Source organism: Deltaproteobacteria bacterium, assembly GCA_021737785.1.
GTDB lineage: Bacteria > Desulfobacterota > DSM-4660 > Desulfatiglandales > Desulfatiglandaceae > AUK324.
On sequence record JAIPDI010000001.1, the window covers coordinates 171,503 to 229,173 of the forward strand.

Here is a 57,671-nt window from a genome sequence, read left to right on the forward strand (position 1 = left end):
GCCGGTCCCTCTCCTTTAGAGGGATGAAGAGGTCTGAATCGTCCGTGCTCCGGTCAGGCGTGTAAAAGGAAAATCCGATCCCCTTAACCGGCAGTTTCATCATGTGGCGCGCAAACTCGTTCAGGCTGTCCTGATTGAGCCTGGAGATGGTCATATGGATGATGGGGGGCTGAGGCGCCGTTTTCAGGTGCTCCACGGCCCTGGCATACACGCCCCTCCCCCGGATGCTGTCGTTGAGGTCCTCGGGACCGTCCAGGGAAAGTATCCACTGCACATTTCGCAGCAATGGGAAGCCGTTCATCCCGTTGGTAAAGGCCAGCGTCGCATCGAATATTTCCCCTGCGACCCGGCACACCTCGGGCCGGAGCGTGGGTTCCCCTCCGTACAGGATGGCCGCGGCCAGACCGCTTGCCCGAAGGGCCTTAAGGAACGCGATCATCCGGCCGTCATCCAGTTCAGCGGGATGGTCCTGCTTCCACCAGTAACAGTGACGGCACTTGAGATTGCATCGATGCGTAATATCGACGGCGACTGTGGTGGGGAGACGCGTCAGGACCCATTTGGCCAGTATCAGCAGCTTTCCGGGGGTCAGGAGCATGGCGTCTGCGCGTTGAATTTGCTTTCATATTCATTGACAAAGCGCCGGATGATCCCCTGGTCTGCAAAACTGTAGTAGGTGTTGTTCCCGATGATGATATGATCCAGGACCTGAACCGTCAACACCCTGGCGGCCCAGACCAGGTCTCTGGTCAGCCGCTGGTCCTCGGGTGAGGGGGATGGATCCCCTGAAGGATGGTTATGCACAAACACGAGGGAGGCGGCCTTATACTCCAAGGCCATGGAAAGGACCTCGCGCGGGTAGACCGCGCTTCCCGTGAGGCCCCCCTTAAAGAGATCGTGGTCCGCAATCAGCTCGTTCTTGCGCGTCAGGAAGAGAACTTTAAAGACCTCTCTCTTGAGGTCCCGCAGGGAATGAAACAAATAGTCGAAAACCGCCTGGGAAGAACCGAAAAACATCTTCCCGGAAATCCTGTCCTTGAGATACCGGTTGGCCACCTGATGCACCAGACCCAGATAGAGGGCATTCTTGGGGCCGATCCCTTTTATCCCGGTTAACTGCTCCAGGGGAGCCGACAACACCCCTGAAAGATTGCCGAATGTCTTAAGGGCCAGGCGGGCCGGAAGCTTCTGATCGCCCCTCGGGGTCCCCAGGGTCAAGAGAAACTCAATGACCTCTTCATCGCTGAATCTCTCGATACCGCCCTCCAGAAACCGCTGCCGCAATCTCTCCCGATGGCCGGTGCCCCGTTTTTGCCAGTCTTCCTTATCCATTCCTTCCCCCGCGGCACTCGAGACGCCCGTGTATCAAGGCACCCGTTAAGATTCTGCATCCGTACTCCCGCTTGCGGGACAACTTCCGGAAAAATTCGTGGGTCCTGTTGGTTAACCCTGTAAAATAATATCTGTGTGTGCCTTCACGTCTTTGCATGAGATATTCCGGATCACGGCTATGCCGTTGATTGTATCAAAGACCTGGAAAAATTCAAGAAGAAGGTTGTTGTATGAAGAAGGGTGCTTATCATTGTCCCTGTCGCAAATCCTCCGTATAAAAAGATTGAAGGGGGAGCGACAGTGTGATATGGTGTATTAATTTGTAAAAATACATATCATTTCATCCAGGAGATACCACCCCCTCATGTTATTTGTTGTAAAAGTAGTTGTGTTTGCTGTCGGTTATCTCATCATCCATCTCTTAGACGCGAAATGCGCCCTCGCCTGGGGGCCCGGCGTCCATACCGCATTGGCCCTCAACTCGCTCAATTCCGCCAGTCTCCTCCTTCCCTCTGTGGCCCAGGTCATCACCTCATTTCCCATCGAATACATATACGGCTGCCTGTCCGCCGATTTTTTCATCGGAAAAGGGAAAAAAACCTACAAGAAAAATCCGCATACCTGGGAGGGCGGTTTCAAATTTCTGCGCGGGGCCAAAGATGACCGTGAGACAGCCTATGCCCTTGGATTTCTCTCTCATCTGGCGGCCGACGTCATTGCCCACAATTTTTTTATCCCCAATCTCTTAAGCGCCTACCCGGGAAGGGGAAAGATGGGCCATCTATTTTGGGAGATCCGGGCGGATTATCGGATCGGCGCGGCCTACACAAGGATCGCCAGGGGCATACTGGATATGGACCATCAAATCTGCGACGACCTTCTCAAGCTGATCGGAGGGAAGCGGAAAAACGGTTTCAAGGCCGGAAAGGGCTTTTTTGCCCAGACCGTCAAGTTTTCCGACCGTATTTGTACCACGCGGGAACTTTTTTTTGAAACCCGTGTGGTCCGGTGGCGCCATTTTCACGGATATCTGGCCCTCATGCTGGGTCTTTCCCGCAGCCTGGCAAACGATTTCCTGAAACATCCCGAAACCTCGGTTTGCCTGCTGCACGACCCTATGGGCACGCACAATCTGCTTCTGGCAAAAAAGAAACAGGCCTTTCCAAGATTTTTCAGAAATCCTCGCCCTGTCCGACGGTTCGACGTAGACAAAAACCTTCTTTCCCTATGAATACGATCCGAATCCTCTCCGAAACATTGGCCTCCCAGATCGCGGCCGGAGAGGTGGTGGACCGGCCCGCCTCTGTTGTGCGGGAATTGACGGACAACAGTATTGACGCGGGTGCGGACCGGATCGTGGTCACCATTGAAAACGGGGGCAAACGACGCATCAGGGTCAGCGATAACGGTCTCGGCATGTCCAAAGATGATCTCTTGTTGTGCGTGGAAAGGCATGCCACAAGCAAGATTCGAACGGCATCCGACTTGCTGAGCGTCCGATCTCTGGGTTTCCGGGGAGAGGCCCTTCCCAGTATCGCCGCGGTCGCCCGCATCCAAATCACCTCTCTGCCCCAGGGCCTCCTGACAGGACACAGCCTCAGGATTTCGGGGGGAAAACTACTGGAGATAAAGGAGACGGGCGCCCCTCCGGGGACGATTGTCGATGTCAAGGACCTCTTCTTCAACATCCCGGCGAGACGGAAGTTCCTCCGTGCCGTGCGGACGGAGACGGATCACATCGTGGACAGCCTCTCCCGGATTGCCATGCCGTTTCCAGGGATCACCTTCAGACTGGATGACGGCACTCGGAATGTGATCCACCTCCCTGCATCTGAAGACACCCGTGACCGTATCTCCGGATTGATGGGCCGAAAGACGGCAGAGGCCATGGTGACGGGGGAGGAAAAAGAGGGTGATCTCTCCATCAGAGTCTATGCAGCGCCCCCGGATTTCGCAAGAAGCAGGGGCGATCGCCTTTATGTATATGTCAACGGCAGGAACATCAGAGACCGGCTCGTGACAAAGGCGATCATGGAGGGATACGGCCGGCGCCTCATGAAGGGCCAATACCCCCAGGTGGTGATGTTTATTGATATCGATCCGTTGGAGATCGACGTCAATGTCCATCCGACCAAGCAGGAAATCCGATTTCGCAACGCCTCCAGGATATTCCGGGCCATTGTGTCCGCTGTTGGAAAAAGTCTCGACAGCTCGCCTCAACCCTTTTCGAGGCAGGGGGTTTTGGACCGTGCAATCCCCTTTGAGCGGGTATCTTCACCCGCTGTTTCAGAACCTCCCTGGGAGTATTCTCCAGGACCCGCGTGGACAGAGACCCTGTCTCGGCCGGTATTGGCCGGGCCGTCCCCCGATTCGGCCATGGTCCCCACCGGGCCGAGAATCATCGGGCAGTTGGGACATACCTATATCCTGTGCGAAACCTCGAACGGGCTCATGATCGTGGATCAACACGCGGCCCATGAACGGATCGTATATGAACATCTCAAGAAATCCCTTGCTGCCGAAAAAATAGAGATGCAGGCACTCCTGATCCCTCACGAGCTGGAACTCTCCACAAAGGAAACCCGGGTAATGCTGGAAAAGGGGGAGGGGTTGCGCAGATTCGGGCTTGACTTTGACCACTTCGGCGGCAACACCTTTTTATTGACGGCGGTTCCGGCCCTGCTGAGGAACGTGGACTGGCAGTCCTTCGTGTCCGAGCTGGTCATAAAATTGACAGAGGACGTTCCTGATGAAAGCACCCTGTTCGACGCCTGCATCACTCTGATGGCCTGCCACGGTGCTATCCGGGCCGGGCAGCGATTGAACCTTGAAGAAATGGACCGGCTCCTGGCTGAATTGGGAGAGATGGACCTCCCCACCAACTGCCCTCACGGAAGACCCATATCCAGGCAGTTTACCTATTATGAGATGGAAAAACTGTTTAAGCGGGCGGTGTAAGCGGAAGATCATGTCCAACGAGAGGCGGCCCAAGATCGTTGTTATTGCAGGCCCGACCGCCAGCGGCAAGAGCGGGTTCGCGGTAAGCCTGGCCCATTCCCTGTCCGGAGAAATCGTCAACGCGGACTCCATGCAGGTCTATCAGGGGATGGACATCGGCACGGCCAAGCCGACCCCGGAGGAACAAGGGGGAATCCCGCACCACCTCTTGGATGTCGTCCGTCCCGATGAGCCCTTCAACGCGGCCATCTATCGATCCAAGGCCCTCTCCGCCGTCACCGACATCTGTTCAAGAGGGAAGCCATGCCTTGTGGTGGGCGGCACCGGGCTTTACATCCGCGCCCTTGTCGGCGGGCTCATGAAGGCCCCGCCGTCGGACCCGACCGTGAGGGAGGCATTATGCAGGGAATGCGACCTGAGTGGACCCGCGAGACTCCATGAAAGATTAACAGGCCTTGACCCTCAATGCGCTGCCGCGATCCATCCCAACGACCGGATACGAATCATCAGGGCCCTCGAGATTATTCATATTTCCGATCGCCTTTCTTCCGATATCATGAAAGGACACGGATTTAGAGAGCCGTCCCTGGACGCCTTGAAGATCTGCCTGAATGTGGATAGGGAAACCCTCTACCATCGGATCGACAAAAGAACCGTGAAAATGGCGGACATGGGACTCCTGGAGGAGACCCGGCATCTTCTGGAAAAGGGCTATTCCCCTGACCTCAGACCGATGAAGGCGATCGGCTACCGGCATATGGTCCGTCATTTGAAGGGGGAATGGTCCTTTGAAGAGGCCATTCACACCCTCAAAAGAGATACCCGCCGATACGCCAAGCGACAATTTACCTGGTTCAGGGCGGAACCGGAGGTCATATGGATTGACCCTGACGGGATAGATGTGGTATTGGAGCAGATTGAATTATTTCTATCTGAAAACGCTTGACCTTTCTGCTTTTATTTTCTAAGGCATAGGGGGCAATGCATTGCCGGAACACCCAACATCGGTCCCGGGATGGCCTTTCACTGGAGGAATTCTGATGGATGTCATCAATTGTCACATTCTTCGCACAATGATTGCGCTTTTTTTCTTGGCGCCTTTCTTTTTCATGGGCTGTTCACCCCAGCCGAGGAATCCTGAAAATGTGTTAGACACCCCGGAACATCATGTATCCAGCGGCATGAAACTGCTCCATAAAAATTATCTGTTTGATGCCAAAAGGGAATTCGAACTGGCCCTGCAACTTGATCCCGACTTCTCTGAGGCCCATCAGGGCTTGGGGCTGACCTACGGGAGGGAAAACAAATTCGGGCCTGCCCTCGAATCCATGGGGATGGCCAGGGACACGGCAGCGAATGACAGGCAAAAAGCCCTGGCTTATGTGGGGTTTATGCGTCTTTATACCATGGAGCAGAAAGACCGGTGGCTGGACAGGGTGAGGGCTCGGTTTTCTGATGCATTGCAATGCCAGGAGGACCTGCCCGATGCATACTTCTATATGGGTATTGCATACAAGAAGGCCGATCGACCGTTGGAGGCAGAGAAGGCATTTAAAAAGGTCTTGGAAATCAATAACGGACTCGTCCTGGAATCTGATAATGAACTCAAGTCATTGTCGCCTTCCAGATAGCATGTTGACGGATCAGAATCGCAGGGTGTTTGTGGGGCATCAAAAAAATAGTGGCGGCAGATCCGCTGTAAGGCTTCGAGGAAACGCCCTTTTCCTCTTTTTTTTATCCTTTTCCCTCTTTTTCCTCCCTTTTTGCCGTGCCCAGGCCGAAGAGACTCCCAAACCCGGTGAACTCCTGGCTATCGGCGATGCCGATGTTATCAAGGGAAATTCGGCCCTGGCGAAAAAAACCGCCATTGCCCAGGCATTGATGAAGGGCGTGGAAGACTATATTGTTCACCTGCTCGGAAGCCGGAGGGCCGTCAGTCATTTTGAGCGTCTCGCCCAGGAAATCATACCCGCGGCCCGGGAAGAAGTTGAAAATTTTCATATCCTGGCGGAACAGCAGTCTGATGGCAGGTACAAGGTCCTCCTGAGACTCAGGGTGAATGAAGAGGCCATACGGGAACAGCTCCAATCGGCCGGGGTTCTCCTGGCGGAAGCCTCCCCCATCAACGTGCTCTTTCTGGTCTCTGAAAGCAGGGACGGAGACATCTCTTACTGGTGGAAAGACACGGAAAAAGATCCGAGCCTGCGCCCTGTGGAGCTTGCGCTCCATAAGGTCTTTCAGAACAGAGGGTTCACCCCTGTCAACCGCATCCTGAGCGCTCCGGACGCCGGCCGTCTTACCGGCCTCACATCACCTGACCTTCAAGACAAGGATATCCTGAAATGGGGAAGGCTCTTCTCAGCCGATGTGGTCGTCTTCGGCAATTGCACTGTCAACAACGGGGAAGAGATCTCCCTGACCCTAAAGGCAATTGATGTGTCTCAGGGAATCCAGGTCTGCCAGGAATCCATTGCTGACCAGATGACGGCGGCTTCGAGGGGCTCAGATTCGCTCGTCACAGCCCTCGAAGAGGTGGTGAACCGGGCGGCCGCCACCTTTTGCCCGTGCATCAAAGGGAGCTTTGTGAGCGGTGGCGGAGGAATCCTCCCGCTGACGGTCACACTGGCGGGGATGAAGATGCCAAAGGAGTTCTGGCGCTTCAGCGATTTCCTCAAAGAGGAGGTCGTGGGGGTAATCTCCGTGATTCCGTCCAGGATCCAAGGCAATACCATGTCTGCGACCGTGGAATTTCAGGGGGATCGGGATACCTTTATCCACCGGATCCTGACCCATCCAAAGCGTCCATTCCCGTTGCGTTTCGATCCGATTGAACAGGAAGCAGTCATTTTTAACCTTGAGTAATCCGATGTCATGACCATCCCCAACCTGATCACCACGCTACGCATCATCCTGGTCCCCATTTTCATTATCTACCTGATAAATGAGAGATTCCTGGAGGCCCTGACGGTTTTTGTGCTGGCCGGTCTGAGCGACGGCATAGACGGCCTGTTGGCCAGGCTCCTCAACCAGAAAAGCAGGCTGGGGGCCTTTCTCGATCCGCTGGCGGACAAATTCCTTCTCATTGCCGCCTTTGTGGTCCTTGCCTTCAGGGGGTTCATCCCCGCCTGGCTGGCGGTTACGGTCATCACCCGGGATATCCTGATCCTCTTGGGGGTATTGATATTGTTCTTAACCAAACAGAACATCGTTATCCACCCATCGATAGTAAGCAAGATAACCACCTGTCTCCAACTCGGGACGGTCTTTCTGGTGCTTGCCGGGAATCATTTTCATCTTTTTTCAAAGGCCATTCCCATTATTTATGTCGTCACCGGGGTATTGACCATCGCATCGGGACTTCATTATATGCGGTCCTGGTTCCAGATGATGGGTGAAGGATCTCCGGACAATGATGCGCCCTGAAAATAATTCACTCCTACTTCATGACGGTCATCCCCTTGGCAATGCCGCTTCCCTGGACCGCCCTGCAGATGGCGATCTTCTCCTTTACCGTTACCACTTCGATCGTTCCGGCCTTCTCCATGCTCTGGTCCAGCACCTCGCCGGTCTGCGGGTCCCGCAGGATCTCGGTCCTCCCCACCTGGAAGGTCTGGCCCGCGCTGACGCCCTCTCTGGTCCCCCGGTTGATGTATACCCTGTCCCCCTTGACCAGGATCACGGTCCCTGTCCATGGAATCTCCGAAAGCTTGGCCGTAAGGAAACCCACCGCCTCATCGACCGCCTGCTCCACGGCCTTGCCCGCGTTGGTCTTTTTGAAGCCGCCCAGGTCCCCTGAAAACCCATGGCGGGAAACCCCTACGGAGAGACCCGTATCCGAAACCTTGCCGTAGCATTTCTTGGAGGCCAGCACCTGCCCTGTGCTTGAATCGACGACATAGATTACGGTGTTGATTTCAGCCATGCTCGTTCCGGCCCCGAGCCGGATACCGGCAAAACCGATACCGCCTCCACCCCCTTCGGTAGCCTCGGCAAAATGGGTGATATCGCCCTTGACCAGCAGTTGGGCCGGGGTCATCTGCCCGGTGACCACCGTCTTCCCGCCGCCGGCCGTCCTTCCGCTGGCCGCCAGGTCCTGCTCCTCCATGGCCTCCCCCCGCATGTCCTTCTCGCCCAGGACGATGAATCTCCCGGTCTGGGCAAGGCTGTCCGTGAGTACGGCACCCCAGGCGTCTCCCAGATCCCACTGGCCGCTCCAGTTGGAACGGTTTTCGAACTTGGAAACCATGATGCTGTACCGAAGCCCCCCTTCGGCGGCAAGCGCCGATACACAGGGAACGAATATTCCCGCACAAAAGAAGACGATCATGAAAATACATCTTTTTCGAAACATTTTAGACCTCCTTGGTGGTTGTTTTCGGTTTCACAGACTTCTGCCTGCATCACCATTTTCCCCCGCCCGGGCCAATCCGATGGTTGGGCAGGGGATACAGGCAGGGCCGAAGCACGCCGGCCCGGCCCCCCGACCAGATTTCTTACATTATAATTGCCCTGGTTTCAATTGATTTTGGACAGGATCGGTGGAGTATAAGAGGAAAGCCACCCCTTGTCAAAGACCAATAATTTCCATATATTTTACAGGAGGCAACTCATCGGGCAGTCGACTTTCCGTGTAAATTGAAGAGACCTCCCTTGCATAAGTCCACCGGGGGGAAAGACTTTTTTTGGTTTAAAACAGATGATGATCTGTTATAAATAGGGGCGAAAGATCAATTTATACACATGAATTTTGATGGTCTCGTAAAAAATCAGGAAATGTCATTTTTCGTCATTCCGGCGAAAGCCGGAATCCAGTCCCGCAACAGCGGGATTCAATCAGTTACAAAACCTCTGGACCCCGTTTTTCAACGGGGTGACGACTTTTTGCGAATGCATCAATTTTAAAAACCATGGCGGAACCTGCAAAAAAAATCATCTGGAATCTTTTTCTCATGGCAACGGGGAGCGTCATCTGCTGTGTCGCCGTAAACGGGATACTGATTCCGCAGAAGTTCTTCGGGGCGGGATTTACAGGCCTTTCCATCCTGATTTATTACCTCTTTGATTCCATCCCCCTGTCTTTACTCTATCTTGCCCTTAATGTGCCCTTGTTTGCCCTTGGGTGGGTGTACGTTGGCCGCCGGTTTTTCCTTTACAGCATCGCGGGCATGTTCTTTTTCACGGCTGCCCTTCAGTGGACACAGGTGGTCATCCCGATCCAGGACAAGATCCTGAGCAGCATTCTCGCCGGCATCTTCATGGGGGTCGGGTCCGGGACCATTCTGCGTTCCCTCGGTTCGGCAGGAGGACTCGATATCCTCTCCGTCATCCTGCTCAAGCGCTTTTCAATCCGACTGGGCACGACCATCCTCACCTTCAACAGCGCCATTCTCATGGTCGGCGCCTTTCTTATTTCACTGGAAGGCGCGCTGTATACCCTTATATACGTTTATGTAAATTCCTTTATCGTCAATTTCGTGGTTACGGGTCTCAGCCAGAGGAGGACCGTCCTCATTATCTCCCGTGAATGGGAAAAAATCTCCAGGGAGATCATGGAACGGATTCAAAGGGGGGTCACCCATGTGAACGGCCGGGGAGGGTTCACGGGAGAAGAGATACAGCTCCTTTACACTGTGGTCAGCTTCCGGGAAGTGCCCAGGCTCAAACAGATCGCCAGAGGCATCGACCCGAACGTATTTCTGGTGGTGTCGGATACCCTCGAAGTCGTCGGAACCCGGATCGGTAATCAACCCCACTGGTGAGATCCCGAAAATCAATGGCGTTTATTAACATAGATGGGGAGGTGAAAGAATGGAAGACTATGATTTCTTTGAAGATGACGACTATGCCATAGACATAGAGATGCTGCCCGGAGATGAGCGACAGAAAGAGATCCTCACGTGGCTTATGGATTCGCCCCTTGCAGAATCCCTCGAGGGCGGCAGCGCCGGCGACTTCTTCATCCGCCGGGGCGCTCCTGTCCGTCTGAAAGGCGGGTTCATTGTGGAGGCCGTGTCATGGCTGGACAGCGAGGGCTTTGATGAAAGCCTCCTGATCGAAGGGTATACCGTGTCCACCGACTTTCTTGATCACGCCGGGGGTGAAATCATGATCTTCAGAAAGAGGGAGGTGATCGATGCCCCGTTCGAATTCGAGGACCTGTCTTCATTTTCAGCTGACGACATGGAGGATTTTCCAGGCGCCCCGGGCAATCCGGACGACATCCCATTTTGACGGGGAAGTCCATATCCGGGATTGGGGCATCAGGGGATGGGAAAGGTCGATAGGGGATTATGAATTGGGCATGGGTTCCTCTTTTACCGCAGACGCGGCCACGGCGGCCATGACGGCTGCGCCCTTTCCGGATCCGTCCTTGGAATGGACCAGCCTTATTTTTTCAGCCGTTTCGCCGTACAGTTCCTTGAGGACATCCGTCATCCGGGTTTCAAATCCGGGATATTTTTCAAAGAGGGACCCGTCTATGGCCACTGTGTGCACCTCCCTCGGTTCCGGGTCCATCCAGGCGATCACCGCTGAAACGGCCGCTGCGCTGAGCCTTGCCGATCTGGCGGCAACCAATTGGCACACATGTTTCAGGAAGGCTCTATCGTCAAGCGTGGCGTTTGATATCCCCCTGGTATTAAAAAATCCTTCCACCTCGCGCAGATCTGTTGTTCCATCCCTTTCAATCAGGGACATGTGCTCTGTCTTCAGGCTGTCTCTTTCCCCGAAACTCTCAACGGCCCCGGGGGCGTTTGAAAATATGAGGCCGCGCGCTATCGCATCGACTAAAACATGCCTGGTGATTTCACCCAGATACATACCGGACACCATCTTCTCAAAATACATGGCGCCCGGATTGACCGAAGCCTCATCCAACCGGGTATCGTAGGATGTCCGCCTGACCTTATCAAAATTGCCCCATTCCATATTGACGATCATATGCCCTTCAGGGTGTACTCCTTTCAGCTTCCGGATATTGGATCGCTTTTCCCGGTAACAGGCGTTTGTTCCGGTACCCAGTATAACCCCCAGATCACAGGTAGGATCCTTATAAGCTCTGGCCATCAGAGTGCCCACCGTATCATTGGCAAGGGCGGTGACGGTGATGTCACGGATCCTCTTCCTCCTCAATGCCTGGTTCAGGAGCGTCACGATGTCCTTCCCTTCCACACCTGTGGACGTAAAGCCTTTTGTCCAGACAATCAGCTCACCTGCGGCAATATCCGTCTGTTCCACAGGAAAGGAAAAGGTAAAGGCGAGGTCATAGGCCCTTTTTCTGTCCATATTATTCCGGGCCAGAAAGAGGTCAATACACCCGGCAATAAAATCAAAGAGCTGCACTCCTGTCCCTTGCATCACTTTTTTCTGAATGGCAAACTTACTGACGGCCAGGATATCTATCTCCCCTTTTCCGTCAAGTTCGACTGCAAGCACTCTAAAGTTGCTGCCGCCCAGATCCAGTGCGATGAATCGCCCCTTTTCACTTCCCGTGGGTCTGTCCACATATGAAGGCAGCATCTTCAGGGAACTCTCATGGCCGAGAAGCCCTTTCTCCATTTCAGCATGAAAGTCTTTGATCACTCCCTTGATATCGGTGAGTGAGATCGAAAAAAGCTTTTCTGCATAGGATAAAAATGCTTCACCGGGAGGCGGCGAGACTGTCATCTGGATGACTCCATCTGTATCCCTGTCAAGAGTGGTTCCTTTCCATTAATATGGTTCTCATCGTCCTGTCGATTAATATCCTGGGGCGATTGTTCGACCATTCAAATGAGCTCAGGCCTCAGGCATTGGACGCCTTGGGCGGACTGACAATGGCGCGACCCTCCAGAACCATGGTCCCGTCCTGATTGACACAGGTGGTTCGCACCGTTACGCGGTTCTTCTGATCCATGATCTCGATGATCTCCACCCTGGCGGTAATGGTGTCGCCGATATGAACGGGCGCCAGAAAATCGAGTTCCTGCCGGATATAGATGGTCCCCGGTCCAGGCAGGCTCACGCCCAGCAGTCCTGAAATAAACCCGGCCGTCAGCATGCCCTGGGCGATCCGGGTCTTGAAATAGGTCTTTTCGGCATAGACTTCATTGAGGTGTGCCGGGTTGAAATCGCCGGTGATCCCCGCATAAAGATAAATGTCCGATTCCGAGATGGTTTTTCCAAATTCAGCTGTTTCACCAATCCTCAGCTGATCGATTGTCTTCCCGATCATGACGCCCCCTTTCCTCCACATAGACTCAAATAACCATATGGAACTTGACAATATGCGTCAAGACAAAACAGAAAGACGATTCAACGATACGTCTTGACGGCGCATCGTTAAATTGGGTAAGCTTTACTTCTTCCCCTCAGACATGATCGCGATGGGTGGAAGCCCATGGGGGGCCAGGGGAAGGGTCACAAGGCGCACGTGTCGGGACGAAACCCGGAGAAACGGCCCCCGCGCTGAAGGGCCAGATCCGGGTGGGCCCCATGAATCAGACGCGCACAGACCCGGCAACCCTGACGGGCATCGAAAGAAAGGTTCCGATATGACAGGCATGACCCGGAGAGAATCCTTCCGCCTCAAAAACAGGATGCTCTTTGCCAATATCATCTCCAACGCCGTCGGGGTGGTCGTGGTCCTCTTCCTGATACAGCGTACAGGGCTTTCCTCCGTGTTATCCGAGGCTCAGAACGTGATGCGAATCGTTCACATGATTTTTCAGCCATTCGCGTTCATCGTGCCGGTCATCCTGGTCATATGGTACGAACACCCCATACGCAGGCACATTAATCAAGAACAGAGAGGCCACGAAGTCTCCTTTGAGAGCCTGAGCCGGGCACGGCGCAGGCTGCTCAACGAGCCTTTCGTCCTCATCGCTATCGATTTCGGGATGTGGCTGCTGGCCGGGATTGTATATCCCTCAGGCCTGTGGATCTCCGGCGCCCCGCATGCCGTCATCCGTCAGCCTTTTTTCATGAGCCTTTTTATCGGTTTAATCACGACGGCCGTCGCATTTTTCGTCCTGGAGCACGTCCTCCAGCGGGTACTGGTGCCGCACTTCTTCCCCCAAGGCGGCCTCTATATGACCCCCAAAACCCTCCGCATCCGTATCAGCACGCGCATCGGCGCCCTTATCTTCGCCGCCAATCTGGTCCCCTTCTTTGCCATTCTCAATATTGCCGCAGGAACGCTTCACAGTGGCGGAGATGCGACGCAGATTCTGGCGGAGTTGCGGTCCACCCTCTTCATCAACGCCATCCTGTTTATGCTCGTCGGCATCTGGCTGGCCTACCTGGTGAGCGGCAATTTGAAACGGCCGCTGGAGGACATCATCCGGGTCCTCCAGAAGGTCCGGAACGGGCACTTTGACAAAAAGGTCCGGGTGACATCCAATGACGAGATCGGCTATACCGGTGATTCCATCAACGACATGACCGACGGGTTGAACGAGCGGGACCTGATCAAGGATACGTTCGGCAAGTATGTGGCCGAAGAGGTGAGAGACGAGGTCCTCTCCGGCCGCACCCCTTTGGACGGCGAAAAAAAGGAGGTGACCATCCTCTTTTCCGACCTGAGAGACTTTACCCCCATGACAGAACAGAACGATCCCAAACTGGTCATCCAACTCATGAACGCCTACTTCAAGGAGATGGCCGAGGCCATTAAGGAAGAGGGAGGGCTGGTTCTTCAGTTCATCGGCGACGAGATCTATGCGGTTTTCGGGGCCCCGATCTATCGAGAGGACCATGCTGTGCGGGCCTTCAGGGCAGGGTTGAAGATGAGACGCCGGCTGACGGGGCTCAACAGGCAGTTTGAAGAAAAGGGCTGGCCCAGCCTGCGGCACGGCATCGGCATCCATACAGGGGAGGCCCTTGCCGCCAATATCGGGAGCCCGGACCGGTTGTCCTATCTCCTGGTGGGGGATACCATCAACCTGGCTTCGAGACTTCAGTCCTTGACCAGAAAAGCAGGGACCGATATGATCATATCGGCGACGACCCATGCCTGCCTGGACCCTGAAGAGCGCAAGGCCGTTTCATTGAAACGATTGGAAAATGTATCCGTAAAAGGAAAGAGCAAACCGGTCGAGGCCTTTGCCGTTCTTTAGTTGAAAAAAGTTGTCTCCAACCAGAGTCTCGGTTCTTCACCACCGCACACGCATCATCAGGCCCAGGTCACACGGCTGAAGAGAAAATGACACCCTTTTCGCCGAACGGTCCAGAACCATCGCCTGATATTTTTCCCAGTCCTCCTCGGGCCCGGCCGGTTGGGCCAGGATATAGATCTCACCGCCCAGAAAACCGGACCCCGCGCTGATGGCCCCGGCCGTGGCATCTCCGGCGGCGCCGGTGGCCACACCCACCCCGGCATTCAATACCAGGTTCACAAGATGGTAGACCCAGTCATGTCGCTCCGTTGCCCGAACAGCGTTCCCATACAGGAGGTCCTCTGCCGCACCCAGTTTGGCCAGTTTTTCAGCGCGGGTCTCCTCCGGCATCCCGCGGATCGGATCGGCCCCGTAACGTGCCTCTAACGGCCGGAAAAGGAGATCCGCTACGCCGAGGCCCGCCAGCCCGGCCTGGGAGGCAAAATTGACACGGTCAGAGGTTTCGTCGGTGAGCCCTGCGGCCAGGCTGAGGCCCACCACGGCCCCGCTGTTGACGACCATCCAGGACCAGTACCATATCTCGCCATGGCGTTTGTGTGCGTCCAGCCGCTCCTCAATGTAACGGATACGTTTCTCTATTACCGCGTCTGAGAGCGTGACACTATCCATTTCCACCCTGTGCGGAGGTGTGGCACAGGCAGTTACATACATAACGAGAACCCCAACCAGAACCCCTACCCTGGCATGCCCCACATGAAACCTCCGTGACAGTAACGGGTCTATCCCCTAACCGGACCGCACCGGTCCGGCCGGTTATGAGATTCCTTCCAACACCGCAAGCCGCAAGGTGTTGAGCCCGATCACCGCGCCTCTTGTCCGCAGGGTCAAAGGATCACCCCCCATTTCCCACGAAAAGGTCTTGGCGATCCCCTCGCCTGCGGCCGCTGCGCACCCTTTCACCACAGGATGGGTGCCCTGATTTTCTTCAACAAACCCCAAAATTGCAAGACCCACATCCGCTCCGCCCTTCTCCCTCACCCGGTGGGCCAGGTCCAGGGCGGATTCCGGTCCGGCAACGACCCGGTCCTGACCGAGATATTCCGCCACACGTCCCGGATCCGGGATAACGCAGCTCTGGCGCAGCCGCGACCCGGGGACGGCAAAAAGCCGTTCTGCTGCCAGCCCGCCGGTAAAGGTCTCCAGGAGGGCCAGGGTAAGCCCTCTCAGGCGCAGCAGCGAATGGATCACACCTTCAAGGGTGTCGTCGCCCTGGCCGAAGATCTTACTCCCCAGTCGGGACCGGATCTCGGCCGCCACCGGATCAATCAAGGCGGCTACCGCCTTATCTCCGGCCGCCACCGCCGCAATCCGGATCTTGATCTCCCCCTGAGCCGCCAGGAGCCCCACTTCAGGGTTCTCGCCCGGTTTAATGAGGTCCTGAATCAGCCTGTCCACCCCGCTTTCCCCCAGGCCCACCACCTTCAACACCTGATAGCTGACCCGGTGGTCCAGAAGATTAAACCGGTTCCGGATCCAGGGCAACACCTCGTGGGTCATGAGGTACCTGAGTTCCCTCGGGACCCCGGGGAGGCAAATGACCGGTCGTTGCGCGATCTGCGTAATAAACGCGGGGGCCGTGCCCACCGGGTTGGATATGGCGATGCTGCCGGCCGGGACATAGGCCTGTCTCCGGTTGTTTTCAGGCATTTCATAGCCGTATCGACGAAACATCCCCACGATCTCGTCCATGAGGGTCTGCCGGTATTCGAGATCCACCCCGGCCACTGAGCACACCGCCTCCCGGGTCAGATCATCCAGCGTCGGTCCAAGACCCCCTGTGGTGATCACCAGATCGCACCGGCCGGCCGCAGAACGGATCACCTTCTGCATTTCATCCATCCGGTCGCCCACCGTTGTCCTGAAGCGGACGGCAATACCCAGGCCGGACATTTCACGGGCCAGATAGACCGTATTGGTGTCTTCAATCTGGCCTAACAGCAACTCACTCCCGATGGTGATAATTTCGCATGTGGGAGCGTTGCCTGAATCGGTTCCGAATGAATTACCCCCCATGCCTGCGGGTCCCTCCTCACACCTCACGCCTTGCGCCTCACGCCTTATCCCTTAATAATAACTCGATTTCCGCCTTTTCTCTCTCTTTCCCAGGACAAGACCGAAGATGAGGCCCACCAGCATCACTGCGCCCCCCGTGAGAAACCATGTATTCCGCTGGGAGGACTTGAGCGTTTCGTTTTCCTTGCTCAGTTCTTTCGCGGTCGCAAGGGCATCCTGCATCCTCTCTTGTGCAATGTCATACTTCTCTTTGAGTTGCAGGAATTCACCGGCCTCCTCTTTCAGGGTCCTGTATTTCTCCTGTATATCGGCCAACGCCCGCTCGGTTTCCTCCAGCTTTCTTCCCATCTCCTTTCGTTCATCGGTCAGGGTTTGCCATTCCGCCTCGAGACGGGTTGATTTCTCTTTAAGCCTTGCATTTTCCTTTTCCAAGGACGCGGCCCGGATTTCCCCCGGGACACGCGAAACCAGAAATCCGCTCACCACCCAGCCTTCCTTATTGTCCCATTTGGGTCCCAGGAGCCGGACACGGCTCCACCCCTCCTGGGAATCCAGGATCTCGACGGGCTCATCCTGGGGGAGCATGGCCAGGATCTTTTCCTGGGTGCCCGGACCGCTTCGCAAGGTAATCTTAGTGGGATTCAGTACATAGGCCTTCTCAGCCCGGCAAGGGACCGAACCTACGAATATGCATAGACTTATACCAAAACCAATAATCCATCTAGTCATTTTGTCCGCCTTTTTCTTTTCGTATCACCCGGATATCGGTCATCAGGGTCCCGGGGTATTGTCCCCGCTCGTCTTTTTCAAGATATTTGACCATATCCCATACGGTATTTAATGCAATGCTGACCCCTACCAGGGCCTCCATTTCAACCCCTGTCCGGGCCTGGGCTCGGACAAGACATCGGACCTCCACCCCGTCATCAATGATTTCAAATCCCACCTTTACCGTGTCCAGCGGTATCTGATGACAGTGGGGAATCAAGAGATGGGTCTGCTTTGCCGCATTCATGGCAGCCACCTCAGCCACCAGAAACGGATCGCCCTTTTTGATCTCCCCCCCCGCTATCTTCCGAAGCGTACCCGAGGCCAGATGAATCCTCCCTCCGGCCTCTGCCTGGCGCCGGACCACCGGTTTCTCTGTGACATCCACCATGCCCATGTTCTGTCATCTCCAAGTTATCGGTTAAAATTTAAAATCCTCTTCCCGGTTGGAATAATGGAATATTGGAATGTTGGAATACTGGAATAATGGAAGGTTGGAAAGGAACCTGGATCGCCCAGGAAAGGTTTTTTCCTTAAACCCATTATTCCATCATTCCATACTTCCATTATTCCAAATTAAAGACGTCACCCTCTCACAATCATCTTCTTGTTTTTCGCGACAGAAAACCTGGCGATAAGCACCTAAAGTGAGCTAATGTGACCAAAATTGATCCCCGGGGTCCGGTATCCAGCATCCGGCTTAGATGGCGATATATTCCCTCTTACTGGCGCCGCGTTTCTTGATCCGGTCCACGGTATCGATCAGGGCAGGAAACACATGTTCCCGGGTGTCTCCCCCTACGACCACGGCCATGATGTCGTCACCGACGGTCAATCGTCCGGGCTCCGCCGTCTCAATCAACACGTCCACGATACCCGGCATTTTCTTTGTTTCATCGGCGATTTTTTTGATTTCATCCTCATCGAACTCGATTTCGATGGCATTCACCCGGTCCCCGCTCAGAGAGGTCGCCCTCACCACGCCCAGATGGGTTGCGATCATCCCCATATCCGGATAAAGGGAGTGTTTCTTCATGGCTTGAATCATTCCGGTCAGGTCCATGGCATCCTCCTTTTTGGTAAAAATAATGTGAAATAAATGAACTACCCCGCCGCAAGCAGCGGGGTATCAAATAAATTCCTGAATCCCTCAATCCTTGAATTCCTCAACCCCTGAATTCCTAAATGCCTCAATTCCCGAATCCCGATGTTCTGCCTCTCCAGTCCTATCCGAGTCCATCCCATTTAATCGAAACAACCTTTTTGTCAAATCCAGATAGGTGTTCAGCGTTGATCGTCCTGCCTTTGCCTTCAAGAAGACGATCGGATCATTCAGCACCTTTTCGACGATGGATCGGGTGAGGGTTTCTACGGCCTCGTGCTGGATCGGCGTGAGCTGATCCAGGGCAGAACGGCTCTTGGCGAATTCCGCCTGAATAATCGATTCCGCCTTGTCACGCAACGAAACGATCGTGGGAACCACGGCCAGCGTCTTGAGCCATTTTTCAAATTTGCCGATCTCTTCCTCGACGATGCGTCCGGCTTTTACCGCCTCTTCCTTCCGCTGCGCCATGTTCAGCGCAACCACGCCCCTGAGGTCGTCGATATCATAGAGATAAACATTGGTCAGGTCATTGACTTCCGGCTGAACATCTCTCGGAACCGCAATATCAATAAAGAAGAGGGGGCGGTTGCGCCGTTTCCTGAGACATTTTTTCACCTGCCCCTGGGTGATGACATATTCCTTGGAGGCGGTGGAGGTGATCACAATGTCCACGTTCAGAAGTTCTGAATCGATTTCCTCAAAGGAGACCGCCTTGCCATTGAAATTCCCTGCCACCTCAACCGCCCGTTCAAAGGTCCTGTTGGCCACGATGAGGGAACTGACGCCGTTCGTCAGGAGGTGTCTGGCCGCCAGTTCCGCCATTTCGCCGGCCCCCACAAGGAGGACCTTTTTCCCCTCCAACACGTGAAAGATCTTCTTGGCCAGTTCAACGGCCGCATAACTGATGGAGACCGCGGCCCCGCAGATCCCGGTCTCGGATCTCACCCGTTTTGCCACATGAAAGGCCCTGTGCATCAGCCGGTTGAGGATAACTCCGGAAGTCTTTTCCCTGGTGGCCAGGGCATAGGCCTCTTTGATCTGGCCCAGGATCTGCGGCTCTCCCACCACCATAGAGTCAAGGCTCGAGGCTACATTAAAGATATGCCTGACCGCATTCATATCTTCCAGGGCATAGAGGCACGGCACAAGGTCCTGGATATTGACCCCGCCCAGTTCGGCCATTAGTGTAATAACCGATTCCTTGGCCGCGTCTGCCTCATCGACTACGAACAGGGCCTCCACCCGGTTGCATGTAGAGAGGAAAAGCCCTTCCCGGACAACCTCCAGATTGCGCATCCGGGTCAAGACCTCTCGGGTGTTGTCCGCATCTCCACCGAGACACTCTCTCAAATCAACAGGGGCAGTCTCATGATTCATCCCGATGTCGATAATTTTGAGCATGGTGCTCACCGCGCCCCCATGCTGCTGAAACTGTGATATCCCCCCATCAGGAGACTGGCCCCCACAAAGGTAAAAATCAATACGCCGAAACAGACAATCGACATAACGGCCGCCCGTCGACCCTGCCACCCTACGGCAAGCCTCTGGTGAAGAAGGGCCGCATAGAACAACCAGGAGATCAGGGACCACACCTCCTTGGGGTCCCACTGCCAGTAGCGCCCCAGGGCAACCTGGGCATAAATCGATCCGGTAATCATGCCGAGGGTCAGGAATGGAAACCCGTAGACGATGGAATTATAATTGATGGCGTCGAGCGTGGCCAGAGAAGGGAGCCGGCTGTACATGGAACCCAGACGCTTCTGTTTGATCTGCCGTTCCTGGATCAGGTACATGACGGCTGCCAGAAACGCGATAGCCAGGAGCGCATCCCCTATAAACACGGTCCCCACATGGATCGTGAGCCAGATGCTCTTGAAAAGGGGCTTTACCGGTCCCGCGGTCCAGGGCATGGCCGAAGAGATGATCATCAGGAAGGCCGCCAGAGGCGCGACAAATGACCCCAGGACCCTCAACTTGAACCGGGCCTGCACAATGAGATAAACACCCGCAAGAGTCCATGCAAAGAACGAGAGTGCCGACCTGAGATCCAGGACCGGGGCCGTCCCCAATTGATAGTAGCCATATCCCAAAAACAGCGTATGGAACACAAATCCGGCCACCAGAATCCAGTAGGAACACCTGAAGGCCCATTTCTGCTGTTTGATGATAAATACCGTAAATCCGCCTGCCGCCAGGAGGTAGAGGCCAAGGGCCAGGCTGAACCAGGGCGATATCATGGGAATCCTAACCCGGACAAACCGGAATCAATCCCGCCAAGGCGGGACTCACACAAGGACGCGAAGACACAAAGTTTTTTGACCCCATACATCTGGTGGTCTTCTTCTCTGTGGGCGCTGCTTGCCCAGTGAAACCTCTATCTGCATGTTTCACTCGGCGCGGCTCTGTGTGATAACATATGTTTATGCAATCCTCCCCGTAATGCATCCCATATCCATATCCGCCGGAAGGATCCGTCTGAGGGTTGCGGCGATGGTCTCCCTGTCCCCTTGAGCCAGGGCCTCGATAAGGTTGCTCTCAACCATCTCGTGAAATATCCGGCTGTTCTCCTCCTGGGGGAGTCCCTTGGCCAAGAGCCTCTTGCGCAGGTCGCCCATCAGGTTGAGAAAGTCCGCATACTCGTCCCCGAACTGGGTCTCGAGCCTTTTGCGGATCTTTTTGGAAAGGGCCGGGCTCTTCCCGGAGGTGGATATGGCGATCATGAGATCTCCCTTCCGGACAATGGACGGGACAATAAAGGTGCAATCGGCAGGCTGGTCCACGGCATTGATCAGAAGTCCCCTGCGGCGGGCCCCCTCGCTGACCCGGTGATTGAATTCCATGTCATCTGTGGCCGCGATCACCAGAGAGACATCATCGAAAAAGCGATCCTCCATCTCCTCGCCTAAAAACTGTATTTTACCATTTTCAATCAACCGGTTGAGTTCCGGAGCCAGCTCCCTGCTGACGATAGAGACCTTTGCCCCGAATGCCAGGAGGGTCTCCACCTTTCTCCGGGCCACGCCCCCGCCCCCCACCACAAGGCCCGCCATCCCTTCAAGCTGCAGAAATATCGGATAATACGCCATTACGTTAACCCCAAATCCTGAATTCCTCATTCTTAATTCTTAATTCTACACATACCGGTCCACCATGTCGGTAATCAGCTTTTCGACCCCCGTCATCCCCTCTTTGGCCTCGATATCCTGCAACAGACCCTTGAGCTTTCCATAGGTGATGGGATCGTGTTTCAGGTCATCGGTCGAGCCGTACGTCCCCCCTCGCCTTCCCAGCCGGTAGATGAGCCGGTCCATATCTGAAAGATCCTGATATCGCCGGACCACGTCCAGCATCTTTTCCTTGTCTTCCGGCAACTTGCCCGAGACCTCCTCCAGGAGGTTCATGATATGGTCGCTGGTCACCATGCTGGTAATCCCGTCCAGCGTCTCGATAAAGAGCTTTATCTCCTCTGCGATCATGTCGTCGGTCTGCATGGTGAACGTCCCGTCCATGAGACTCTCGTACAAGGGAACCCGGCTGGGGATCCGCAGGCTTCTGAGCCGGATAAAATGGGGATTGATCTGATTTAAGGCCTTTGCAGTGGCCAGGGCGTGCTCCCGCCACATCTCCTGCCCCCCCAGTCCGGGCATCACATATTCCGAGAGTTCCATCCCCGCTGCCAGGACCTTCTGTCCGGCCTCTATGTGCTGGGCACCCGTGACCCCCTTCTTCATCAGCTTGAGCAGCGGGTCATAGGCGGTTTCGAGTCCGATATGGATCCTGTCCAGACCGGCCTGACGTATTTCCGTCAACGACGCCACCGACTTGCGCACCACCGAACGCGATCGGGAATAGGTGGTGACGCGTATGATCTCCGGCAGTGTCTGTCGCAGGAACTTGAGGACCTCCACCAGGTCGCTGGTCTTCATGACCATGTTGTCCGCATCCTGGAGAAAACAGGCGCCTGTCCCGTAATAGAGCCAGATGGCAACGCTCCGATAGGCGTCGCTGCGACCGCCGTTGCCAAGGATGGAATTGATCACCGCGTCATTGACAGCTCCGCTGTATCCCAGATTCCATGAAATCGCCCGGATATCATCCACGATATCCCGTACGGTCAGAATGTCTGCCTTGATCTCGTCCACTGTGCGGAGGGAAAATTTCCGCCCTTTATAGACCGGGCAGAATCGACACTGGTTCCATGGGCAGTTTCGGGTCACCCGCAGAAGAAGACTCCGCGCCTCGTTGGGCGGCCGTATCGGCCCCTGCTCAAAACGATATTCCTTTTGTCTCATTTTGCATAACCTCTCTATATTTCCGGGTCAAAACTTTATCACTTATGCGCCGACCTTTCAAGATATTACCTGTTTTCCATTTTTAAACCCTCTTCAGGAACCTGCCTCCGGACATTTCCGGCCATGAGCTCCATGAACAATTCTCATTTAGAAAACGCAACCGGCAGTTGAATCCTCAGACGCTGACCCTTCTGCCGATGAACACTGCGATTTTGTCTTTGTGAGAGCGCTTCGGGAAAGAGGCTTGGACGTGGATGGGATTGTGGAGGTGGTGCCTGGCTCATCGGATCTGAAGGTCCTGGGCGCAATCCATCCTCAACTCCACGGAAACGGGCTGTGGGATACCGGATGCAACCCGCCCTTTTCATAACGGTCAAATCGGAAAGGTTCCAGCAGCCTCTGCTTCCGCCCCAGAACCTCTTTGGCCACCAATTGACCCACGCCGATCATCTTGTAGCCGTGATTGGAGTCGAGAATCATGTAACAATTCTGCCTGAATACATCAAAAACAGGAAAATTGTCAGGCGTAAAGCAGCCCAGACCCCCGGAGGGCTCATCCTTGTAATAGCGGTACTTATCCTCGTAGCGTTTTTGACAATGGGCCAGAGCAGATGTCCACATATGAACGAATTCCGGTCCCACCACAAAATCGGGGGAATCAATGCCATAGGGATCCACATCCGGATCGCCTTCCACCACATAGGGCGCCGAACCACCCTGGATGCCACCAAAACGGCAGTCCGGCTTGTAATAAATTCCCCACGGTTCGTCAGTAATTAGTGATCCGTCTTCACTGGAATAAAGGGGTGCATCCGTGTCCACATGGATAACCGGGGGTAGATTGCCCAGGTTATCATTGCCGAAGTCCGGGTCGACTCCCAGGGTGCCTTCCACAAGACACCAGTAGGTCCACATCTTTACATTTTCGTGGATGACGCCGTCTTTATCCCGAACAACAATCCGGGAAGGGAGATCGAGCATATTCCAGAATGTCTGGGCCCAGGGCCCCGGTCCTATGATCAGGAACTCGCAATCAATGCTCCCCTTTACGGTCTCCACGGCGGTTACAGAACCCCCGTCTGTTTTGAGACCCGTGACCCCCACTCCTGTGAGAATCCGCACCCCTTCCGCTTCGGCCTTGTCTGCCAGCCTGTACAGAGATTGGGTGTTGTGGGCATAGCCGCCTTTTTTTTCATGTAAGACGGACGTGATGTTCTGGGCCTGCCAGTCGTGGAACACATTATCCCGCATATACTTCATGCAGTCCTTTTCCCCTTCCACGAACTCGGAGGGATATCCGATGGCTTTTTGCTGACTGTAAATCCGCGCCACATCCTCGTGCATGGCCTCATAGGATATCTGCATGTATCCGATCGGATAGTATCCATAGGCTTCTTGATCCTCCTCCCACAGACCCACACTATGGGCCATAAGTTCCCGCATGGCCGGTTGGAAATAGTTGTTTCGGATGACGCCGCACGCTATGCCGGATGCCCCGGCCCCGATGGCAGACTTGTCTATGACCAGGACATCCTTCCCGGAGCCGGACCTCCCGCCTTTCAGTTCTTTTGCCAGGTGCCAGGCGGTGCTGAGCCCATGGATCCCCGCACCGATGACGATGTACTTGTAATGTGCTGGAAATGCCATATTCGGTTGCCTCTCTTTCTTTCTATGCAGATTGGGTTCAAAGATTCATGGTTTCCCGTTCAAAGCGCGGGGATTCCTAGCCAGGCCTTCTTAGGGCGGATCACGCTCGACGAAACTCGGCCAAAAGCGGTTCAGCAGTGAGCACAGGGCCGAATGGACGCTCGTCAAGGCCCCGCATCGGCAATTGGCCGTCAATCTGTCCTGTGACATCGCCGCCCCTGCTCACGGCCTTGGAAACATTGGGAAATCCGATAGCGCGGGTCAGACGAACGACGGCACGGGATCTCTCGTTGTCTTTGAGAAGACATCCCTCATGCCCATCATTCGTATTAGGTTATGACGGTCATGACGGCAGGTAAATGGGGGCATTTGAGTATCTGGGTTGGGAAATGACGGTATTTCGATTGCGTGGGATATTGGGACATCCATTTGTAATTAAATAACTTGATCAAGCGAATAGGGTTTGGTATCTCTTGAGAGAGTGACCTGTATAGCAGTGCCTGAACGAAAATCCCGTTCAGGCACTATTGAATATTCAAGAATTGAAAATTGATGGAACAAAATTTACATTAACAGAACCTCTTCTCATAGTTCACTGTTTCTTGATTTTTCGGGTTTCCGTTCGGGTACCAATTATTAAAGGACACCCCTGAGACGGCTTAACAGCCGCAGACAAAAACGCCTGGTGCAAAGCCCAAGAACCCAGGCGCGCATGGGGATCTCTTTTCAAGAAGCTGCATTAATATGCGTACTAACGCTCGGCGACCGCCCCAGGGCTTTCTATACCTGTTATGGAAAGGCAGCAAGAATGACCATTATATGAAAGCCTGTTCTTGGGGCTGTAACGAACGGCAGTTTAAGCCATGCTGCCGTTCCCATGAGCAGTTGCAGGTTGCTCTTGGAAAGAGACCCCACGCGGGCGGATGAGGCACCAACTCCTCCGCATCTTGCAGAGAAGTTATAAACAAGGGATCTAAAATTGGAAAGGAGGACCTTGCAGATGATTTCCGGATCTAAAGGCAATCATGCATCGCTCTCGGAATTCGAGACAAAGGTTGCATCCGAAATAGCCGTCTGGAGGCAGGCCGAGTGGGGTGACATGCGCGTGGGTTACGAAACATATTTAGCGGATTTCGACGATGCGGAGCTGCTCAGAGGGCTCCCGGATGATCGATGTCAATGCCCTCACTGGGGATACCTCTTGACGGGACGAATGACGGTTCGCTATGCCGATCATGAAGAAGTGGTTAAGGCAGGAGAGGTGTATTACATGGCCCCGGGGCACACCATGGCGGTTGAGGCCGGCACCGTCCTCATTGAGTTTAGTCCCAAAGAGGAGTTCCGAAGGCTGACGGAGATTGCGGAAAAGAATTTTTCCCGGATGAAAAAGGCAGACGCCTAGCCCCGGTGATACGGCAAACCCATAGCGATCCGACACCGCACTAATCCGAACCGGTAATTCCCTTTCGCGCCATTACCGTTTGGTGACCCCTTTTAAGGCTGAGGAACGAAATGAATCGAGCATTACTTATCATAGATATTCAAAATGACTACTTCCCCGGTGGCCGAATGGCGCTTTCCGGCATGGAGAAGGCTGCCAATAATGCCCGGCATGCCCTTGAGCTGTTTCGTGCCGAGGATTTGCCGATCTTCCATGTCCAGCACGTATCAAATAGGGCCGGTGCAACTTTTTTCCTGCCGGAGACAGAGGGTGTTAAAATACACGAGAGTGTCACCCCTCAAGAAGGGGAGGCGATAATCCGCAAACATTTTCCAAATTCCTTCAGAGGGACTTCTTTAAATGAACAGCTGCAGGGTCTTAAGGTGGAAAACGTCGTTATTTGCGGTGCAATGACCCACATGTGTATCGATTCCACAGTAAGGGCCGCTTTCGATTTGGGCTTCGGCTGTCTTGTGATATCGGATGCTTGCGCAACAAAGGACATGGCGTTTGGCAGGGTAGCCGTTGAGGCATCGCAGGTGCATGCAGCGTTCATGGCGGCGCTTTCCAGTCCTTTTGCTCAAGTTATCAGGACGAATGAGCTTGAAAGTCATCTGATATAATCGTTTCTTCCAGCGGATCGCATGCCGCGCCCGCTGAACATAGATTTTGACCCACAGGGTACACAATGGCATCCGTTTCCGAAGAAGTCCTGTTACTGACGCAAGACCTGCTGCGCTTCAACACGATTAATCCCCCCGGACAAGAGAAAGCATGTGTGGATTTTCTCGCAGAACGCCTTGAAGGGTCGGGTTTCGAGGTGGGGACCTATGAGTTCAGTGCCGGAAGGCCCACCCTCGTTGCTCGCCTTCGGGGAGGCGGGGAAAATCTGCCGCTCTGCTATGCCGGGCATATAGACACAGTCCCGCTGGGGGACTCACAATGGACCCGGGATCCTTTTTGCGGAGAAGTCGACGGAGACAAGCTCTATGGTCGCGGGGCCTCTGATATGAAGGGGGGCATCGCTGCGTGCGTGGTGAGTGCACTGGAAATGGCGAAACATCCCCATCGTCAGGCGGACATCCTTCTGGTGATAGCGGCGTCCGAAGAAACGGGCTGTGAAGGCTCGGCCTATGTGGCGTCGTTGAAGGACGTGCTCGGAGAAGCCGGCGGTCTCATCATTGCCGAACCGACTTCCAACAGACTTTTCATCGGCCACAAAGGGGTATTGTGGCTCGAACTGAAAACAAGAGGTATTGCAGCGCACGGTTCCATGCCCGGACAAGGGGTAAATGCCATATATGCAGCGGCTGAGGCTGTACTCAAGCTAAGAGACGCCGACCTGGGGTATCCCTCCCATCCGGTTCTGGGCGCCGCTACGTTGAATGTGGGGACGATTGCCGGCGGAACACGGATAAACATTGTGCCCGACCAGGTTTCGATTCAGGTCGATATTCGTACGGTACCTGGAAGGACCTCAGATGAAACCATCAGCGATCTCAAGAGGGTCCTGGGAGCGGACGTCGAGATAAATTCCCTGTTCGATCTTGATGCGGTAGCTACTGATCCGGACAACAGATGGATTCAAGAGGTGTCTGCAATCGTATCGCGCTATTCGGATAATCCTGCTCCGCCCAAGGGCCTCCCCTACTTCACGGATGCAGCCGTACTGACTCCGGCATTTAACTCGGTTCCGACGATCATCCTGGGTCCCGGCGAGGCCGAGATGGCTCATAGAACAGATGAATTTTGTTTCATTCCCAGGCTTTTTGAGGCGGTTGAGATCTACTCGGAAATTTCCCGGCGCTGGTGCAAGGTGTCAGACGCATAGAAGACGGATCTCCCATTCACAGCCACACCGCGCAAAAATCACCGCGGGAATCCGGCACCGGCGTCGCTGTTCAGCTTCTAAAAGTATCTAAAGCGGATAACCCCAACCAAAGAGGCTCTCGAGTGACGTCACCCTCTCACAATCATCTTCTTGCTTTTCGCGACAGAAAACCAGGGAAAAAGGTGCTAAAATGGGGATAACCTCTTGCTCGGAGAAGTAAACCCCCTGAATGTCATCGGACGGGAAACAATCCGTCTTTGGGCTGGGGGAGACATATTTGGGTCTTTACCATCTGAAGATGCAGCTTAAGAAGAAGGTGTTTCAATGAAAAGAGACAAAAATGAGATCATGGATATGGCGTTTAGCATAGCCAAACAATATGAGATGACCTGCGGCGGATGCTCACAATGTACCCTATCGGGAATCTTAGATGCCCTGGGGATAAGAAATGACGACATTTTCAAGGCGGCTACCGGTTTGGCGGACGGCGTCGGCCTGACAGGTGACGGCCATTGCGGCGCTCTTTCCGGCGGCGTCCTTGCTATCGGCTATTTTTTCGGGCGAGACAGAGGAGACTTCGACAATATAATGAAGTTGGTAAAAGCGAATCTTCTCTCGAAAAGACTGCATGATCGTTTTGTGGACAAATATGGGACCTGCAGATGTGCCGACTTGCAGACATCACTCTTGGGCCGTTTTTATAATCTGTATGACCCGGAGGAAATGAAGGCCGGCATCAAGGCCGGTTTGCTGGAGACATGCTCCACGCTCGTAGGTGAAGTGGCAAGAATGACCACCGAAATAATTTTGGAAACACGGGAAAGGGATGCAGAATAATCCATACCGCCCGAGAGCATCCGGACGATGTATATTATTCGGCAGTTGACAGCGAAGCCGAACTGGCGGGAGCCAAAGAGCTTGTCGCCCTCCGAGAGGAACTGGTCGCCTTGCGCGAAGCCATTCACACATTGTCTCGACGGTCACCGGAGGTGTGAAGCGTGGTTACCATTGAAGCTTGAAGGCGTTTTTCAACATGTAAACCGGAGGTTCGCACCTCTGAATTGACCCGGAGGCGCAGATCCTCCCTGTCGGTACATTGAAATATGCGATACGCCAAGATCACCCTCTATGTCGGCACCAGCGGTTATTCATATAAGGAATGGAAGGGGATCTTCTACCCGGATTCTATTCAGGCCGGCCAGATGCTGCATTTTTACGGTGAGCATTTCAAGACTGTCGAAATCAATAATACCTTCTATCGCATGCCGACCATCCCTCTCTTGGAATCCTGGGCCGATGCGGTTCCTGCGGATTTCAAATTCGCGCTGAAAGCCATGCGCCGGATCACGCATGTCCAGAGACTTATATCCGTGGAACAGCCACTGGCGCATCTGCTCGAGATTACAAAAACGCTCAAAGATCGTCTGGGTCCGCTGTTGTTTCAATTACCACCCGATTTTAAAAAAGATACGGATCGTTTGCGTGATTTTATGGATCTGTTCCCAGCGGAATGCCGAGTTGCTTTTGAATTCAGACATGCATCCTGGTTTGATGATGAAACGCTTAGACTCCTCCATGATCATGGGAATGCGCTGTGCATTTCCGATGCCGGAGAGGACTTTGATACTTCTTTCGCACTTTTTGGAGATTGGGGTTATCTGCGGTTGAGACAACCCGGTTATAGTGATGCGGACCTGAAGACATGGATTAACCGGATTCGGGATCAACACTGGCGGGAAGCATACGTCTACTTTAAACACGAAACAGAGGGCCCTCTGATTGCCGAAAGGTTTCAGGAGCTGGCCGATCCGGCCTACACCCCTCCCGGGCGCCGGTGACAGGCAGGATAAAAAACCGCGACTCCAAACCCACACAGGAGGGCATTTTCCCGTCAATGCATATTACACTCATTGAACCGTTTTTTACCGGTTCTCACGCTGCTTGGGCGACAGGATACGCTCGCCATAGTAAACACACTGTTGACATTCTGAGTCTTAGCGGGCACTTTTGGAAGTGGCGCATGCATGGAGGCGCTGTCACACTGGCACGGAAATTCTTGGCGTCCGACGCGGCACCGGATTTGTTGCTTGTTACCGACATGCTCGATCTGACAACTTTTCTGGCCTTGACGCGCCGAAAAACCGCCCACATCCCTGTGGTCCTCTATTTTCACGAAAATCAGATATGCTATCCCTGGTCGCCTACGGATCGAGATATTTTGCAGAAGCGCGATCACCATTATGGATTTATCAACTATTGTTCTGCGCTGGCAGCAGATGCCGTGGTGTTCAACTCAGCATATCATTACAACGTCTTTTTCCGCGAATTGCCACGCTTTCTGAAACAGTTTCCTCCTCCTCATGAGGAAGGCACCGCAGACATCATCCGAACAAAAAGCAGCGTACTCCATCTGGGACTGGATCTGCAGAAATTTGATTATGCCGGGTCGCATCACACGCGCGATGCAGACATGAATCAGGTCCCGCTCATTCTCTGGAATCATCGCTGGGAATATGATAAGAATCCCGAAGAGTTCTTCCGGGCCTTGTTCCTGCTTGATGAGCAAGGACTGGACTTTCGGGTGGCGATTCTTGGAAAATGTTTCGACCAACATCCCCCTATTTTTCGCACCACGCGCGAGAGGTTGCGGGACAAAATCGTTCATTACGGATATGTCGAAGATTTTGCACACTATGCCCAGTGGCTGCAGGGTTCCGACATCGTCCCGGTGACATCGCACCAGGAGTTTTTCGGAGCAAGCCTTGTTGAAGCCGTATATTGCGGGGGGCACCCCATATTGCCGACGCGCCTGACCTATCCGGAGCTGATTCCGTATGAAACGTACCCTGACCTCTTTTATGAGACATTTGAGGAGCTGGTTGAGAAACTCACAGGGGCTCTGCACGGGATTGGCAAGATCCGGGAACAGTCTTTCCGTCACTGTGTTGAGCGATATTCCTGGCAGCATATGGCTCCGAAGTATGATAGGGTATTTGGTGCTGTCTGAGTTCGCTGAATAAATAAAACGGCAAGCAATTTATGCAGATTGCAGGTTCGATTGAAATGTTGGAAAAGTGGAGGAACGGGAAGAGATTCCATTACTCCATCCTTCCATTATTCCGGCCCGTTGTCCTCGCCGGGACTGTAGATCCTATTCAGGTCCACGGCTGCGCCCCGAACGACGCTTTTGCCAAAACCCCGGGACGCCTGTACGGCATCCGCCGGGAAGGTATGGTGCTCGGCCTGGATCACAACCCTGTTTGCATGGAGGAGAGACGATGCCTTTGATTACCCTTACGGCCGGTATAGGATGCGGTATCACGGGTGTCGCCGGAGAGGTCGCCCGGCGACTTGAGATCGATTTATTCGATGACGAACGTTTGCAAGAGGTGGCGGTGGACATGGAGTTTTCATCGCAGGACTTAAAGGCCTTCGATGTGAAGGCCCCGGGTCTGCTGGACCGGCTTTTTCGCCGCAGCCCCGAAATCTATGACGAACTGATGGCGGCCGTGATATACGAGGTTGCCCGGCGCGGCGACGGCGTCATTATCGGCCATGGATCTTCTTTCTTTCTAAAAGATTTCAACTGCGCACTCCATGTTCGTCTGCGCGCTTCCGATGCATTCCGCACCCAGCGCGTTGCCTCCCAAAGAAAGATCGAGCCCCAAACCGCCGCAAAACTCATTGCCAAGCGTGACACCGATCTCAAGGGATTTCTGCATTTTAACTTTAAAATCGACTGGGATGACCTTTCGTTGTACGATCTGGTGATCAATGTCGAAAAAATGGGGATTGACGCTGTCGCCGAAATGATCGTTCATCTGGCCGGAACGACCGCCATCGCTGCATGCAGCCTGAACGCGCAGCAAGCCATGGAGCGGCTGTCGCTCTTAAACAGGGTCGAGGCGGCCCTCAGGAAGGCAAACATCAACTTGCAGGAGCTTGAAATCGAGATTCCTGACCCCGGGGTGGTGAAACTGACCGGTTTGATCGACCCAATGCGAACCGTCGCCGGCGTGACCGAAGTGATTAGGCAAGTGCCCGGCGTGGCAAAGGTGATAAGCGACGCCAAAAGGCATCCGTTGCCCGAATTATGACAAGGTGTGCAGGCGGGCCCATACCCAAGTATCTTAAAGGTGCACAAGTCCAATCATTAGTCCAATTCAAGGTGCTAAATGAGAATGCATTGAGAGCCGATAATTCACAAAGCTAGGCTGGAAACACGTTATGGAGGATCTTATGAAATTGTTAGTGGTTTACTATTCGATGTATGGGCACGTCTACCAGCTCGCACAAGCAGCCGCTGAAGGCGTTCGGTCGGTAAGTTCCTCGGAAGCTGAACTGCGCCGAGTTCCGGAGACGCTTTCTCAAGATGTGTTAAAAAAGATGGGCGCGATCGAAGCTCAAAAGCAGCAGGCCGATGTGCCTGTCTGCACCGTGGACGAATTAGGTCAAGCTGACGCCGTAATATTTGGGACCCCGACCCGATTCGGCAATATGTGCGGTCAGATGCGCCAGTTTCTTGATGCAACGGGACGGTTGTGGACCAGCAATGCATTGGTGGGAAAGGTGGGAAGCGTTATCACGAGTTCTAACACCCAGCACGGAGGCCAGGAATCAACCCTCCTGAGTTTTCACATTACTCTTCTCCATCAAGGCATGATAATTGTTGGATTGCCCTATTCATTTCAGGGGCAAACGACTATGGAGGAAATCAGCGGTTGTTCTCCATACGGTGCGTCCACCATCGCCGGGGCTGACGGCAGCCGGCTGCCAAGTCCCAACGAACTGGCGGGCGCGCGCTATCAGGGCCGGCATGTGGCGGAAATCGCAAAGAAACTCGTGGCGTGAGCAAATGACTCTTCAGACGTATGGCTGATTTTTTGTTCAGGAGGACACAGTGGTTCAAAAAGACAGCGGTTCAGGGCCATCCAGCCTCGCGGAGTGCGCATTCGCGGATCACGCGATAATGCCTAATCAGAGGACATCTCAGCCCGCGCAGTACTGGTTATTATGGCCTCACAGGGTTTGAAGCCCTTCGCAAGTGGCGGCTGTGTACGGAAAATTCGCAAAATTGATACATTGGGTGTATGATATGAGGCCTGTATCTGAAAGGTGTGCGCATGGACCCGTCAATGACAAGAGAAATCAGTTGCCGGATTACCCGAACCTTGCTGATGTATGTTCGCGAGGCCAACAACGGTTCTCTCGGCCATCTCCTGGATGGGCTGGAACTTGACGAAGCCTACCTCTTAGACCATAACAATTGGGTTTCCCATGCTTTTCTGCAAATTCTCTACCATCGAATGATCCATATTCTGGGCGACGAAAACGCGGTCTATAATATGGCGCTCGCCTCCGAGCGTTTTCAGTCCCTCGGCATTCTGGATCGAATCGCCCGGCTGCTCGGGAGCCCAAAGCTCATCTATTCCCAGGCCCCCAAATATAATAAGATTTTGAAATTGAACGGGGACGTCCACATCCATGAACTGACTGATTCATGGGTGGTTCTGGAGGACCGATATCATAATAGTGCGCAGAAGACCCGGTATGACTGTGACTATACACGAGGTATATTAACCGGCATACCGACCATCTTGGGCATGCCGATTGCGCACGTGGAAGAAATCGAATGCCAGGTGTCCGCCGACACGTACGGTACCCGGATATGGCCGGAAACGCCCGCCTACGGCTGTAAGGGATGTCTATACCGCGTCCGGTTTGATTCCCGCAGCCGGGCACCATTCTGGAAGCGGCTGTTCCACCGACAGCGGATCTACCGTAACGCCGTGCAGGATCTTCTGGATGTCAATAAGCGAATTCAGGAAAAATACGATGAGGTTAAAACGCTCGCATCCGATCTGGAGGCCGCTAACAAGCAACTGATTGAATCCAAGGGACAACTGGAATCCAAAACCGCTGATTTAGAGGCCTCGGAGCGTAGGTACCGACTCTTGGCGGAAAATGTGACGGACATTATCTGGACTCTCAGTCTGGAAACAATGGAGTTTAATTATGCCACTCCGTCGGTCCAGAGGATTACCGGATTCACTCCGGAAGAGACCGTAGGACTGACCATGAAAGATATCTTAGCGCCCCGATCGCTGGAAAAAGCGACTGAGGCCCTGCAGCAGGATCTGGACAGGGAGGGGAAGAAAGATGGCACTGCGAATAGATCGCGGACCATGGAATTCCAGCAATTGTGTAAGGACGGGACCTACGCCTGGGTGGAAACAACCATGTCCTTTATCCGGGACAGAGAGGGACGAGCGGTGGGGGTCCAGGGCGTTTCACGGGATATTTCAGAGCGCAAGCGGGCCGAGGAAGCATTAAGCGCCGAGAAGGAACGGCTCAGGGTGACGTTACAAAGCATCCGCGACGGGGTGATTACCACTGGCCGGAATGGGCGCATTACCCTCATCAACCCTGTCGCTGAGAAACTCACCGGTTATACTGAAACCGAAGCCCTCGGAAAACCCCTGCAAGAGGTTTTCAAGACAGTGGACGATGGCACCGATCCTTTGCGCAACTCCCCCGTGCAGAGCAAAACCGACAGTCATACGTCCGTCGGTTTTGCCGATGATAGGGTCATGATGAACAAAGATGGCAGAGAATGTATCATCGCACACAGCGTCGCCCCCATATTGGATATTGAAAACCGTACCCTCGGATCGGTACTGGTATTCAGAGACATCACCAAAAACCGAAAAATGGAAAAGGAAATTTTGAAGATCGAGAAACTTGAATCCCTGGGGGTACTTGCAGGCGGGATCGCACACGATTTCAACAATTTCCTGTCCGGGATCATCGGGAATCTCTCTTTAGTAAAAAATGAGATCGACCCGGCGGACAAAATTTTTTCCAGATTGGAAAGGATGGAAAGGGCCGCCTTGCTTGCCAGGGATTTGACTCAGCAACTCCTTACCTTTTCCAAGGGGGGTGACCCCATAAGACGACCCACGCGATTGGCGAATCTGATGAAGGAATCGGCCATGTTTGCCTTGAGGGGGTCGAATGTCCGATGCGATTTTTTCTTTCAGCCGGATTTGCTTGCCTCGGAAGTGGACGAAGGCCAGATATCCCAGGTTATCCATAACCTGATCCTCAATGCCGTTCAGGCCATGCCCGAAGGCGGGGTGATTCATGTGCGGGGAGAAAACATCCATCTCCCTCCCGCCAATGAATTGGCGCTGGCAGAAGGCGAATACGTGAAATTGACCATTCAAGACCAGGGGACAGGGATAAAGGAACAATATATCAAAAAGGTCTTTGACCCTTATTTTACAACCAAAGAAAAAGGGAGCGGGCTGGGATTGACCGTGGTATATGCCATAATCGATAAGCATAAGGGCAGGATCACCGTCGATTCGGAGCCTGGATCCGGAACAACATTCAGCATCTATTTAGCCGGCGTCCATGCAATAGCCTCCGAGTCCGAAGCTGCCAAACGGGTTGTCACTTCGGGCATCGGCAAGATATTGGTTATGGACGACGAGGAATTTATTCAAGAGGTGGCAGCGGAAATGCTGCACCAGATGGGATACAGGGCAACGCCGGCAAAAAACGGCGAAGAAGCGATACGGGTGTACAAAGAGGCGTTACAATCCGGTCGGGCATTTGATGCCGTGATCCTGGATTTAACCGTTCCAGGGGGCATGGGGGGAAAAGAAACCCTAAAGGCCCTTTTTGAAATGGATCATGACGTTAAAGCCATTGTATCAAGCGGGTATTCGAATGATCCCGTGATGTCCAATTATCGCCGGTACGGGTTTCAAAATGCGTTGAAAAAGCCGTATCGAATGGCAGAAATGAGCGCAGCGTTGAATTCCATTTTGGTAAAATCGCCAACATCTTAAAAGGAGGAGTCTTATTTATGGAGTACAAGAATATTATCGTTGAAATCGGGGATGATTTTGTGGCGGAGATCACGCTCAACCGGCCGAAAAACCTCAATACCTTCAATGTTCCGTTGGCCGTGGAACTCAGTAATGCCTTTCAAGAACTGGATTCAAAAAAGGAGGTGCGGGTCGTGCTTGTCAAAGGGGCGGGCAAGGCCTTCTGCGCCGGCATCGACGTGAGCGATTTTTCCCAGAAAAGCACCATGGAATATCGTGACTGGATAGACTGTATGGAAAACCCTCTGGTGACCATAAGCCGGATGAACAAACCGGTTATCGCCCAGGTGCACGGGGTTGCCACGGCAAACGGTGCAGGTCTGGTGGCGGCTGCCGATCTGGCTGTTGCGGGTGAAAACACAAGATTGGGTCTGACCGCCATCAATGTGGGGCTAAACTGCATTGGGCCGGTCGTTCCGGTGAGCCGGTCCATCGGGAGAAAGCGCGCCCTCGAACTGCTCTTCTACGGAAATTTGATCAGCGCCCAGGAGGCCTTGAATATGGGGCTTGTGAACAGGGTCATCCCCGAAGCCGACCTGGACAGGGAAACCCGCGACTGGGCCGCCCTTCTGGCCCAGAAAAGCCCCATAGGGCTTCAGATCGCCAAGAAGGCCTTTTATGCAGCGGCAGATCTGGATTACTATAAGGCGTTTGAATATATGAACGAGGCCTTTGCCCGTCTCTGCTCCACTGATGACGCCAAAGAAGGGATCAGCGCATTTTTGGAGAAGCGCAGCCCCCTCTGGAAAGAAAAATAGCGTTTACGGATAAGGTCCTCTACAGTCCAAAGTTCTCGTAATGTATTGATTTTATTGAATGCATAAATTCCAGGCCGTCATTCCGGCGAAAGCCGGAATCCAGTATCTTTTTGATAAGTTAAATGTTCTGGATGCCGGTCGAAGATCCTGCACTTACGGGGATCAAGTCCGGCATGACGTGAGAACTTTGGACTCTCAAGATAAGGTCGCACTTCGCCGAAAAATCGAGGCCATGGAGGGATAGGAGGCGCACGCGCTGCAATTACACCGGAAAAGGCTCTCTCCCCGTCTCATGCGAAAACCGCTTCTGGGCGGCGAAGGGCCATGCGCTGGGTCACCGGAGGGCATTAGGGACCCCCTGGAACGAGAAAAACCTCTTACTCCCATCCCTGGTCGGATAAAAAATCTTTGATTCGTCGGAGAAAATCGGAAGATTCCTTCAGGTGATCAAATGGATTCCATGGCCGAGAGTTCGGCCGAGACAAGCCGAAGCCGCCGGCTCAATCCTCTGGCCATGGCATGAAGTAATCGGGTTCCTACCTGAACGTCTTTCCGTATGAGTTCCTCAATATCGTCCATCTGAATCGCATATAATTCGCACTCCTCATCCGCCACTGCACGGGCCGACCGGACGGAACGTTCCAGCAGCGCCATTTCACCGAAATAAAGCCCCGGTCCCAGGCTCGTAAACCGGGTGTCCTTTTCCGATCCGGATGATCCCAGGATACTGACACACCCCGACGCGATCATGTACACCGTATCTCCTGGTTCCCCTGCTTCAAATATCGTTTCCCCGGCCGCGTACACCTGCTTTTGCATAATGGCCCGGATCTTGATCAGATCTTCGGGCGTCATATCTTCAAGCAGCGCAAAATCTGAGAAATCCAATGGACCAAGGTCTGCGGTCGCTTGGGGAACGAATTTCCGGATCAACCGGTTTTCAGCCGCTTCCATGGCCCGATCCAGATCCGGAAAAATGTTTTCATCCCCGACACTTTTCATCACCCCCAGGTCTTTGAGGTATAATATCATCTTCTCCCGTCTGCGGCTGCCTCGGATCAGACTGGAAAGCATGAAGGTGTCGCCGTCTGCCCTGATGTCGTCACAGATGCGCTTGATCAGTTCGGCGCCCGTAATGTCGATGGAATCCACCCGTTTCAGGTCGAAAATGACCGTCCGGGTATCTTTCATCTCCGCTTCCACATCGTCGGAGAGCCTGTCGGCCGTTCCAAAGAACAGATGCCCGGACAGTTCATACACCAGAATTTCGGTCCCATGTTCCTTCAGAACAAGGGATTCCGCTTCGGTCCGAATCCTTTTGGAATGGATGAGATCGCACCGAAACTTCTTTCGATAGACTTTGGCGTTGATCAGCTCCCGGATGAAAAGGATTGCAGCAATCAGAAAACCGATGCCGACGGCAATCATCAGGTCCAGTACCACGGTAATAATAGTGACCACGCCCACCACCACAAGGTCCTTCAACGCCGTCTTCTTCCGAATCAGGCTGAGACTGTAGGTGTCCAGCATGGATATGGCGGTCACCATCAGTATGGCGGCCAGGACACTCATCGGAATCCAGCCTGCGGCGGCTCCCAGGGCCACCAGGATAAAAAGAAGAATTACCCCGTGAAGCATTCCCGAGAGACGTGTACGGCCGTTGTTTTGGATGTTCACCACCGTTCTCACCGTGGCTCCGGCGCCGGGCAGGCCGCCGAAAACGGCGCTGGCGATATTGCCGATACCCTGGCCAAACAATTCGCGGTTGGAGTGATGCTTGGTTTTAGTGCTGACATCCGCCACCAGGGAGGTGAGAAGCGAATCGATGGCGCCCAGTATCCCCAGGGCGATTGCGGGCCCGATAAACGTGACCGGGTGTTCAAGAATGAGTCCTGCAATGTCGGCAAGAGAGATGGCGACGAACCCGAAAGGGATGGGAAATCCGGTGGGAATCGCGCCGATGATGAAAGGATTTCCATCAAATTGGTCCAGTGCCGGCACCATGGTCTTGGCAACCAGGAGAAAGATTCCGGTTCCCAGGATCAGGCCCGCGAGGGATGCCGGGATCTTTCGAGTGATTTTTGGAATGAGAAGAATTGCGGCAATGGTTGCCAGGCCGATGCCCAGGATGGGAAGCACACCGATGTTATGGTCCAGGAGCGTGGGAGAAAAGGTTCCTTCAGGACCGAAAAACGATTTGATGCCCAGCATCGGCGCGATCTGTCCCATAAAAATGATGACGGCGATACCGTTCATGAACCCCGCAATCACAGGATAGGGAATGAATTTGATGAGGGTACCACAGCGCGACAGACCCATTAATATCTGGACCAGTCCCCCCATGCAAACAACCACGGCTGTCAGGGTCAGGATCGCGGAAAGGGGATCGGCGTGCCCGAGTATTGCCGGATGTTTCATCAACCCTACGATAAAATCGGTAATCACCACCGTCATGGGGCCTGTGGGGCCGGTAATCTGAGATGCGGTGCCGCCGAACAGGGCCGCAAAAATTCCGGTAAAGATGGCCCCGTACAGCCCGGCCGTCGCCCCCCTGGCCATGGCTTCAGGTGTTCCGATGGACGCAAAGGCAGATACGCCGAAGGCAAGGGCCAGGGGAAGGGCGATCACTGCTGCGGAAAGGCCTCCGGAGATATCCCCTTTCAGATTGTTGAACATGGCGTTTGGCATGATGCCTTTTAACATATCCCCAATACGCCCGCAATTACAAAACCTCCAGCAATACCATATTCGCTATTGCCCTTTTAGATAATCGGTATGCAAAATCCTGAAGCGGTCGCCGGGTGTCACGGTCCTAATCTTAATGCAACTTAGAAGGAGCGCTCAACCGCCTGCCACCAATTTTCACATGGCTGACGTGTTGCCCAATTTTCTTGAAAAATAGTGCCTTTTTGCAAAGAAAAAAATGATTGACAAGTATCAAAACAAAATATAAATATATCAAACAAAAAAAACAAAAAACACAAATCATGAAAAAAAAGGCCTTTTCAACTTCCGATATTGCCCGGATCTGTCACCACTCCAGAGAGACAGTGAAGCGATGGCTGGAAAAAGGGGAGATTAAGGGCTATCGGGTCGGCACATCAGGGCATTGGCGAGTCCTCCCCAAGGATCTTGCCGCCTTCCTCCATGATTACAACATCCCATTTCCAGACCCCTCAGAAACAGGATTCCATCTGAAAGACATCACCGCCACGGATGCCTTTCCCACCTTTTGCTGGGAGTTTTTCAAGAACTCGATGAGCGATCACGTCCGCTCCGATGGAAGGTGTGAGGATTGCATGGTCTATAAGACCAAATCCCTCAACTGTCACACCCTAAGAAAGGAAATAGGCCACAAAAAGATCTTTTGCGACCATTCTTGTGACAACTGCGATTACTTTCTCTTTCAGCAAACGGAGATAGCACCCCAAGCCTGACCAACAATTTGGCATTGAATCAATGAACTGACAATCCATCCAACCAATAGGCAGGGATCAAAAGTCTGGGAGAGGAGGTGATGAATTCGTACTCCGGGCAGGGGGCCTGAATCGGTTCAGGCAGTGTGATAACTTCATTATGGGGAGGGGAAGGTATCATGAAAGAAATCAGCAGAAGAGAGTTTTTAATGGCATCCGCCGCGGCAGGCGCCACATTGATGGCAGGGCCGATCTTAAGAGGAGGCCCTTCAGTGGCACATGCGTCCGTAAACATCCCAGAGGTTGACAAGCTGGTCATCACCGTCATTACCGATAATTACTATGATTGTCTCAGGTGGAACTACAAGATCGCTAAAAGACAGGTGAAATGTCCAGGTGCCGCCTCTATCTGGAAGGGATTTTCTTTCCACGCCGAGCACGGCCTCGCCTATCACATTGAGACGGTCGTCAATGGCAAATCCAACGCATTCATGTTCGATTACGGCATGGATCTCGAAGGCGTCAGCAAGAATATGGAGATATTGGGGATCGACTTGAATAGGATAGAAGCCCTCGGATTAAGCCACGGCCATTTGGACCATTGGGCAAACCTGATCCCCATGCTTAAAGCCAATGGCAAAAAGATTCGAAAAGGGATTCACTTATATGTGGGAGGGGATGCCTTTGACAACAAGTTCGTCAAACTCCCGCCGGTCTATACGCCCCTGGATGGAGTCGCCGATCTCGGACAGCTGAACCGACCGGAGTTAGAGTCCCTGGATCGTGTCAAGATTGTTGAGGTAAAGGAACCGACGCCCATTGTTCCCGGGGCCTATCTGACAGGAGATATCGAGCGGGTGACGGAATATGAAAAGGGCTCGCCTATTCTTATGGTCAAAAAAGGCGATCAGATGGAGCGTGATTACTTTGCGGGAGAGCAATCCATAATGTTTAATGCCAAAGGCAAAGGTTTGGTGGTCCTATCCTCCTGCGCCCATTCAGGGATCGTTAATACGGTAAAACATGCTCAGAAGGTCTCCGGGATAGATAAGGTTCATCTGGTGATCGGAGGGTTCCATTTGACCGGCGCCAAACCGGAGGTGATCCAGCAAACGATTGCCGACATCAAGGCCGTTTCCCCGGACTACATTGTCCCGATGCACTGCGCAGGGTTTGAGGCCATCGCAGGATTCCAGAGAGAGATGCCGGAGCAGTTCATCATTAATGTTGCAGGGACGCGGTATGTTATTGAAACTTAGAACGGAATAAACAGGGGCGTTGAGGTTCTCCCTGCCTCAACGCCTTATCTTAACGCAATGTTGGATGCAACGTCTGAAGTCAAAAATTGGAGGGAGTGTCTAAAATCGGTGTACCTGTGGGTCAGTGAATCGCGGGGCTTCCGACCTCGTGCCCTTGGTCGTTTAACAGGAATGCCATGATGAGTTCCAAGGTGAACGGGTCGACACTTGTCTCATGCCAGCCCATTCCCTCTAACCTTCGGTTCACCTGATCGGTGGTAAATTCACCCCTGTCGCTGACAACGATGTGCACCACATCTTCAACGAGCCTGAGGGTCTCCGGTCCTGAAAATCCTTTGCAGAAAAGCGTGTAGAACAGGCAATCGACAATTTCTTCCATTTTATGCCTCCTGGACAGCGATCAGCAGGACGGTCGCCTCACCCGCCACTCAATGAACCGTCTCACCGATCCAGAAGTTTTACTGGAATCTCATCTGCGACGGGACCATCGAAACGTCTGGAGATAGACGTCCCCCTCTATTTTTCAATATTCCCTTGACCTTCCCTTTCAGCTCATCCAGATTTGCTTTTTTGATGACCATATCGTCTGCGAGCGACTGACACCCCCCTGTTGAGGCGGAGTAGGCGGTGCATAGAATGCCGGGCACCCGATACTTGGATTTCTGCACCTTTTTCAAGAACCTCTGTACATCCGGATCTTCCATTTCGCTGTCCATCACCACCAGGTCCGGGTTCTCTTGTTCAACCGCCGTCATTAAGGCATTCGGTCTGGTTACGCTCACCACGTCATAGCCTTCCTCAGTCAGCTCATCCTTATAGATTAAACAAAAGGCTTCTTCGCGATCTGCCACGAGGATCTTTATCATAGCCCACCTCTTTCTCAAAGTCCGAACCCCCTCTACCTTTACAAGACAAGAGAAGAAGGAAGATCGGAATGAAGACAAGACAGCTCTGTTGAGGCACATTGATGCACTTCGACGAGACAGGGCAGCTCCTGACTTTCTTACAAGCAAAGGACATACCAAGTCGACACAAGTGGGTTAATCTATTGATATTAAAATGAAATTTTATTTTGCGGAGGGAAGGTAACGGGAAGGATGAAGGATTTTTCCTTCAAATTGAAGAAATCCGAATGGGGCGATAAATCTAACCCTTTGAGAACACAGTGGGTTTTATGTGAAGAGAATTTCCTACACCACGCCTTGCTTTCCTGAAAGGGGGGATGTAAAATGGTGGTGAATGTGCATCTCGGAATCCCTGGAATGCCTTAAAGCGGGGCGGAATTTTGCCGGACTATTCACAATTTGCAACGGGCCACGCTCATCCTGACCCGTTGTTCCACTGCACACTAACCCTTCCGTCATTCCGGCACGGTTTTGGCCGGAATCCAGGAATGCGCCGGAGTGGATTCCGGCTAAGGGCATGCCGGAATGACGGGACAGCAAACAGGCGTTTTGGTTGCGGGCATCCGTGTTAGGAGTTTATTTGGCCTCAATATGAGCAGGCTGAATACATAGCAAAAGAGATGAAATGTGAAGCATGCCACCTTCCGGGCGACACTATGGCTTTGGATAGCCCTGTCCATGCTGCCGTGGATATCGGGGTGTTTTAACAGTAGTTTTTATTACCCCAATGATACTGTTTACGAAACCCCGGCCGCTTATGGCTTGCCCTATGAAGAGGTCTCATTTGAGAGCCCGGACAACACCCGGTTGCATGGATGGTTCATCCCGGCGACAGGGACCCCGGCCGGGACCATCATCTATTTTTACGGCGATTTTGCGAATCGAACCTACTATCTAAGACACATCCACTGGTTTCCACGGCACGGATTCAATGCCTTTACCTTTGACTATCGGGGATTCGGGGATTCTGAGGGCACTCCGCATCGATCCGGCATCTATAACGATTCTGTAGCCGCCATCCAATATGTTCTGGCCAGACCCGACATTGATCGCCGCAATGTCTTCCTCTACAGTCAGAGCCTCGGCGCTGTTTTCGCTATTGCAGCCGTGGCCCAAAACGACTTCTCCGGGATTCGAGCCGTGGCCGTAGAAGGCGCGTTTACCTCCTTCAGAGCGGAAGCCCGCTATATGATGATGCATGAGAGCCAAAAAGTTATCGGCCGGGCCTCCTGCCTTACCTGGCCGATCCGACCGGTCACCTTTATAGGGGTCAGTGATGCTTACAGTCCCATTGACCTCGTCGACCAGGTATCGCCCATTCCCCTGCTGATCATTCACTGCATCTCGGATACTGCCGTCCCCTTTGATCATGCTGAACAGCTTTTCGAACGGGCCAAGTCACCTAAATATCTCTGGTCTGTAGAAGGTTGTGAACATGTCCGACTATTTATTGAATCGGACTTATCAGACAAATACCGCCGGATGCTGGCGTCCTTTTTTAAAAGCCATCGCAGCGAATCCCCATAGGTTCTCGAGGGCCTTTCCCCTTATTCTTTCTCACAACCAAAAATATCCACAAGGCGTGTACCAATATCTGCTTCATCCCCTCTGAGAGGGATATGAAAAGAAAATCGAGGATCCGGATCTTTTTCCTTGACTGAATAAAAAATATTCAGTTATATGAATCTGACTCAGATAGCTGAACAATATTTAAGGCAGGGAGTGGCGTCCTTGGGCATTGCGGAAAGAAAAAAGCGCGAAAAGGAAACGCAGCAGCGGGTGCGCCGCGAGCAGATCCTGGATGCCGCCAAACGGGTCTTTCACACCAGGGGATTCAGCGTGGCGACGGTTGAAGATATCGCCAAAGAGGCCGAGCTGAGTCCTGCGGCCCTCTATCTCTATTTCAAGAATAAAGACGACATCTATGTATCCCTGAACCTTCAACTCTTAGAATACCTCTCCGGCAGACTCGAAGGCCTTTCCCTTGAACCGGACATCGATGCAGAGGAAAAGATCGCGGTCCTGAAAGATCTCCTTTCCGATGTCTACGATTTCGACCCGCTTATCCTGATCAATCTCTTTCATCTCCAGGCCAGCGATGGCCTCGAAAACCTGCCGCCCGAGCGGCTTTCCCAGCTCAATGCATTGGCCGGCAAAAGTCTCCAGAGCCTGTCCAGGATATTTGACCAGGGCAAGGCTGCGGGTCGCCTTGCAGGCTATCCCTCCATCGCCCTGGCAGATATCGTGTGGATCATCTTTACGGGTGCGGTCCTGTGGGAAGAGAGCAAGCGAATGATCAATCCTGAGAAGAATTACCTGAAGTCAACCCTGGACATCGCCCTCGATATTTTCAGAAAAGGAATTATGAACCCATAACACCGGCTGACAGGCTGTCTCATGAGCCACCTGCAAAAAAAGTCCGAACCGGTCATTCGCATCCGGCGCCTCTCCCTCAAATTCGGGGGATTGCAGGCCTTAAGCGATGTATCCGTTGACGTCCGGGCCGGAGAAATCCTGGCCATCATCGGTCCCAACGGGGCCGGTAAGACCTGTTTTTTGAACTGCATCAACGGGTTCTACCATCCGTACGAGGGAGAGATCCTCTATCTCGGCAAGGACCTGACCCGCCTCAAACCCCACCGGATAGCATCTTTGGGCATTGCGCGGACCTTTCAGAATATCGAACTCTTCTCCGGGCTCACGGCCCTGGACAATCTCATGTCGGCCCGGCACATCCACATGCGCCACGGTGCCCTCTTGGGGTGCCTGTTTTTCGGTCCCACCCGGAGGGAAGAGATCTCCCACCGGGAGCGGGTGGAGGAGGTCATCGATCTGCTTGAAATGGAATCTATCCGAAAAAAGACGGTCGGGTCACTCCCCTATGGACAACGAAAAAAGGTGGATCTGGCCAGGGCCCTCTGCATGGATCCCTCTATCCTCCTCTTGGATGAACCGATGGCCGGGATGAACGTGGAGGAAAAGGAAGACATGGCCCGGTTTGTCCTGGATGTCTATGAACTCAAAAAACTCCCCATCGTCCTGATTGAACACGATATGGATGTGGTCATGGATATCTGCCACCGCATCGTGGTACTGGACTTCGGCCGCAAACTGGCGGAGGGCCGGCCCCAGGAGGTCAAGGACGATGAGCGGGTTATCCGCGCCTATCTGGGGGAAGAATAGATTGAAACAGAGTGAGGCGCCATCTCCGATGACCGTGGATACACTGCCCAAAGCCCTGAGGGAGAACGCACGTAAATACGGCGACCGCAGGGTGGCCATGCGGGAAAAGGACCGGGGCATCTGGAAGGAGTTCACCTGGAAAGACTATTTTCTCACGGTCAAGCACTTCTGCATGGGTCTGGTCCATCTCGGCCTGGAGCGTGGGGATAAGGTATCGATCCTGGGGGAGAATAAGCCGGAATGGTTCTGGGCCGAATTGGCGGTCCAGTCGGCCGGCGGTGCGGCTGTCGGCATCTTCACGGACTGCCTCCCCGAGGAAGTGAAATTCTATGCGGCCCATTCGGATTCCGTCTTTGCCGTGGTGCACGACCAGGAACAGGTGGACAAGTTTCTGGAGATCAAGAAGGACGTTCCCAACATAAAAAAAGTCATCTACTGGGACCCCAAGGGCCTTTGGTCCTACACCGACCCCATTCTTCTCTCGTTTGATGAGGTCGTGGAACTGGGAAAACAGTATGACGTCAAGGAGCCAGACCTCTTTGACCGGATGGTGGATCAGGGCCATGGGGACGAGATCGCCGCATTCTGCTACACCTCCGGGACCACCGGCCTCCCCAAAGGGGGTATGCTGAGCCAGAGATGGCTGGTGGAATCCGTAAGGGAATGGGCCCGGCTGGACGGATGGTATGACAAGGGATACGAGTATCTCTCTTTTATCCCCCCCGCCTGGATCACAGAGCAGGGGATCGGGATCGCCGGGGCCATCCTGGCCCCCATGGTGGTCAATTTCCCGGAAGAACCGGAAACCGTCCAGGAAAATATCCGGGAAATCGGACCGGATATCCTCTTCTTCGGCGCCCGGTTGTGGGAGAACCTGAACCGGATGGTCCAGGCCAGGATGATCGACTCGACCTATTTGAGACGACTCATCTACCGCCTGGCCCTCCCGGTGGGGCTCCGAATGGCGGGGATGAAGGGGAGCCAAAAAGGGCCGGGACTCCATTGGCGGATCCTCTATTTCCTGGCCTATCAGGCGGTCTTCCGGCAGCTCAGGGACCGGATCGGCCTTTCCAACGTGAAAACGGTCTATTCGGCCGGTGCAGCGGTGAGCCCGGACATCATCCGGTATTTCAAGGCCCTCGGCATCGATATCCGTCTCTTCTATGGGAGCACCGAACAGGGGGTCATGAGCATGCCGAGAAAAGGGGACATCCGGCCGGAAACATCCGGTCCGCCGGTCCCCTGGGTCAAGGTGAAGTTGTCGGATGACGGAGAGATTCTTATTAAGAACAAATATCCCTATTCCGGCTACTACAAAAACCCTGAGGCCACGGAAAAAATGATGCAGGACGGCTGGTTCCGCACCGGTGATTTCGGCCATCTGAACGAAGACGGTCACCTGATCGTCATCGACCGGATGGACGACCTGAAAGAGCTTGCGGGAGGAAAGAAATTTTCGCCCCAGTACACCGAGGTGAGACTCAGGTTCAGCCCCTATATCAAGGACGCCCTGATTATCGGGGGCCCGGACAAGGAGTATGTGACCGTTCTGATCAATATCGACCTGGACAACGTGGGGCGATTCGCCGAGGCGAACCATATCGCCTATACCACCTTTACCGACCTCTCCCAGAAGAAAGAGGTGATCGACCTGACTAAGAAAGAGATCGAAAAGGTCAACGCCACGCTGCCCGGCTGGACCCGTGTCAGGCGGTTCGTAAATCTGCACAAGGAATTTGATGCGGATGAGGATGAACTCACCCGAACGAGGAAGATGAGAAGGACATTTGTGGAAGAGAGGTACAAAGACCTCATCAAGGCACTCTACGGGGATGAAGCGGCCTATGAGATAGAGGCCACCGTCACCTACCGGGACGGCCGCAAGGGTACGATGCACACCGCCATCCAGGTGACCAAGGTAGAAGGTTGACTCATGATTGAATTTATTCAGCAGACCGTCACCGGCCTCATGACAGGGAGCCTCTACGCCCTGGTGGCCGCGGGCATCGTCCTGGTGTACAAATCGACCCACGTGGTGAGCCTGGCCCACGGCCAGCTGGTGGCATTCGGCGCCCTTTTCTTCTGGCTTTTTTTGAGCGGGTTCGGTCTCCCCTTCTGGGTGGGACTCATCCCCGCCTTCATCCTGACCGCCCTTCTGGGACTTGCCATCGAACGGGTCGCCCTGAGGCCCCTCATCGGGCAGCCCCTCCTTGCGGCGTTCCTCATGACCTTTGCCATCTTCATCGCCCTGGAGGGGGTCTTTGTCCTCTACCTCAAGGGTGAGACCCGGACACTTCCCCACTTTCTTCCCGGCGGAAATCTGGCCCTGTCCGGCCTCTCCATCCCCATCAACCAGTTGATCGGTTTCTGCGTGGCCCTCCTCCTCTTCGGGCTCCTGTCCTTAATCTTCAAGTATACCAAGCTGGGGTTGGGAATGCGGGCCACGGCAGAGGATCATCGGCTCGCCCAGAGCACGGGGATCGTGGTCAAGAATATCTTCTCCTATATCTGGATCCTTTCGGGGATCGTTGCGGCCATCGCCGGGATCGCCACGGCCAATGTGATGGACATCTATTATATGCTCCCCTATATCGGGATCAACGGGCTGATCGTGGCCATCTGCGGGGGCCTCGATTCCCTGGCCGGGGCCCTGGTCGTGGGGCTCCTCCTGGGCGTGGTGGAAAACGTGGGCGCCGCCTACCTGGACCCCCTGGTGGGGGGCGGCATCAAGGATGTGGCGGGATATGCGGTGCTCCTTCTGGTATTGCTGATCAGGCCCTATGGCCTGTTCGGACTTGTGAAGATTGAAAGGATATAACCCATGAGGCCCTGCGGCGTATTTGACAAAAGCTATGCCCTCGACATGGCTATCATCCGAACCTGGCAGCACTGGGCCATCCTCCTTTCGGCCCTCCTGACCCTCTACCTGTTCCCCCTGTTCGGATCCTATTATTTGGTCAGTTTTATCAATCTCCTCTCCATCAGCATTATTGTGGTGCTGGGGCTTCAGATCGTCAGCGGCTTCTGCGGCCAGATATCCTTCGGCCAGGCGGCCTTTATGGCGGTGGGGGCCTATACGTCCTCGATCCTCACCATCCGATACGGCGTCCCCTTCTGGGTGGCCCTCCCCCTGTCAGGCATCATGGCCGGGGCCGTCGGCATCATCGGCGGGGCCCCGTCCCTTCGGATCAAGGGGATGTATCTGGCCATGGCCACCATTGCCATCCACTTTGTGGTCATCTGGCTGATCCTCCATATGCAGATCACCGGGTCCTTTAAGGGCCTCTATCCGATGCCCCCCAGCATCTGCGGTTTTGAATTCGATACGGATGAACGGATGTTCTACATTATCGTGACCGTCATGATCATCATGACCTATGGGGCCAGGAACCTCATGCGGTCCAAGGTGGGAAGGGCATTCGTGGCCATACGGGACAACGACCTGGCCGGTGAGGTCATGGGGGTGAATCTCTATTATTACAAGCTGCTGGCCTTCTTCATCTCCTGCTTTTATGCGGGGGTGGCCGGGTCTTTGTGGGCCCATCTCATCACGGTGGTCAATACCGAGCAGTTCACTCTCCTCCATGCCCTGGAATATGTGGGCATGCTGATCATCGGCGGCATGGGAAGCGTCCCGGGGGTGTTTTTCGGGGTCCTTTTTATCAGGATCCTCAACGAGCTGGTCATGTTTGCGTCTCCTGCATTAGCCAAGGCAGTTCCCTGGCTGGGGTCGTCGCCGGCCGCGTCCCTTGGTCTGATTGCCTTCGGCCTTGCCATGGCGGTGTTTCTGGTCTTTGAACCGAGGGGTCTGGCCCATCGCTGGGAGATCTTTAAGTCGTCCTACCGGCTCTACCCCTTCGCGCATTAGTACTGGTGTTCTGTGATGAAAAACAAGAGAATATGGCCATCCTTCCACTGCACGCTTAGCCTTCCGTCATTCCGGCACGATTCCAGCCGGAATCCAGAAATACGGGGGCCTGGATTCCGGCTAAGGGCATGCCGGAATGACGGGACAACACCAGCCGTTTTGGTTGCAGTTATCCGCTTTAGAATATTCGGCGGTAACTTCTCTGCACCCTGCGGAGAAGCTGGCGCCTTGTCGGTAAGCGCGCGGGGGTCTCTTTGAGAGATCTGCGCTTCGCTTCGAACGGAAACCATTAACGGGCAACGAGTAACCAGTAACCAGCAACCAGATACGAAAGGAGGATGTCATGGGAAAACGATTGGGAATGTTTCTCACAGTGGTCCTGATTATCAGCCTGGGTGTAGCCGGCCTGACAGGGTTTGCGTCTGCAAAGGAGGTCGCCTACCTGAGCCTGGCCGATTACACAGGTCCGATTGCCGGACTGAATGTCCCGGCTGATATGGGACTCGAGGATTTTATCAAAGAGGTCAACGCCAAGGGCGGGGTTGACGGGGTGACCATCAAGTTCATCGGCATCGACACCCGATACGATGTGGCACGGGCCGTGTCTGCCTATAAACGGTACCGGAGGACCCCCCGGCTCCTCATGGTCAACTCCATCAGCACCGGCATCGGCAAGGCCGTGGCCCGACTTATCGAACGGGACAAGAGGGCCCAGTTAGTCCCGGGAGACGGGGAGTTTCAGGCCCATATCGGCCGGACATTCCTCTGGGGACCCGCCTATCAGGACGCCTTTGCCGCCACCCTGGACTGGATACTGGACGACTGGAAGAAAAAGGGGAAGTCAGGCCCCCCTGTGGTAGGATACATCAGCTGGGACAACCCCTTTGGACGGGAGCACCTCAGAGGCGGCAAAGAATATGCGGAACAAATCGGCATCAAGTTGCTTCCGCCCGAGTTCTTCCCCCCCGGCACCCTCAAACATGATGTCTATCTGACCCGGCTGGCCAATGCGGGCGCCAACTACATCCACACCGGAGGGGTCGATCCCACGCCCACCAATGTCATCCGGGACGGGTTCGGCCTGGGCCTGACAAAGACCATCCAGTTTACCACCGATTACTGGGGACCGACCGCACTGGGCATAGGGGTTCATGCCGAGGCCCTGGAAGGGACGGTGATCACCTCATTCTTCCAGCGGGGGGAGGACGCCAGGAACAATGCTTTTGTCACGGATCAATGGAAAAAATACAGGGGCTCAATGGACAAGTTCAATGAAGTGTATGGGATGGGGATGTCCTGGGGCATGACCTATGTGGCGGGCCTGGAAAAGGCCCTGAAGGCGGCAGGATACGACAAACTCGAGGCCGACGACATGTACAAGGCCTACCAAAAACTGACCGGAATGGAAAAGAATGGCATCCAGGGGCCCTGCGCCTACAGTCCCAAATCCCGGTTAGGGAGCAAAGTGGTCAAGATCTACCAGGTCAAGGCCGGCAAGATCGTGCCGATTACGGATTGGCGGGAAGCTCCCAATGCCGTCGGCCTTCACAGTTTCAAATAATAAAAAAGGAGGCTCATGATGAAAGCACTGAAAATCGTCACACTGACACTGATTTTGCCGGGCCTGGTCCTGGGCGCCCTCTCATGGGCGGGAACGGCATCTGCTGCAGATGCCTCCCTTGAGGTGGTTCCTGCGGAGACCTTTCTCTCCCCGGCCCTGATCAAACAGCCTGTCTCCTTCAAGGGGAGCGGATTCGCACCCAATGAAATGATCACCATCGAAATGATCCTCCCGGAAGGGGTAGCGGTCAAGGGCGTCAACAAGGGAGAAGACGTGGGCATTGCTGTGGCCGACGCAGATGAAAAAGGTTCCTTTACCGCGGCCATGCAACCCACGGCGACCCTCAACTGGTTCTTTCAGGTCGGATGGACCCCGCTTCTGAAGCCTGACTTCAAGCAGGCGAAGCCACTCCCACCGGGCGACTACAAGATCCGGGCCACGGGGCTCGATTCCGATACGGTGGCCGTCTCAACCCTTAAAATCGTCCCCCCGCCCAAGAAGAAAGAATAGGGAATGCTGACGCTCAACAACATCGAGGTCATCTACAGCAATGTGATTCTGGTCCTTAAGGGGGTCTCGCTGACGGTCGACCCGGGTGCTGTGGTGGCCCTTTTGGGGGCCAACGGCGCCGGGAAGACCACGGCCCTCAAGGCCATGTCCGGACTCCTGAGGACGGAACTGGGCGAGGTCACGGACGGGTCCATTGAATTTGAAGGAACCCGGATCGATCACAAAGACCCCGAAGAGATCGTCCGGATGGGGATGGTGCAGGTCATGGAAGGCCGGCCCCTCTTTGAGCAACTGAGCGTTGAAGAGAATATCCGTGTCGGGGCCTACTCCCGAAACGACACGGCCGCCATTCGGTCGGATATGGAAGAAGTGTATCATTATTTTCCCACGCTGGCCCGGATGAAACATCGGGTCAGCGGCTATCTCTCCGGCGGCGAGCGGCAGATGCTGGTTATGGGAAGAGGGCTCATGGCGAGGCCCAAGCTGATGCTCCTGGATGAGCCCTCTTTGGGATTGAGTCCGGCCCTGGTCAAGGAGATCTTCAAAATCATTCAAAGGATCAATGAGGAGCAGCATACGTCCATACTGGTGGTGGAGCAAAACGCGTTTATCGCCCTTTCCATATCCGACCACGCATATGTCATGGAGAATGGGAGGATTGTCCTGGACGGCCCGTCCGCCAAACTCAAGGAGAACGAGGACATCAAGGAATTCTATCTGGGACTGAGCCAGGTGGGAAAACGGAAGAGCTACAAGGAGGTCAAGCATTACAGGCGACGGAAGCGGTGGCTGTCCTAAAAAGAAGTGCCTAAAGTGTCTAAAGTGAGCTAAAGTGCCTAAAATTGAGGGCTTCGCGTTATGTTGACATGCCAATTTCAGGCGTCAGGCTTTTCTGACGCCTTGGCACAGGCACCCTATTAATATCTGATGATCACGGGGGAGGCCTTTCAGGGCCTTTTGCGTATGCGTGCATGAGCATTGTAGCTTTCTTTTATGGGTTGGAGACAGAGGAATGGATATCAAAAATTCTGTTGCGGTGGTAACCGGAGGCGCTTCGGGTCTGGGAGAGGCCTGTGTGAGGAATTTCATGGCATGGGGAGGCAAGGTGTCCATCCTCGATTTTGCAGAGGAACGGGGGCGACGGATTGCCTCTGAACTGGGGGAAGGCGCCCTCTTCTGCCTGACGGACATCACAAAGGAGGCGGATGTTCAGGCCGCAATCCACAAGACTGCTGAGACATTCGGCGCCATCCATATCGCGGTTAATTGCGCAGGCGTCGGGACCCCGGCCAAGGTCCTGGGCAGGGACGGCCCGATGGACATGGGACATTTCAACAAGGTTATTCAGATCAACCTGGTGGGGACCATGAATGTTGTCCGATTGGCGGCGGAACAGATGGTGAAGAACCAGGGGAACGAGGATGGTGAAAAGGGGGTCATGATCAACACGGCCTCGGTAGCCGCCTTTGACGGGCAGATCGGTCAGGCCGCCTACAGCGCGTCCAAGGCCGGGATCGTCGGCATGACCCTCCCCATCGCCCGTGAGTTCGCCGAGTACGGGATACGGCTTATGACCATTGCGCCCGGGATCTTCGGCACTCCCATGCTGAGGGGACTTCCGGAAAATGTGCAGGAGGCCCTCGGGAATATGGTGCCGTTCCCCAAACGACTGGGAGAACCCTTAGAATTTGCAGCACTGGTTCAGCATATCGTTGAAAACCCCATGCTCAACGGCGAGGTCATCCGCCTTGACGGCGCACTGCGCATGGCAGCGAAGTAGATGCTGGAGGCTGGATACTTGATGCTGGATACTTGATGCTGGATACTGGATGAATGGATGTGCGGATGAATAGGATGATTGGGGTGCTGGAATGCTCCGAGCTTTTTGCCCGTTGGTGACTCCACGTTCCGACTTCCGAGTTCCGCGTTTGCTTGGCGCTATTTGATGCAGGGCAGGTCCCGCGTCTAACGCCTTGCGCCTGGTACCACAATCTTCATTTTTCGTTATTCGCTTGCCAATATTCGTTTCACGGAGGTTATCATGAGACCAGTCGCCATTCTGGGTGCGGCCATGACCAAATTCGGCGTATCGGAGAAAACCAACCTGGAGATGTTTGCCGAGGCAGGACTGGAGGCCATCGCCCGGTCCCGCCTGGAACCCAGGGACATGGAGGCCTTGTTTTTCGGAAACTGTCTGGGGGACTTTGAAGAGGGGCAGCTGCATATGGCCCCGTTTGCCCATGCTGAGTTGGGGCTCCCCGTGTCCGCGCCTGCCACCCGCTTCGAATCCGCGTGCGCCACTGCGACCGTGGCCACCCGCCATGCAGCACTCCTGGTGGGGGCCGGGGTTTACGACGTGGTGATCGCAGGCGGCACGGAAAGGGCCACCAAGATGGGGACCTCCCTCGCCACCCGGACCTTTGCCATGGCCTCCCAGGCCCAGCATGAGTCGGCCGCCGGCATTACCTTTCCCGGCGTCTTTGCCATGGCGACCCACCTTTATGCCCATAAATACAACATCCCTCTCAAAGACCTGAAGCGGCACATGGCCGGCGTGGCGGTCAAGAATCATTCCCACGGATCCATGAACCCCAAGGCCCACTTCCAGAAAAAGATCGACATCGACACGGTCCTGGGCGGGATGATGGTGGCCGACCCCCTCCAGCTTTTTGACTGCTGTCCCTTCTCCGACGGCGCTGCTGCGGTAATCGTGGCCGATGCCGCCAAAGCCAAAGACCTGATCAAGGATCCGGTCTATATCGCGGGCATGGGGCAGGCATCCTGCGGCCCCCTCTATGTCCAAAAGGATCTCACCCGGGTTCTGGCGCGGGAGGCCTCCATTGCCCAGGCCTACAAAGAGGCAGGCATCGGGCCAGACGATCTGGATGTCATTGAACTGCACGACTGCTTTACCATTGCCGAGATCCTGGCCCTGGAGAGCTTCGGGGTCTATGGGTTCGGAAAGGCCTATGACGCGGCCACCAAAGGGGAAACCACCCTGAACGGCTCCAGGGTCGTGGTAAATCCTTCGGGAGGGCTCAAGGCAAAAGGTCATCCCATCGGCGCCACCGGCGCGGCACAGCTCACCGAGATCGTGGAGCAACTGCGCGGAGAAAGCGGCCCCAGACAGGTGGAAGGCGCCCGCATCGGCCTGGTGGATACCCTGGGCGGCGATCTCGGCACCGTATGCAACATCATCCTCACAAATGGTGTGAATTAGGGCTTGCGGTTTTGGGAAAAACAGACGCATTTTTCAATATCATCTCCGTGTCTCTGTGTCTCCGTGTGATGCCTACTTTGGTTCCGGTTTATCCGGGTTAGGAGTCAATGAATGGAATATAAACTTACGTTTAATCACTATCAGCAGGGTCTGGAACAAGGGAAGTTTTTGGGCCTCAAATGCAATGCCTGTGATTCCGTCATATTCCCGCCCGCCGCGGTCTGCAGGGAATGCGGCAGTACCGATCTGACCCCCACTGAGTTGAGCGGCAAAGGCGCTATTCGGACGTTCACCGTCATACGGGTCGCCCCGGAGGGGAGGAAACCGCCTTACATTGTGGCCATGGCCGAACTGGATGAAGGCCCCTGGGCCTTGGGAAATCTGGTGGATATGGCCCCCGAGCAGGCCGACATGGGCCTTTTGGGCAAACGGGTGACCCTCGGGAGCCACGTGGTCAAAGGGGACACCTACGCCACCGATGACACGCATGTCCTGACCTTCACATTAAAAGCGCCATAAGAAGCCGATTTCCCTTCATGCTCGAACACACATTCATACATATACCGGGTATCGGTCCCAGGACAGAACAGATGCTCTGGCAACGGGGGATTCTCACATGGCAGGGATTTCTCGACCATCAGGGCGCCATCATCTCCCCGAAGCGGGATGGATTTATCAGCAGGGAGCTGGAGGCATCTCTGGCACATAGCCAGGATATCGCATTTTTCAGCAAACGGCTTTGTGCGGGGGAAATGTGGCGGTTATTTCACACGTTCAAAGGGAGGGCGGTTTATCTGGACATTGAGACGAACGGCGGCTATCAGGATATGGATGAAATCACGGTCATCGGGATCTATGACGGCACCGACGTCCAGACCTTTGTCAGCGGAATCAATCTGGACGAGTTTGAAGTGGCCATCGCCGCCTATGATCTTGTCATCACCTTCAACGGCGCCTGCTTTGATCTCCCCATCATTCGCGCCCGGTTCCCCGGGATCACCCTTCCCGAGGGCCACATCGACCTCAGATTCCTTCTGAAAAAGCTGGGATATGCCGGCGGTCTCAAGAAGATCGAAAAAGACCTGGGCATAGCCAGGGAAGCCGGGATCGACGGCATGGACGGATTTGAGGCGGTGCGGCTCTGGCAGGCCTACCAGTGGGGGGATAATGCGGCCCTTGACACCCTGATCCGTTATAACCGCGCGGACATCGTCAACCTGAAGCCGCTTATGGAAATGGGATACCGGGGGATGAAGGCGCGATTGTTTCCACTCCTTGATGAAAGACCCCATGCCCGAGGGGAAATCCATTGTTTCTAACGGCGGTCAGAAACCCGGGCCCGGGGGGATCCGGGATCATGATGAAATAAAAAAAGCCCCTTCGGTTTCGAAGGGGCTTTTTTCTGCGCTTGAGAAATCTATTTCTTGACGATCTTTCCCTGCTTCTCTCCGATCCAATCCTTGAAGTTGCCCCAAAAAGACGGAGGTTCCAGGGTCCATTTGCATTCGGCCGTCTTGTCCGAATCCATGCTCACGGCCTTAACCGTATAAACGCCCGGGGCAATGGTCGGCTGGCTGATAATGATGGTGGTTTCCATCTTTTCATTGGAACCGAGTGCGGCCCGCAGCAACTCGGTTGCCTTGGCCAACATGCTCACGGGGGCGGCAAATTCGCCGTTGGGTCCCACCTCTGCGTCGGCAATCGGAACCTTGATATCCTTGCCGTCCTTTTTAACCCCTAACACTTCGATAAAGACCGAATCACCGGGCTGAAACCCCTTGCCCTTGAACATGATCGGCGTGCCTGTCACCGTGGATACGTTCAGACCCACGCTTGCAGGGTCTACGATCAGCTGGGGACCCTTCATGTTCGGGTCGAACGATGCGGGCGTGGTGGCACAGCCCGCCAACAGAAAGACCAGGAGGAGGCAAAGCAAGCCCCCCTTAAAATATCCGCTATTTGATAACCATCTTATCGTCCCATTCATCTTCCAACACCTCCCTATCCTTTCGTTAACCGTCTGTGACGAATCCTTCGTCGCCCCCGAGAATAAACGTGAGTGGGCGTCTCAACGCGTTATAAAAGGCTGACGCCTGAATTCCGAAGATCATGCCCTTATGGGCCCTACCTTTCGCGTTCCGCGCTCCGAATTCCGCGTTCTGAAACATATCGGGTTCTATTCACGGAGCCGAAGCGGCATTTCCATGGTAAAAGGTCAATCAATGAGCGCCATCAGCCATCCAACCGTTTATCTGCCCACTCGCTTCAACACCTTTTGAACGTCGATATCAGAGGTCATCCAATCGGATATCTTTTCAATCTTTCCCCCTTCGAGGCACTTGGCAAGAAACACAGACCGGCTTCCCTGCCTGTTTTCCGCGCTGAAACTGATCTTGGGGCCGATCCCCTTGAAGTCTTTGATGCTGTCCATGGCCTTTACAAATTTTTCCACGGTGAGGTCCCTGCCGGCCCTTTTCAACCCCTCCACCATCGGTTCCACAAAATAAAATCCCGCATAGAAAAAGATCCCCCATCGGTCATTGGGGGCGAACTTCTTCTGGGCCGCCTCGTATTTCAGCATCAGGGGGTTCTGGGAACCGGGGAGCTCGGCAAAGGTCACGAAGATGACATCCTTGAATAGGCCCTTGCTGATCTTATACATAATCGGAATATCGCTAAGGGTACTCGTGGTCATCCACTGCGGTTTGAAACCCAATTTTGCCGCCGTACCCAGTATGATGGCCCCATGCTTGGGGAGGAGCCAGTTGATAACCACATCCGGTTCCGCGGCCTTCAGCTTCATGCAATGGGAGCTGAGATCCGTATCCAGGGGCTCTACGGATACTGCCGCCACCAGTTTCATGCCGAACTTTTCCAGCTCTTCTTCAGCACCGGCCAGCCCCTCCTTGCCGTAGTCGTCATTCTGATAAAAAAAGGCAATCTTCTTTTTCCCCAGGGTCTCAACAGCGTATCTGACCAGGATGGCCGCTTCATCAAAATAGAGGGGATAATCGGCCCAGAGGTATTTGGTGGGCGGATACGCCCAGTGGCTGGAACCGGTGGCAGGTCCCACCCAGGGGACCTTTTTGTTTTCCAGGTATTTCTTGACGGCCATACCGGGCGCCGTGCCCACGCCGGAGGCCAGGCCGAAGATCTCTTTGTCTTCCACCAGCTCTTTTACAATGGCCTTTGTCTTCGGGGGCATATACCCATCGTCTCTCAGGAAATATTTGATTTTGCGCCCGTGGATCCCTCCCTCGGCATTGATCATGTCAAAAAAGCATCCAGTCCCTCGGGCCACAGCTCCCCAGAGCGCTGCCGGACCCGTCTGCGGGCCGTACTGACCGATGCGGATCTCCGTATCGGTCACGCCCCTTTCGGCCAACGCAGAGGGGACAATCATCAGGGACATGCACATTGCAACACCCAACACCATCAGCCAGTTCCATCGTCTCATGTTACGCCTCCCTTTTTAAGTTTGTGATCCGTTAATATTTATTCGACATTCTTCAATCTTTAGTATTGATGGTTTCGCAGCAAATTGAAACCTTCGGA

54 protein-coding genes (1 of these 54 cut by a window edge) are annotated in these 57,671 nt (G+C 54.2%); 34 read left to right on the forward strand and 20 right to left on the reverse strand.

Annotated elements, in window-relative coordinates; genetic code table 11:
• Nucleotides 1-598, reverse strand: partial view of a radical SAM protein gene (locus tag K9N21_00875; GenBank protein MCF8142449.1) — the 5' portion only. The gene continues 338 nt to the left of window position 1, outside the view; the window shows 598 of its 936 coding nt (coding positions 1-598); its start codon is at nucleotides 596-598; its stop codon lies off the left edge, out of view.
• Nucleotides 589-1,332: a DNA repair protein RadC gene (gene radC, locus K9N21_00880; GenBank protein ID MCF8142450.1), complete on the reverse strand. Its 744-nt coding sequence runs from the start codon at nucleotides 1,330-1,332 to the stop codon at nucleotides 589-591. Before radC ends, K9N21_00875 begins: the two co-directional genes overlap by 10 nt.
• 364 nt (nucleotides 1,333-1,696) lie before the next feature.
• Between radC and K9N21_00885 the strand changes: the two genes are divergently transcribed.
• From K9N21_00885 to K9N21_00910, 6 genes are all read left to right on the forward strand, one after another.
• Nucleotides 1,697-2,563, forward strand: a complete 867-nt coding sequence (locus tag K9N21_00885) for a zinc dependent phospholipase C family protein (protein ID MCF8142451.1) — start codon at nucleotides 1,697-1,699, stop codon at nucleotides 2,561-2,563.
• The gene (mutL, locus tag K9N21_00890) at nucleotides 2,560-4,290 is read left to right on the forward strand and encodes a DNA mismatch repair endonuclease MutL (GenBank protein ID MCF8142452.1); all 1,731 of its coding nucleotides are present in this window, start codon (nucleotides 2,560-2,562) and stop codon (nucleotides 4,288-4,290) included. Before K9N21_00885 ends, mutL begins: the two co-directional genes overlap by 4 nt.
• Nucleotides 4,291-4,300: 10 nt before the next feature.
• On the forward strand, nucleotides 4,301-5,236 hold the full coding sequence (gene miaA / locus K9N21_00895) for a tRNA (adenosine(37)-N6)-dimethylallyltransferase MiaA (GenBank protein MCF8142453.1): 936 nt from the start codon (nucleotides 4,301-4,303) through the stop codon (nucleotides 5,234-5,236).
• A gap of 94 nt (nucleotides 5,237-5,330) precedes the next feature.
• A complete protein-coding gene (locus tag K9N21_00900; GenBank protein MCF8142454.1) occupies nucleotides 5,331-5,921 on the forward strand; it encodes a tetratricopeptide repeat protein in 591 nt (196 codons plus the stop codon).
• Between the two features lie 31 nt (nucleotides 5,922-5,952).
• Nucleotides 5,953-7,152, forward strand: a complete 1,200-nt coding sequence (locus K9N21_00905) for a DUF2066 domain-containing protein (GenBank protein MCF8142455.1) — start codon at nucleotides 5,953-5,955, stop codon at nucleotides 7,150-7,152.
• Between the two features lie 9 nt (nucleotides 7,153-7,161).
• Nucleotides 7,162-7,713 carry a CDP-alcohol phosphatidyltransferase family protein gene (locus K9N21_00910; GenBank protein ID MCF8142456.1) on the forward strand — a complete coding sequence of 184 codons (552 nt, stop codon included), beginning with the start codon at nucleotides 7,162-7,164 and terminating at the stop codon, nucleotides 7,711-7,713.
• A gap of 13 nt (nucleotides 7,714-7,726) precedes the next feature.
• Here K9N21_00910 and K9N21_00915 read toward each other — a convergent pair whose 3' ends face one another.
• Nucleotides 7,727-8,641 carry a hypothetical protein gene (locus K9N21_00915; GenBank protein ID MCF8142457.1) on the reverse strand — a complete coding sequence of 305 codons (915 nt, stop codon included), beginning with the start codon at nucleotides 8,639-8,641 and terminating at the stop codon, nucleotides 7,727-7,729.
• Between the two features lie 556 nt (nucleotides 8,642-9,197).
• On the opposite strand from K9N21_00915, the gene K9N21_00920 reads away from it, so the two are divergent.
• Together K9N21_00920 and K9N21_00925 are read left to right on the forward strand one after the other, a co-directional pair.
• On the forward strand, nucleotides 9,198-10,049 hold the full coding sequence (locus K9N21_00920) for a YitT family protein (GenBank protein MCF8142458.1): 852 nt from the start codon (nucleotides 9,198-9,200) through the stop codon (nucleotides 10,047-10,049).
• A gap of 49 nt (nucleotides 10,050-10,098) precedes the next feature.
• Complete coding sequence (locus K9N21_00925) at nucleotides 10,099-10,521, forward strand: hypothetical protein (protein ID MCF8142459.1); 423 nt, start codon at nucleotides 10,099-10,101, stop codon at nucleotides 10,519-10,521.
• A 57-nt stretch (nucleotides 10,522-10,578) separates the two neighbouring features.
• On the opposite strand, the gene K9N21_00930 is transcribed toward K9N21_00925, so the two are convergent.
• Both K9N21_00930 and K9N21_00935 read right to left on the reverse strand, forming a co-directional pair.
• A complete protein-coding gene (locus K9N21_00930) occupies nucleotides 10,579-11,955 on the reverse strand; it encodes a hexokinase (GenBank protein MCF8142460.1) in 1,377 nt (458 codons plus the stop codon).
• Nucleotides 11,956-12,073: 118 nt separating this feature from the next.
• Nucleotides 12,074-12,502, reverse strand: a complete 429-nt coding sequence (locus K9N21_00935) for a MaoC family dehydratase (protein MCF8142461.1) — start codon at nucleotides 12,500-12,502, stop codon at nucleotides 12,074-12,076.
• 319 nt (nucleotides 12,503-12,821) lie between these two features.
• Here K9N21_00935 and K9N21_00940 point away from each other — a divergent pair, with 319 nt between their 5' ends.
• A complete protein-coding gene (locus K9N21_00940; GenBank protein ID MCF8142462.1) occupies nucleotides 12,822-14,384 on the forward strand; it encodes a HAMP domain-containing protein in 1,563 nt (520 codons plus the stop codon).
• A gap of 36 nt (nucleotides 14,385-14,420) precedes the next feature.
• Here K9N21_00940 and K9N21_00945 read toward each other — a convergent pair whose 3' ends face one another.
• The 10 genes from K9N21_00945 to K9N21_00990 form a co-directional block, all read right to left on the reverse strand.
• Nucleotides 14,421-15,053: a hypothetical protein gene (locus K9N21_00945; GenBank protein ID MCF8142463.1), complete on the reverse strand. Its 633-nt coding sequence runs from the start codon at nucleotides 15,051-15,053 to the stop codon at nucleotides 14,421-14,423.
• Between the two features lie 144 nt (nucleotides 15,054-15,197).
• Nucleotides 15,198-16,457, reverse strand: a complete 1,260-nt coding sequence (locus K9N21_00950) for a CinA family nicotinamide mononucleotide deamidase-related protein (protein ID MCF8142464.1) — start codon at nucleotides 16,455-16,457, stop codon at nucleotides 15,198-15,200.
• A 51-nt stretch (nucleotides 16,458-16,508) separates the two neighbouring features.
• On the reverse strand, nucleotides 16,509-17,186 hold the full coding sequence (locus K9N21_00955; protein MCF8142465.1) for a TIGR04211 family SH3 domain-containing protein: 678 nt from the start codon (nucleotides 17,184-17,186) through the stop codon (nucleotides 16,509-16,511).
• Entirely contained in the window at nucleotides 17,179-17,622 is a 444-nt protein-coding gene (moaC, locus tag K9N21_00960) for a cyclic pyranopterin monophosphate synthase MoaC (GenBank protein MCF8142466.1), read from the reverse strand. Before moaC ends, K9N21_00955 begins: the two co-directional genes overlap by 8 nt.
• A gap of 303 nt (nucleotides 17,623-17,925) precedes the next feature.
• Entirely contained in the window at nucleotides 17,926-18,288 is a 363-nt protein-coding gene (locus K9N21_00965; GenBank protein ID MCF8142467.1) for a molybdenum cofactor biosynthesis protein MoaE, read from the reverse strand.
• Between the two features lie 87 nt (nucleotides 18,289-18,375).
• Complete coding sequence (gene hemA / locus K9N21_00970; protein ID MCF8142468.1) at nucleotides 18,376-19,731, reverse strand: glutamyl-tRNA reductase; 1,356 nt, start codon at nucleotides 19,729-19,731, stop codon at nucleotides 18,376-18,378.
• A gap of 5 nt (nucleotides 19,732-19,736) precedes the next feature.
• A complete protein-coding gene (gene ccsB / locus K9N21_00975) occupies nucleotides 19,737-20,567 on the reverse strand; it encodes a c-type cytochrome biogenesis protein CcsB (GenBank protein MCF8142469.1) in 831 nt (276 codons plus the stop codon).
• Nucleotides 20,568-20,750: 183 nt separating this feature from the next.
• Nucleotides 20,751-21,416 (reverse strand): bifunctional precorrin-2 dehydrogenase/sirohydrochlorin ferrochelatase, encoded by a 666-nt coding sequence (locus K9N21_00980; GenBank protein MCF8142470.1) that lies wholly within the window; start codon nucleotides 21,414-21,416, stop codon nucleotides 20,751-20,753.
• A gap of 45 nt (nucleotides 21,417-21,461) precedes the next feature.
• A complete protein-coding gene (locus K9N21_00985; protein ID MCF8142471.1) occupies nucleotides 21,462-22,622 on the reverse strand; it encodes a radical SAM protein in 1,161 nt (386 codons plus the stop codon).
• Nucleotides 22,623-22,937: 315 nt separating this feature from the next.
• A complete protein-coding gene (locus K9N21_00990) occupies nucleotides 22,938-24,269 on the reverse strand; it encodes an FAD-binding oxidoreductase (protein ID MCF8142472.1) in 1,332 nt (443 codons plus the stop codon).
• A 1,000-nt stretch (nucleotides 24,270-25,269) separates the two neighbouring features.
• Here K9N21_00990 and K9N21_00995 point away from each other — a divergent pair.
• The 10 genes from K9N21_00995 to K9N21_01040 all read left to right on the forward strand — a co-directional run bounded on the left by K9N21_00995 (nucleotide 25,270) and on the right by K9N21_01040 (nucleotide 36,194).
• Entirely contained in the window at nucleotides 25,270-25,671 is a 402-nt protein-coding gene (locus tag K9N21_00995; GenBank protein ID MCF8142473.1) for a cupin domain-containing protein, read from the forward strand.
• Nucleotides 25,672-25,781: 110 nt separating this feature from the next.
• Nucleotides 25,782-26,333: a cysteine hydrolase gene (locus K9N21_01000; GenBank protein MCF8142474.1), complete on the forward strand. Its 552-nt coding sequence runs from the start codon at nucleotides 25,782-25,784 to the stop codon at nucleotides 26,331-26,333.
• 65 nt (nucleotides 26,334-26,398) lie between these two features.
• Complete coding sequence (locus K9N21_01005; protein MCF8142475.1) at nucleotides 26,399-27,541, forward strand: M20 family metallopeptidase; 1,143 nt, start codon at nucleotides 26,399-26,401, stop codon at nucleotides 27,539-27,541.
• A 324-nt stretch (nucleotides 27,542-27,865) separates the two neighbouring features.
• The gene (locus K9N21_01010; GenBank protein MCF8142476.1) at nucleotides 27,866-28,378 is read left to right on the forward strand and encodes a C-GCAxxG-C-C family protein; all 513 of its coding nucleotides are present in this window, start codon (nucleotides 27,866-27,868) and stop codon (nucleotides 28,376-28,378) included.
• Nucleotides 28,379-28,659: 281 nt separating this feature from the next.
• A complete protein-coding gene (locus K9N21_01015) occupies nucleotides 28,660-29,379 on the forward strand; it encodes a DUF72 domain-containing protein (protein ID MCF8142477.1) in 720 nt (239 codons plus the stop codon).
• A 56-nt stretch (nucleotides 29,380-29,435) separates the two neighbouring features.
• Nucleotides 29,436-30,548 (forward strand): DUF3524 domain-containing protein, encoded by a 1,113-nt coding sequence (locus tag K9N21_01020; protein ID MCF8142478.1) that lies wholly within the window; start codon nucleotides 29,436-29,438, stop codon nucleotides 30,546-30,548.
• Between the two features lie 253 nt (nucleotides 30,549-30,801).
• Nucleotides 30,802-31,638 carry a cytidylate kinase-like family protein gene (locus K9N21_01025; protein MCF8142479.1) on the forward strand — a complete coding sequence of 279 codons (837 nt, stop codon included), beginning with the start codon at nucleotides 30,802-30,804 and terminating at the stop codon, nucleotides 31,636-31,638.
• A 142-nt stretch (nucleotides 31,639-31,780) separates the two neighbouring features.
• Complete coding sequence (gene wrbA, locus K9N21_01030) at nucleotides 31,781-32,392, forward strand: NAD(P)H:quinone oxidoreductase (protein MCF8142480.1); 612 nt, start codon at nucleotides 31,781-31,783, stop codon at nucleotides 32,390-32,392.
• 284 nt (nucleotides 32,393-32,676) lie between these two features.
• On the forward strand, nucleotides 32,677-35,397 hold the full coding sequence (locus K9N21_01035; GenBank protein ID MCF8142481.1) for a PAS domain S-box protein: 2,721 nt from the start codon (nucleotides 32,677-32,679) through the stop codon (nucleotides 35,395-35,397).
• 17 nt (nucleotides 35,398-35,414) lie between these two features.
• Entirely contained in the window at nucleotides 35,415-36,194 is a 780-nt protein-coding gene (locus tag K9N21_01040) for an enoyl-CoA hydratase/isomerase family protein (GenBank protein MCF8142482.1), read from the forward strand.
• Nucleotides 36,195-36,641: 447 nt separating this feature from the next.
• On the opposite strand, the gene K9N21_01045 is transcribed toward K9N21_01040, so the two are convergent.
• Nucleotides 36,642-38,882, reverse strand: a complete 2,241-nt coding sequence (locus K9N21_01045) for an SLC26A/SulP transporter family protein (GenBank protein ID MCF8142483.1) — start codon at nucleotides 38,880-38,882, stop codon at nucleotides 36,642-36,644.
• A 299-nt stretch (nucleotides 38,883-39,181) separates the two neighbouring features.
• Here K9N21_01045 and K9N21_01050 point away from each other — a divergent pair, with 299 nt between their 5' ends.
• Together K9N21_01050 and K9N21_01055 are read left to right on the forward strand one after the other, a co-directional pair.
• Nucleotides 39,182-39,631, forward strand: coding sequence for a helix-turn-helix domain-containing protein (locus K9N21_01050; protein MCF8142484.1), 450 nt, complete (start codon nucleotides 39,182-39,184; stop codon nucleotides 39,629-39,631).
• 158 nt (nucleotides 39,632-39,789) lie between these two features.
• Nucleotides 39,790-40,869 carry an MBL fold metallo-hydrolase gene (locus K9N21_01055; protein MCF8142485.1) on the forward strand — a complete coding sequence of 360 codons (1,080 nt, stop codon included), beginning with the start codon at nucleotides 39,790-39,792 and terminating at the stop codon, nucleotides 40,867-40,869.
• A 121-nt stretch (nucleotides 40,870-40,990) separates the two neighbouring features.
• On the opposite strand, the gene K9N21_01060 is transcribed toward K9N21_01055, so the two are convergent.
• Both K9N21_01060 and K9N21_01065 read right to left on the reverse strand, forming a co-directional pair.
• On the reverse strand, nucleotides 40,991-41,248 hold the full coding sequence (locus tag K9N21_01060; GenBank protein ID MCF8142486.1) for a hypothetical protein: 258 nt from the start codon (nucleotides 41,246-41,248) through the stop codon (nucleotides 40,991-40,993).
• Between the two features lie 79 nt (nucleotides 41,249-41,327).
• Nucleotides 41,328-41,735 (reverse strand): response regulator, encoded by a 408-nt coding sequence (locus K9N21_01065; GenBank protein MCF8142487.1) that lies wholly within the window; start codon nucleotides 41,733-41,735, stop codon nucleotides 41,328-41,330.
• Between the two features lie 717 nt (nucleotides 41,736-42,452).
• On the opposite strand from K9N21_01065, the gene K9N21_01070 reads away from it, so the two are divergent.
• From K9N21_01070 to K9N21_01130, 13 genes are all read left to right on the forward strand, one after another.
• On the forward strand, nucleotides 42,453-43,301 hold the full coding sequence (locus tag K9N21_01070) for an alpha/beta hydrolase (protein ID MCF8142488.1): 849 nt from the start codon (nucleotides 42,453-42,455) through the stop codon (nucleotides 43,299-43,301).
• Nucleotides 43,302-43,505: 204 nt separating this feature from the next.
• On the forward strand, nucleotides 43,506-44,150 hold the full coding sequence (locus K9N21_01075) for a TetR/AcrR family transcriptional regulator (GenBank protein MCF8142489.1): 645 nt from the start codon (nucleotides 43,506-43,508) through the stop codon (nucleotides 44,148-44,150).
• 21 nt (nucleotides 44,151-44,171) lie between these two features.
• Complete coding sequence (locus K9N21_01080; protein ID MCF8142490.1) at nucleotides 44,172-44,957, forward strand: ABC transporter ATP-binding protein; 786 nt, start codon at nucleotides 44,172-44,174, stop codon at nucleotides 44,955-44,957.
• Between the two features lies 1 nt (nucleotide 44,958).
• Nucleotides 44,959-46,887, forward strand: coding sequence for an AMP-binding protein (locus tag K9N21_01085; GenBank protein ID MCF8142491.1), 1,929 nt, complete (start codon nucleotides 44,959-44,961; stop codon nucleotides 46,885-46,887).
• 3 nt (nucleotides 46,888-46,890) lie between these two features.
• Nucleotides 46,891-47,775: a branched-chain amino acid ABC transporter permease gene (locus tag K9N21_01090; GenBank protein MCF8142492.1), complete on the forward strand. Its 885-nt coding sequence runs from the start codon at nucleotides 46,891-46,893 to the stop codon at nucleotides 47,773-47,775.
• 3 nt (nucleotides 47,776-47,778) lie between these two features.
• Nucleotides 47,779-48,825, forward strand: a complete 1,047-nt coding sequence (locus K9N21_01095) for a branched-chain amino acid ABC transporter permease (GenBank protein ID MCF8142493.1) — start codon at nucleotides 47,779-47,781, stop codon at nucleotides 48,823-48,825.
• Nucleotides 48,826-49,168: 343 nt separating this feature from the next.
• Nucleotides 49,169-50,386 (forward strand): ABC transporter substrate-binding protein, encoded by a 1,218-nt coding sequence (locus tag K9N21_01100; GenBank protein ID MCF8142494.1) that lies wholly within the window; start codon nucleotides 49,169-49,171, stop codon nucleotides 50,384-50,386.
• A gap of 15 nt (nucleotides 50,387-50,401) precedes the next feature.
• A complete protein-coding gene (locus K9N21_01105; protein ID MCF8142495.1) occupies nucleotides 50,402-50,896 on the forward strand; it encodes a hypothetical protein in 495 nt (164 codons plus the stop codon).
• Nucleotides 50,897-50,899: 3 nt separating this feature from the next.
• Entirely contained in the window at nucleotides 50,900-51,694 is a 795-nt protein-coding gene (locus tag K9N21_01110; GenBank protein ID MCF8142496.1) for an ABC transporter ATP-binding protein, read from the forward strand.
• Nucleotides 51,695-51,908: 214 nt separating this feature from the next.
• Complete coding sequence (locus tag K9N21_01115) at nucleotides 51,909-52,676, forward strand: 3-hydroxyacyl-CoA dehydrogenase (protein ID MCF8142497.1); 768 nt, start codon at nucleotides 51,909-51,911, stop codon at nucleotides 52,674-52,676.
• A 261-nt stretch (nucleotides 52,677-52,937) separates the two neighbouring features.
• On the forward strand, nucleotides 52,938-54,116 hold the full coding sequence (locus K9N21_01120) for a propanoyl-CoA acyltransferase (protein MCF8142498.1): 1,179 nt from the start codon (nucleotides 52,938-52,940) through the stop codon (nucleotides 54,114-54,116).
• 111 nt (nucleotides 54,117-54,227) lie between these two features.
• The gene (locus K9N21_01125) at nucleotides 54,228-54,635 is read left to right on the forward strand and encodes a Zn-ribbon domain-containing OB-fold protein (protein ID MCF8142499.1); all 408 of its coding nucleotides are present in this window, start codon (nucleotides 54,228-54,230) and stop codon (nucleotides 54,633-54,635) included.
• A gap of 71 nt (nucleotides 54,636-54,706) precedes the next feature.
• Complete coding sequence (locus K9N21_01130) at nucleotides 54,707-55,435, forward strand: ribonuclease H-like domain-containing protein (protein MCF8142500.1); 729 nt, start codon at nucleotides 54,707-54,709, stop codon at nucleotides 55,433-55,435.
• Nucleotides 55,436-55,533: 98 nt separating this feature from the next.
• Here K9N21_01130 and K9N21_01135 read toward each other — a convergent pair whose 3' ends face one another.
• Nucleotides 55,534-56,103: a hypothetical protein gene (locus K9N21_01135; protein ID MCF8142501.1), complete on the reverse strand. Its 570-nt coding sequence runs from the start codon at nucleotides 56,101-56,103 to the stop codon at nucleotides 55,534-55,536.
• 261 nt (nucleotides 56,104-56,364) lie between these two features.
• Nucleotides 56,365-57,573, reverse strand: coding sequence for an ABC transporter substrate-binding protein (locus K9N21_01140; GenBank protein MCF8142502.1), 1,209 nt, complete (start codon nucleotides 57,571-57,573; stop codon nucleotides 56,365-56,367).
• Between the last annotated feature and the right edge of the window lie 98 nt (nucleotides 57,574-57,671).

Excerpts from the sequence above, each read along its gene's own strand:
- K9N21_01010 (MCF8142476.1), top strand. The coding sequence starts at position 27,866 with ATGAAAAGAGACAAAAATGAGATCATGGATATGGCGTTTAGCATAGCC.
- ccsB (MCF8142469.1), bottom strand. The coding sequence starts at position 20,567 with ATGATATCGCCCTGGTTCAGCCTGGCCCTTGGCCTCTACCTCCTGGCG.
- K9N21_01105 (MCF8142495.1), top strand. The coding sequence starts at position 50,402 with ATGATGAAAGCACTGAAAATCGTCACACTGACACTGATTTTGCCGGGC.
- wrbA (MCF8142480.1), top strand. The coding sequence starts at position 31,781 with ATGAAATTGTTAGTGGTTTACTATTCGATGTATGGGCACGTCTACCAG.
- K9N21_01130 (MCF8142500.1), top strand. The coding sequence starts at position 54,707 with ATGCTCTGGCAACGGGGGATTCTCACATGGCAGGGATTTCTCGACCAT.
- K9N21_01050 (MCF8142484.1), top strand. The coding sequence starts at position 39,182 with ATGAAAAAAAAGGCCTTTTCAACTTCCGATATTGCCCGGATCTGTCAC.
- K9N21_01035 (MCF8142481.1), top strand. The coding sequence starts at position 32,677 with ATGACAAGAGAAATCAGTTGCCGGATTACCCGAACCTTGCTGATGTAT.
- K9N21_01000 (MCF8142474.1), top strand. The coding sequence starts at position 25,782 with ATGAATCGAGCATTACTTATCATAGATATTCAAAATGACTACTTCCCC.
- K9N21_00950 (MCF8142464.1), bottom strand. The coding sequence starts at position 16,457 with ATGGGGGGTAATTCATTCGGAACCGATTCAGGCAACGCTCCCACATGC.
- K9N21_00940 (MCF8142462.1), top strand. The coding sequence starts at position 12,822 with ATGACAGGCATGACCCGGAGAGAATCCTTCCGCCTCAAAAACAGGATG.
- K9N21_00935 (MCF8142461.1), bottom strand. The coding sequence starts at position 12,502 with ATGATCGGGAAGACAATCGATCAGCTGAGGATTGGTGAAACAGCTGAA.
- K9N21_01005 (MCF8142475.1), top strand. The coding sequence starts at position 26,399 with ATGGCATCCGTTTCCGAAGAAGTCCTGTTACTGACGCAAGACCTGCTG.
- K9N21_01125 (MCF8142499.1), top strand. The coding sequence starts at position 54,228 with ATGGAATATAAACTTACGTTTAATCACTATCAGCAGGGTCTGGAACAA.
- K9N21_00910 (MCF8142456.1), top strand. The coding sequence starts at position 7,162 with ATGACCATCCCCAACCTGATCACCACGCTACGCATCATCCTGGTCCCC.
- moaC (MCF8142466.1), bottom strand. The coding sequence starts at position 17,622 with ATGGGCATGGTGGATGTCACAGAGAAACCGGTGGTCCGGCGCCAGGCA.
- miaA (MCF8142453.1), top strand. The coding sequence starts at position 4,301 with ATGTCCAACGAGAGGCGGCCCAAGATCGTTGTTATTGCAGGCCCGACC.
- K9N21_00920 (MCF8142458.1), top strand. The coding sequence starts at position 9,198 with ATGGCGGAACCTGCAAAAAAAATCATCTGGAATCTTTTTCTCATGGCA.
- K9N21_01090 (MCF8142492.1), top strand. The coding sequence starts at position 46,891 with ATGATTGAATTTATTCAGCAGACCGTCACCGGCCTCATGACAGGGAGC.
- K9N21_00930 (MCF8142460.1), bottom strand. The coding sequence starts at position 11,955 with ATGACAGTCTCGCCGCCTCCCGGTGAAGCATTTTTATCCTATGCAGAA.
- K9N21_00885 (MCF8142451.1), top strand. The coding sequence starts at position 1,697 with ATGTTATTTGTTGTAAAAGTAGTTGTGTTTGCTGTCGGTTATCTCATC.
- hemA (MCF8142468.1), bottom strand. The coding sequence starts at position 19,731 with ATGCTCAAAATTATCGACATCGGGATGAATCATGAGACTGCCCCTGTT.
- K9N21_01040 (MCF8142482.1), top strand. The coding sequence starts at position 35,415 with ATGGAGTACAAGAATATTATCGTTGAAATCGGGGATGATTTTGTGGCG.
- K9N21_00965 (MCF8142467.1), bottom strand. The coding sequence starts at position 18,288 with ATGGACCTGACCGGAATGATTCAAGCCATGAAGAAACACTCCCTTTAT.
- K9N21_01110 (MCF8142496.1), top strand. The coding sequence starts at position 50,900 with ATGCTGACGCTCAACAACATCGAGGTCATCTACAGCAATGTGATTCTG.
- K9N21_00915 (MCF8142457.1), bottom strand. The coding sequence starts at position 8,641 with ATGTTTCGAAAAAGATGTATTTTCATGATCGTCTTCTTTTGTGCGGGA.
- K9N21_01045 (MCF8142483.1), bottom strand. The coding sequence starts at position 38,882 with ATGCCAAACGCCATGTTCAACAATCTGAAAGGGGATATCTCCGGAGGC.
- K9N21_00995 (MCF8142473.1), top strand. The coding sequence starts at position 25,270 with ATGATTTCCGGATCTAAAGGCAATCATGCATCGCTCTCGGAATTCGAG.
- K9N21_00985 (MCF8142471.1), bottom strand. The coding sequence starts at position 22,622 with ATGAGACAAAAGGAATATCGTTTTGAGCAGGGGCCGATACGGCCGCCC.
- K9N21_00990 (MCF8142472.1), bottom strand. The coding sequence starts at position 24,269 with ATGGCATTTCCAGCACATTACAAGTACATCGTCATCGGTGCGGGGATC.
- K9N21_00900 (MCF8142454.1), top strand. The coding sequence starts at position 5,331 with ATGGATGTCATCAATTGTCACATTCTTCGCACAATGATTGCGCTTTTT.
- K9N21_01095 (MCF8142493.1), top strand. The coding sequence starts at position 47,779 with ATGAGGCCCTGCGGCGTATTTGACAAAAGCTATGCCCTCGACATGGCT.
- K9N21_01055 (MCF8142485.1), top strand. The coding sequence starts at position 39,790 with ATGAAAGAAATCAGCAGAAGAGAGTTTTTAATGGCATCCGCCGCGGCA.
- K9N21_00955 (MCF8142465.1), bottom strand. The coding sequence starts at position 17,186 with ATGACTAGATGGATTATTGGTTTTGGTATAAGTCTATGCATATTCGTA.
- K9N21_00945 (MCF8142463.1), bottom strand. The coding sequence starts at position 15,053 with ATGGATAGTGTCACGCTCTCAGACGCGGTAATAGAGAAACGTATCCGT.
- K9N21_01080 (MCF8142490.1), top strand. The coding sequence starts at position 44,172 with ATGAGCCACCTGCAAAAAAAGTCCGAACCGGTCATTCGCATCCGGCGC.
- K9N21_01070 (MCF8142488.1), top strand. The coding sequence starts at position 42,453 with ATGCTGCCGTGGATATCGGGGTGTTTTAACAGTAGTTTTTATTACCCC.
- K9N21_01020 (MCF8142478.1), top strand. The coding sequence starts at position 29,436 with ATGCATATTACACTCATTGAACCGTTTTTTACCGGTTCTCACGCTGCT.
- mutL (MCF8142452.1), top strand. The coding sequence starts at position 2,560 with ATGAATACGATCCGAATCCTCTCCGAAACATTGGCCTCCCAGATCGCG.
- K9N21_01140 (MCF8142502.1), bottom strand. The coding sequence starts at position 57,573 with ATGAGACGATGGAACTGGCTGATGGTGTTGGGTGTTGCAATGTGCATG.
- K9N21_01120 (MCF8142498.1), top strand. The coding sequence starts at position 52,938 with ATGAGACCAGTCGCCATTCTGGGTGCGGCCATGACCAAATTCGGCGTA.
- K9N21_00980 (MCF8142470.1), bottom strand. The coding sequence starts at position 21,416 with ATGGCGTATTATCCGATATTTCTGCAGCTTGAAGGGATGGCGGGCCTT.
- K9N21_01065 (MCF8142487.1), bottom strand. The coding sequence starts at position 41,735 with ATGATAAAGATCCTCGTGGCAGATCGCGAAGAAGCCTTTTGTTTAATC.
- K9N21_01060 (MCF8142486.1), bottom strand. The coding sequence starts at position 41,248 with ATGGAAGAAATTGTCGATTGCCTGTTCTACACGCTTTTCTGCAAAGGA.
- K9N21_00925 (MCF8142459.1), top strand. The coding sequence starts at position 10,099 with ATGGAAGACTATGATTTCTTTGAAGATGACGACTATGCCATAGACATA.
- radC (MCF8142450.1), bottom strand. The coding sequence starts at position 1,332 with ATGGATAAGGAAGACTGGCAAAAACGGGGCACCGGCCATCGGGAGAGA.
- K9N21_01135 (MCF8142501.1), bottom strand. The coding sequence starts at position 56,103 with ATGAATGGGACGATAAGATGGTTATCAAATAGCGGATATTTTAAGGGG.
- K9N21_01115 (MCF8142497.1), top strand. The coding sequence starts at position 51,909 with ATGGATATCAAAAATTCTGTTGCGGTGGTAACCGGAGGCGCTTCGGGT.
- K9N21_01100 (MCF8142494.1), top strand. The coding sequence starts at position 49,169 with ATGGGAAAACGATTGGGAATGTTTCTCACAGTGGTCCTGATTATCAGC.